Origin of the sequence: Paenarthrobacter sp. PAE-2, assembly GCF_026013155.1 — a bacterium.
Taxonomy (GTDB): domain Bacteria; phylum Actinomycetota; class Actinomycetes; order Actinomycetales; family Micrococcaceae; genus Arthrobacter; species Arthrobacter ureafaciens.
Window position 1 is genome coordinate 141,632 of sequence record NZ_JAPDNV010000002.1, and the last position, 57,671, is coordinate 199,302.

General features: G+C 60.4%; 48 protein-coding genes (2 of these 48 running past the window's edge). 19 read left to right on the forward strand and 29 right to left on the reverse strand.

Going from position 1 to position 57,671, the window contains the following annotated elements:
- The 7 genes in view from wecC to OCL88_RS01695 are tightly spaced (at most 33 nt apart) and all read right to left on the reverse strand, a layout consistent with a single transcriptional unit that may run on beyond the window.
- Positions 1–599, reverse strand: the 5' portion of a protein-coding gene (gene wecC / locus OCL88_RS01665; RefSeq protein WP_264961377.1) for a UDP-N-acetyl-D-mannosamine dehydrogenase. It extends 682 nt beyond the left edge of the window; 599 of the gene's 1,281 nt are visible here — the first part of the coding sequence; it begins with the start codon at positions 597–599; its stop codon lies off the left edge, out of view.
- 33 nt (positions 600–632) lie between these two features.
- Positions 633–2,516 carry a glycosyltransferase gene (locus tag OCL88_RS01670; protein ID WP_264961378.1) on the reverse strand — a complete coding sequence of 628 codons (1,884 nt, stop codon included), beginning with the start codon at positions 2,514–2,516 and terminating at the stop codon, positions 633–635.
- The gene (locus OCL88_RS01675; RefSeq protein WP_071416174.1) at positions 2,513–3,403 is read right to left on the reverse strand and encodes an ABC transporter ATP-binding protein; all 891 of its coding nucleotides are present in this window, start codon (positions 3,401–3,403) and stop codon (positions 2,513–2,515) included. Before OCL88_RS01675 ends, OCL88_RS01670 begins: the two co-directional genes overlap by 4 nt.
- Positions 3,390–4,280 (reverse strand): ABC transporter permease, encoded by an 891-nt coding sequence (locus tag OCL88_RS01680; RefSeq protein ID WP_071416173.1) that lies wholly within the window; start codon positions 4,278–4,280, stop codon positions 3,390–3,392. The genes OCL88_RS01675 and OCL88_RS01680 overlap by 14 nt, the downstream gene beginning before the upstream one ends.
- 22 nt (positions 4,281–4,302) lie before the next feature.
- A complete protein-coding gene (locus OCL88_RS01685; protein WP_264961379.1) occupies positions 4,303–6,033 on the reverse strand; it encodes a glycosyltransferase family 4 protein in 1,731 nt (576 codons plus the stop codon).
- Positions 6,030–7,289 carry a glycosyltransferase family 4 protein gene (locus OCL88_RS01690; protein ID WP_264961380.1) on the reverse strand — a complete coding sequence of 420 codons (1,260 nt, stop codon included), beginning with the start codon at positions 7,287–7,289 and terminating at the stop codon, positions 6,030–6,032. The genes OCL88_RS01685 and OCL88_RS01690 overlap by 4 nt, the downstream gene beginning before the upstream one ends.
- A gap of 2 nt (positions 7,290–7,291) precedes the next feature.
- Entirely contained in the window at positions 7,292–7,768 is a 477-nt protein-coding gene (locus tag OCL88_RS01695) for a hypothetical protein (protein WP_264961381.1), read from the reverse strand.
- A gap of 347 nt (positions 7,769–8,115) precedes the next feature.
- Here OCL88_RS01695 and OCL88_RS01700 point away from each other — a divergent pair, with 347 nt between their 5' ends.
- Both OCL88_RS01700 and OCL88_RS01705 read left to right on the forward strand, forming a co-directional pair.
- Positions 8,116–9,852: a hypothetical protein gene (locus tag OCL88_RS01700; protein WP_264961382.1), complete on the forward strand. Its 1,737-nt coding sequence runs from the start codon at positions 8,116–8,118 to the stop codon at positions 9,850–9,852.
- An 83-nt stretch (positions 9,853–9,935) separates the two neighbouring features.
- Complete coding sequence (locus OCL88_RS01705) at positions 9,936–10,991, forward strand: LCP family protein (protein ID WP_264961383.1); 1,056 nt, start codon at positions 9,936–9,938, stop codon at positions 10,989–10,991.
- 66 nt (positions 10,992–11,057) lie between these two features.
- On the opposite strand, the gene OCL88_RS01710 is transcribed toward OCL88_RS01705, so the two are convergent.
- From OCL88_RS01710 to galE, 3 genes are all read right to left on the reverse strand, one after another.
- Entirely contained in the window at positions 11,058–12,941 is a 1,884-nt protein-coding gene (locus OCL88_RS01710) for a hypothetical protein (protein ID WP_264961384.1), read from the reverse strand.
- Complete coding sequence (locus OCL88_RS01715; RefSeq protein ID WP_264961385.1) at positions 12,941–14,965, reverse strand: CDP-glycerol glycerophosphotransferase family protein; 2,025 nt, start codon at positions 14,963–14,965, stop codon at positions 12,941–12,943. Before OCL88_RS01715 ends, OCL88_RS01710 begins: the two co-directional genes overlap by 1 nt.
- A gap of 298 nt (positions 14,966–15,263) precedes the next feature.
- Positions 15,264–16,277: a UDP-glucose 4-epimerase GalE gene (gene galE, locus OCL88_RS01720; RefSeq protein WP_264961386.1), complete on the reverse strand. Its 1,014-nt coding sequence runs from the start codon at positions 16,275–16,277 to the stop codon at positions 15,264–15,266.
- 356 nt (positions 16,278–16,633) lie between these two features.
- On the opposite strand from galE, the gene OCL88_RS01725 reads away from it, so the two are divergent.
- Positions 16,634–18,106, forward strand: coding sequence for a polysaccharide biosynthesis tyrosine autokinase (locus OCL88_RS01725; protein WP_264961387.1), 1,473 nt, complete (start codon positions 16,634–16,636; stop codon positions 18,104–18,106).
- Positions 18,107–18,393: 287 nt separating this feature from the next.
- On the opposite strand, the gene OCL88_RS21240 is transcribed toward OCL88_RS01725, so the two are convergent.
- The gene (locus OCL88_RS21240) at positions 18,394–18,870 is read right to left on the reverse strand and encodes an acyltransferase (RefSeq protein ID WP_413775443.1); all 477 of its coding nucleotides are present in this window, start codon (positions 18,868–18,870) and stop codon (positions 18,394–18,396) included.
- Between the two features lie 47 nt (positions 18,871–18,917).
- Between OCL88_RS21240 and OCL88_RS01730 the strand changes: the two genes are divergently transcribed.
- Complete coding sequence (locus OCL88_RS01730; protein ID WP_264961388.1) at positions 18,918–20,273, forward strand: hypothetical protein; 1,356 nt, start codon at positions 18,918–18,920, stop codon at positions 20,271–20,273.
- 172 nt (positions 20,274–20,445) lie between these two features.
- Here OCL88_RS01730 and OCL88_RS01735 read toward each other — a convergent pair whose 3' ends face one another.
- The 5 genes from OCL88_RS01735 to OCL88_RS01755 all read right to left on the reverse strand — a co-directional run bounded on the left by OCL88_RS01735 (position 20,446) and on the right by OCL88_RS01755 (position 26,015).
- Positions 20,446–21,666 (reverse strand): hypothetical protein, encoded by a 1,221-nt coding sequence (locus tag OCL88_RS01735; RefSeq protein WP_264961389.1) that lies wholly within the window; start codon positions 21,664–21,666, stop codon positions 20,446–20,448.
- Between the two features lie 332 nt (positions 21,667–21,998).
- A complete protein-coding gene (locus tag OCL88_RS21245) occupies positions 21,999–22,880 on the reverse strand; it encodes a glycosyltransferase family 2 protein (RefSeq protein WP_413775444.1) in 882 nt (293 codons plus the stop codon).
- Positions 22,874–23,956 (reverse strand): polysaccharide pyruvyl transferase family protein, encoded by a 1,083-nt coding sequence (locus OCL88_RS01745; protein ID WP_264961391.1) that lies wholly within the window; start codon positions 23,954–23,956, stop codon positions 22,874–22,876. The genes OCL88_RS21245 and OCL88_RS01745 overlap by 7 nt, the downstream gene beginning before the upstream one ends.
- Entirely contained in the window at positions 23,953–24,957 is a 1,005-nt protein-coding gene (locus OCL88_RS01750; RefSeq protein ID WP_319951636.1) for a glycosyltransferase family 1 protein, read from the reverse strand. The genes OCL88_RS01745 and OCL88_RS01750 overlap by 4 nt, the downstream gene beginning before the upstream one ends.
- Before the next feature lie 8 nt (positions 24,958–24,965).
- The gene (locus OCL88_RS01755) at positions 24,966–26,015 is read right to left on the reverse strand and encodes a glycosyltransferase (RefSeq protein WP_319951633.1); all 1,050 of its coding nucleotides are present in this window, start codon (positions 26,013–26,015) and stop codon (positions 24,966–24,968) included.
- Between the two features lie 344 nt (positions 26,016–26,359).
- Here OCL88_RS01755 and OCL88_RS01760 point away from each other — a divergent pair, with 344 nt between their 5' ends.
- The 4 genes from OCL88_RS01760 (at position 26,360) to OCL88_RS01775 (ending at position 31,244) form a co-directional block, all read left to right on the forward strand.
- Positions 26,360–27,829 (forward strand): sugar transferase, encoded by a 1,470-nt coding sequence (locus tag OCL88_RS01760; RefSeq protein WP_264961441.1) that lies wholly within the window; start codon positions 26,360–26,362, stop codon positions 27,827–27,829.
- Positions 27,830–27,948: 119 nt separating this feature from the next.
- Positions 27,949–29,706 carry a DUF4012 domain-containing protein gene (locus OCL88_RS01765; protein WP_319951634.1) on the forward strand — a complete coding sequence of 586 codons (1,758 nt, stop codon included), beginning with the start codon at positions 27,949–27,951 and terminating at the stop codon, positions 29,704–29,706.
- Positions 29,707–29,879: 173 nt separating this feature from the next.
- On the forward strand, positions 29,880–30,506 hold the full coding sequence (locus OCL88_RS01770) for an LPXTG cell wall anchor domain-containing protein (RefSeq protein WP_264961394.1): 627 nt from the start codon (positions 29,880–29,882) through the stop codon (positions 30,504–30,506).
- Between the two features lie 276 nt (positions 30,507–30,782).
- The gene (locus OCL88_RS01775; protein ID WP_264961395.1) at positions 30,783–31,244 is read left to right on the forward strand and encodes a VanZ family protein; all 462 of its coding nucleotides are present in this window, start codon (positions 30,783–30,785) and stop codon (positions 31,242–31,244) included.
- A gap of 296 nt (positions 31,245–31,540) precedes the next feature.
- Here OCL88_RS01775 and OCL88_RS01780 read toward each other — a convergent pair whose 3' ends face one another.
- Positions 31,541–33,895, reverse strand: coding sequence for a glycosyltransferase family 2 protein (locus OCL88_RS01780; protein WP_264961396.1), 2,355 nt, complete (start codon positions 33,893–33,895; stop codon positions 31,541–31,543).
- Between the two features lie 251 nt (positions 33,896–34,146).
- Here OCL88_RS01780 and OCL88_RS01785 point away from each other — a divergent pair, with 251 nt between their 5' ends.
- The gene (locus OCL88_RS01785) at positions 34,147–35,679 is read left to right on the forward strand and encodes a chitinase (RefSeq protein ID WP_264961397.1); all 1,533 of its coding nucleotides are present in this window, start codon (positions 34,147–34,149) and stop codon (positions 35,677–35,679) included.
- Positions 35,680–35,707: 28 nt separating this feature from the next.
- Here OCL88_RS01785 and galU read toward each other — a convergent pair whose 3' ends face one another.
- Complete coding sequence (gene galU / locus OCL88_RS01790) at positions 35,708–36,601, reverse strand: UTP--glucose-1-phosphate uridylyltransferase GalU (RefSeq protein ID WP_071416144.1); 894 nt, start codon at positions 36,599–36,601, stop codon at positions 35,708–35,710.
- Positions 36,602–36,778: 177 nt separating this feature from the next.
- Between galU and OCL88_RS01795 the strand changes: the two genes are divergently transcribed.
- Genes OCL88_RS01795 through OCL88_RS01810 form a run of 4 tightly spaced genes read left to right on the forward strand, consistent with a single transcriptional unit; the run spans position 36,779 to position 39,062 of the window.
- The gene (locus tag OCL88_RS01795) at positions 36,779–37,306 is read left to right on the forward strand and encodes an alternate-type signal peptide domain-containing protein (RefSeq protein WP_071416143.1); all 528 of its coding nucleotides are present in this window, start codon (positions 36,779–36,781) and stop codon (positions 37,304–37,306) included.
- Positions 37,307–37,340: 34 nt separating this feature from the next.
- Positions 37,341–37,958: a SipW-dependent-type signal peptide-containing protein gene (locus OCL88_RS01800; RefSeq protein WP_264961398.1), complete on the forward strand. Its 618-nt coding sequence runs from the start codon at positions 37,341–37,343 to the stop codon at positions 37,956–37,958.
- The gene (locus OCL88_RS01805) at positions 37,945–38,586 is read left to right on the forward strand and encodes a signal peptidase I (RefSeq protein ID WP_264961399.1); all 642 of its coding nucleotides are present in this window, start codon (positions 37,945–37,947) and stop codon (positions 38,584–38,586) included. The genes OCL88_RS01800 and OCL88_RS01805 overlap by 14 nt, the downstream gene beginning before the upstream one ends.
- Complete coding sequence (locus OCL88_RS01810) at positions 38,583–39,062, forward strand: hypothetical protein (protein ID WP_264961400.1); 480 nt, start codon at positions 38,583–38,585, stop codon at positions 39,060–39,062. Before OCL88_RS01805 ends, OCL88_RS01810 begins: the two co-directional genes overlap by 4 nt.
- Before the next feature lie 9 nt (positions 39,063–39,071).
- Here OCL88_RS01810 and OCL88_RS01815 read toward each other — a convergent pair whose 3' ends face one another.
- From OCL88_RS01815 to paaA, 7 genes are all read right to left on the reverse strand, one after another.
- Entirely contained in the window at positions 39,072–40,019 is a 948-nt protein-coding gene (locus OCL88_RS01815) for a lipid kinase (protein WP_264961401.1), read from the reverse strand.
- A 63-nt stretch (positions 40,020–40,082) separates the two neighbouring features.
- The gene (locus OCL88_RS01820; protein WP_021473887.1) at positions 40,083–40,862 is read right to left on the reverse strand and encodes an enoyl-CoA hydratase/isomerase family protein; all 780 of its coding nucleotides are present in this window, start codon (positions 40,860–40,862) and stop codon (positions 40,083–40,085) included.
- Positions 40,863–40,871: 9 nt separating this feature from the next.
- Entirely contained in the window at positions 40,872–42,077 is a 1,206-nt protein-coding gene (paaE, locus tag OCL88_RS01825; protein WP_264961402.1) for a 1,2-phenylacetyl-CoA epoxidase subunit PaaE, read from the reverse strand.
- 8 nt (positions 42,078–42,085) lie between these two features.
- On the reverse strand, positions 42,086–42,649 hold the full coding sequence (gene paaD, locus OCL88_RS01830; RefSeq protein WP_264961403.1) for a 1,2-phenylacetyl-CoA epoxidase subunit PaaD: 564 nt from the start codon (positions 42,647–42,649) through the stop codon (positions 42,086–42,088).
- Between the two features lie 5 nt (positions 42,650–42,654).
- On the reverse strand, positions 42,655–43,572 hold the full coding sequence (paaC, locus tag OCL88_RS01835) for a 1,2-phenylacetyl-CoA epoxidase subunit PaaC (RefSeq protein ID WP_062097744.1): 918 nt from the start codon (positions 43,570–43,572) through the stop codon (positions 42,655–42,657).
- Positions 43,569–43,991 carry a 1,2-phenylacetyl-CoA epoxidase subunit PaaB gene (gene paaB / locus OCL88_RS01840; protein ID WP_062097746.1) on the reverse strand — a complete coding sequence of 141 codons (423 nt, stop codon included), beginning with the start codon at positions 43,989–43,991 and terminating at the stop codon, positions 43,569–43,571. The genes paaC and paaB overlap by 4 nt, the downstream gene beginning before the upstream one ends.
- A complete protein-coding gene (paaA, locus tag OCL88_RS01845; protein WP_062097748.1) occupies positions 43,991–44,986 on the reverse strand; it encodes a 1,2-phenylacetyl-CoA epoxidase subunit PaaA in 996 nt (331 codons plus the stop codon). The genes paaB and paaA overlap by 1 nt, the downstream gene beginning before the upstream one ends.
- Before the next feature lie 200 nt (positions 44,987–45,186).
- Between paaA and OCL88_RS01850 the strand changes: the two genes are divergently transcribed.
- Entirely contained in the window at positions 45,187–45,795 is a 609-nt protein-coding gene (locus OCL88_RS01850; RefSeq protein WP_264961404.1) for a low molecular weight phosphatase family protein, read from the forward strand.
- On the opposite strand, the gene OCL88_RS01855 is transcribed toward OCL88_RS01850, so the two are convergent.
- Positions 45,792–46,808, reverse strand: coding sequence for a LysM peptidoglycan-binding domain-containing protein (locus tag OCL88_RS01855; protein ID WP_264961405.1), 1,017 nt, complete (start codon positions 46,806–46,808; stop codon positions 45,792–45,794). The genes OCL88_RS01850 and OCL88_RS01855 overlap by 4 nt on opposite strands.
- 503 nt (positions 46,809–47,311) lie before the next feature.
- On the opposite strand from OCL88_RS01855, the gene OCL88_RS01860 reads away from it, so the two are divergent.
- The 3 genes from OCL88_RS01860 to OCL88_RS01870 all read left to right on the forward strand — a co-directional run bounded on the left by OCL88_RS01860 (position 47,312) and on the right by OCL88_RS01870 (position 53,847).
- Positions 47,312–50,638, forward strand: a complete 3,327-nt coding sequence (locus OCL88_RS01860; RefSeq protein WP_264961406.1) for a response regulator — start codon at positions 47,312–47,314, stop codon at positions 50,636–50,638.
- A complete protein-coding gene (locus OCL88_RS01865; RefSeq protein WP_264961407.1) occupies positions 50,635–51,555 on the forward strand; it encodes a GGDEF domain-containing protein in 921 nt (306 codons plus the stop codon). The genes OCL88_RS01860 and OCL88_RS01865 overlap by 4 nt, the downstream gene beginning before the upstream one ends.
- Before the next feature lie 72 nt (positions 51,556–51,627).
- Positions 51,628–53,847: a S9 family peptidase gene (locus tag OCL88_RS01870; protein ID WP_264961408.1), complete on the forward strand. Its 2,220-nt coding sequence runs from the start codon at positions 51,628–51,630 to the stop codon at positions 53,845–53,847.
- A gap of 69 nt (positions 53,848–53,916) precedes the next feature.
- On the opposite strand, the gene OCL88_RS01875 is transcribed toward OCL88_RS01870, so the two are convergent.
- Both OCL88_RS01875 and OCL88_RS01880 read right to left on the reverse strand, forming a co-directional pair.
- The gene (locus OCL88_RS01875; protein ID WP_264961409.1) at positions 53,917–54,729 is read right to left on the reverse strand and encodes a class I SAM-dependent methyltransferase; all 813 of its coding nucleotides are present in this window, start codon (positions 54,727–54,729) and stop codon (positions 53,917–53,919) included.
- Between the two features lie 19 nt (positions 54,730–54,748).
- Positions 54,749–55,129 carry an STAS/SEC14 domain-containing protein gene (locus tag OCL88_RS01880; protein ID WP_264961410.1) on the reverse strand — a complete coding sequence of 127 codons (381 nt, stop codon included), beginning with the start codon at positions 55,127–55,129 and terminating at the stop codon, positions 54,749–54,751.
- 197 nt (positions 55,130–55,326) lie between these two features.
- On the opposite strand from OCL88_RS01880, the gene OCL88_RS01885 reads away from it, so the two are divergent.
- Positions 55,327–56,970, forward strand: coding sequence for a GAF domain-containing sensor histidine kinase (locus OCL88_RS01885; protein ID WP_264961411.1), 1,644 nt, complete (start codon positions 55,327–55,329; stop codon positions 56,968–56,970).
- Positions 56,971–57,160: 190 nt separating this feature from the next.
- Here the strand turns inward: OCL88_RS01885 and OCL88_RS01890 are convergent, their stop codons facing one another.
- On the reverse strand, positions 57,161–57,328 hold the full coding sequence (locus OCL88_RS01890) for a hypothetical protein (protein ID WP_021473873.1): 168 nt from the start codon (positions 57,326–57,328) through the stop codon (positions 57,161–57,163).
- 105 nt (positions 57,329–57,433) lie between these two features.
- On the opposite strand from OCL88_RS01890, the gene OCL88_RS01895 reads away from it, so the two are divergent.
- Positions 57,434–57,671, forward strand: the 5' end (the start) of a protein-coding gene (locus OCL88_RS01895; RefSeq protein WP_264961412.1) for a hypothetical protein. Its footprint extends 824 nt past the window's final position; only the first 238 of its 1,062 coding nucleotides appear in the window; its start codon is at positions 57,434–57,436; its stop codon lies beyond the right edge, outside the window.

Sequence of the window (57,671 nt, forward strand, 5' to 3'; positions counted from 1 at the left end):
ATTTCGCCCTGGCAGAAGACGGCGTAGAGGTGCTTGGCCTTATCCGCGGCCTCTGCGGTCATGCCCCCGACGATGCGGTCGTTCGTGACCAACTCGATCATCACGCGTCCGGGCAGCACGCGCTCGGGGCAGTGAGCCACGAGGACTGCGGGCTTGGAGCCGGAGCCGTCAAGGCTGAGGTCGGGGCGCAGGTCCAGGATAAAGCGGGCCATGTGCTCGGTGGCGCCGGGAGGGGAGGTGGATTCCAGGATCAGGAGTTCGCCACCCTCCAGCTGCGGAGCGATGCCCCGGGCTGCGGCTTCGATGTAGCTCAGGTCGGCGGACCGATCTGCCTTGAACGGGGTGGGCACAGCCACGATGTAGGCGTCGGCCTTCGGCGTGGAGGTGCTGGCGCTCAGGTGGCCTTGGCTTACGGCACCTGAGACGTGCACGGCCAGGTCCGGCTCGACGAAGGGGACCTGCCCGGCGTTAACGGCATCAACCGTGTTTTGGTTAACATCGACACCCACAACTTCGATGCCATTGGTGGCAAGGATGGCGGCGGTGGGCAGGCCAATGTAGCCCAGGCCGATGACGGCTACTCGATTAATGGTGTTCAACGGATTTGTTCCCTTTTAGATTCGTGAGTCCGGCTAGAGAGTGACGTGTTCTGCGGGGTTCCCCCAGAACTTGACTTCCCCGGTGGCGAGAAGTTCGTCGTCGGAGGCGTTCCAGGTGTGCCCTGCCCCGCCCCGAAGTTGGTAGTAGTTGTATCGATCGGCGGAGTAGATCTTTCCGCCTGCTTCCGTCACCGCGGTGAGGAAGGCGGTATCTTCGCCCCGGTTCTTCTCTTCGAAAGGGTGCTTTTCGAAGACGGCGCGTTTGGCCATGATGGTGGGTCCCATGACCATGTGGCTGAAGCGGTGCTCCATGTGTCCAAAGCGGTAGACAGCCGCGTTGCGGCTTGCGATGTACATGAAGTGCGCCAATTTGCCTACGACGTCGGCCCCCGAGTACCGCAATGCGTTCAGCTGGTCACGCAAATAGTCGGGGCCGTAGTAATCGTCGTCGTCCATTTTGGTCAGGACGGAACCTTTTGCGGAGGCAACGCAAAGGTTCAGGCAGGCGCCGAGGCTGAGTGACTGTGGTGCTTCGAGCAGTGTCAGCTTGCTGACGCCGTGCTTTTCCTGCAGGCCTGTGATTTCCGTGGCATCGGGCGTGAACCCGTGCGTCAGGAGCACCAGTTCAACGTCCACTCCACGCTGGGATGCGATCGTGGCGAAGACGTGGTCCAGCTGCTGGGGGCGGATGGTGGAGACCAGCGCGCTGACGGATTCGGGCTGGACCGGCCGCGCTTTGGCCGGCAAAGCGGCCGCCAGGACCTGCTCTGCGCGGTGGGCGTAGGTATGCTCAGCCCAGATCCTGCGCTGGGCCAGGTGCACGGAGCGGTCGTTGAGCTCGGGGCTGCGGAGGAGTGCCCTGATCACGTCGGAGGCCTGCTGGGTGTTGGCCACGCTCTGGACTTCGTTCTCCGGGAAGAACCGCGGCAGCGCGGGGCTGGGGGTCGTCACAACGGGGGTTCCCGCTGCCGTGATTTCAAAGATCCTTCGCGCGCACATGCTGGGTGAGTCAACAACGGAGTTCACGTTGAGGAACACCTTGTAAGCCTTGTAGGCGGTCAGCATCTGGTCGTAGCTGAGAGACCCCACCACGTGGGCGTCGTAAGGATCAGGGAACTGGTAATCCGGATCTCCGCCCAGCTGGCGGGAGAAGATCTCCAGGCCGTTCTTGAACTTGGCCGAGCCGGCAATGGCACCGTCCAGGAGCAACTGCATCTGCTCGCGGCGTTCCGGGTACTTGTGGGCAAAGTACATGCCGGCGAAGGCCACATCCCTGGCGTGGCGTCCGTGGGCCGGGCGGACGGGGTTGTGAATGGCGGGTTGCGCGGCGAAGGGCAGCACGGCAACGCGATCGTGGCCCAGTGCTTCGAAGTATGCCGGGAGTTTGTTCTCGTCCGAGGTGAAGACGAAGTCGAACTCGCGGGCGGCCGGAAGGAAGTCCTCAAAGTGGGGAGGGTCTTCTTTGTTCCAGAAGACCGTGGGGACGCCGTTCTCCTTGCACCACCGGAGCAGGTTGAGGAATTCGGGCTTGGGTCCGTTGGGTCCGGTGAGCTGGTACTGCCAGGAGCCGTTGTTGCCTTTCCAGGCAGATTCGATGAAGACGAAGTCGATCGCCTGGTCCTGCAACTGCTGCAGCCAGGAGTCCTTCTCGAGGAAAACTACGTTCCATTCGTAGGCAAACGCCTTGGCGGAGAAGTCGTCCAGGATGACACCGACGGTCAGGTCTTCACGCCGGGGAGCCGTGGCGGGGTACTCATAAGCTGGAAAGGACAGCCCGTTGCGCAGCTGCTGGCCTTGCGCGCTGGGGACGGGACCAGATGACACCCGATGGCGCCGGTACCAGTCGCGCAGCTGCGGGACACCCCCCTGCCGGAGGTGCCACAGTGCTTTCCGAGCGTCCGCCAGGAGCGGCCTCATGCTTTGGTCCTGCGCATCTTGCTGCGGCCCAGGATTTCCGTCATCTGGAGGTTGGCCCTGGCTTCGTCGCGGATACGTGCGGCGGAGATGTTGTTTCCCTTGGCCAGGTGCCCGGTGAAGTCCTGGTATGCCTTGACCGTCTCGGCCGGCTCGCCGTCCATGATCAGGTGGCCCTTGTCCAGCCACAGCACGCGGCTGCACATCTTGGTGATGGTGTCCAGGGAGTGGCTGACCAGGAACACGCAACCGGCCTGTTCGCGGAGTTGGTCCATGCGCTTCTTGCTGCGGTCACCGAACTGGGCGTCGCCGGTGTTCAGGGCCTCGTCCACCAAGAGGATCTCGGGGTCGATGCTGGCGGCAATGGCAAAGCGGAGCCGGGAAGCCATGCCGGAGGAATAGGACTTCATGGGCAGGTAGATGGAGTCTTCAAGGCCGCACAGTTCAACAATGCTGTCGAACTTCTCATCCACTTCGCGGCGGCTCATCCCCATGGCGAGGCAGCCGAGCACCACGTTCTGGTGGCCGGAAAGATCCGGCATCAGGGCGGCGTTGACGCCCAGCATGATGGGCGTACTGGAGGCGAAAATAGCCCCCGACGTCGGACGCATCTGACCGCTGATGAGTTTCATCAGCGTGCTCTTGCCGGAGCCGTTGCGGCCGATGATGCCCACGGACTCGCCGCGTTCCACCACGAGGGACAATTCGTAAAGCGCACGGACGGTCACCGTATTGGGGCGGTGCCTCAAGCGGCGGAGGAAGCTCGTATCCCGGCGTTCCTGTGCAACGGCATCGGAGTCCGTGGTGACTACCCGGTACTCCATGGCTGCGCCGTCAACAACCACGCACGGGTGGCCTTCAACATCCAGAACCTGCTCAGTTGCGGCCATAGGATTCCTCCCCCTGCCAGAAGAAGACCATGCCAACTACCAACGCACCCAGCGCCCATACCGCGAGCGTGGCCCATGACTGCCACGTGGGCGGTTGGGCGTAGAGGATGCAGTTGCGCAGGATGTCGATGACGTTGAAGAGCGGATTCATCTTCAGGACAGCCAGAAGGTCCGGGTGCGTCACGAACTTCTCGTACGAATAGAAGATCGCGGAACCGTACATCCAGGCGCGCATGAAGAACGGCAGCAGGTGGGTGGCGTCGTGGACGCGGGAGATGATGCGGGCAAGAATCAGCCCGACTCCCAGGTTGAAGAGCGATTGCAGCAACAGCGCCGGGATGATCAGCAACCACAGCCACGTGATCTTCTCCACGGGAGGGATCAGAGTGATGATCAGCAGCATGGCCAGGATCAGCGGGACGTTGGACATCATCTCGCGGATGTTCATGCCGATCGGCAGCGTGGCCCGTGGGAAGTTGAAGGCTTGCACAACGGACTTGTTGCTGTGGATGGACCGCGCCCCGCTGGTGATTGCGCCGGAGGTTCCCTGGAAGATGAAGATGCCGATCACCAGGTAGCCGACGTAGTTTTCGATTCCGCCGCTGGTTTGGAGCAGGAGTCCGAAGATTACGTAGTAAGTGAGGCCGTTGAAGACGGGATTCAGCAGCAGCCAGGCGCTGCCCAGTCGGTCGCGGCGGGTGCCGCTCTGTACCCGGGCGCGGGCGTCGTAGAAGATGAATTCGCGGAAGTCCCACAGCTGAACCAAGTAGTCCAGAAAGCCTGGACGCGCACCAACGCGCGTCAGGCGTCGCATGTCCACAGCCAGTGGCTGTACCGCCGCTGGCTCTGGCAACAATGCTGCTTTCTTTGCCGACATCAGCTGTCCCTCCCTACGTTTGTTAGACGCCCAAATTCTCGTACGCCCGGATGTATGCCCGGGCATTTGCCTGCCATGTCCTTGTGGTCAAAACTTCCTGCCTGCCTGCGTCTCCAAGCCGCCGCCGCAAGTCCGCGTCGCTCAGCAAGTCATGCAACACCTCAGCCAGCCCTTCCGGGTCCTCGGCGTTTGCCACCTTGCCGTTGACGCCGTCGTGCACTATCTCCCGGAGCGCGTCCAGATCGCTGGCGACTACCGGCCGGCCGGAGGCCAAAGCCTCAACAGGCTTGAGCGGGGTAACCGCGCGGGTGACCGCAAGGTCCTTCCGCGGCACCACAAAAACGTCCAGGGACAAGTGGTACAGCCGTGCCTGCGCGGGAGGCACACGCCCGGCGAAGATCGTGCGGTCCATGAGACCCAGCCGCCGGACCTGGTCCTGGAGCGCGGGCGCAGCAGTGCCGTCCCCAACCAAAACCAGCTTCAACTTTCGCAGCCTTGGAGCAAGCAGCGCAAATGCGCTGACCAGATCATCAAGGCCCTCATAGTCAACAAGGCTGCTTACTGTTCCTATGTACAGGGAGTCGGGATCCAGGCCCAGAGCCCTGCGTGCATCGGCGTGGTCAAGCGGTTCATCCAGGTAGTCTCCACCCACTGCATTTGGGCAGATCAGCACCTTGTTTTGGTCGATTCCGGACGCCACAATGTTGCGTTTCATGGACTCACCGAGCGTCACCACAAGGTTGGCACTGCGCATCACGTCCGCTTCACGTTCGGTGAAAAGCGCGTACCGTTCGGTGCTCCGCGCGGCCTCTCCACGTGTCGAAGCCCACGTGTCTGCCAGCTGGCCGCGGACTTCATAAGCCCACGGAATGTTCAGGGCACCGGCCACTTCGCGGGCAACCAGCCCGTTGACGAAGTGCGTGGTGGTGTGGAGGACAGCCGGACGGAACTGGCGCGCGATGCGCAGCACGCCTTCAGCCTGCTGCTGGAGCCTGCCGTCCATGGAAGTTGCCATGCGGGCCGGCAGAAGCCGCTCATAGCGGACCCCGTCAACCACGTCCCGCTCGCGCGCGGTGAGCGAGCCGATCTGCACCGGGTAGCCCAGCCGGGTGACGGCCAGGGTTTCCCAGCCCTCGGCCTGCTGCGCGGTCAGGATGGAGTGGCTGCGCCGGGCATAGCCGCTGCCTGTGTGCGGTACGGAGTTGGTGAGGAGGTGGAGGACTTTGCGGGCCTGGGGCGTCGTCGGCGTAGCCGGCAGCGATGGTTTCCAGCCTTGGAAGACGCGTACTTCGGATTCGAGCCGCTGCCGCTGCTTCGCCATGGAACCCCGCTCGTCAGCGAGGACGACGACGGCGCCGCTCATGTCGCCGTCGTACCACTTGCGTCGGGCGAGGGTCGCCGCAGTCCGGGTGGCCCCGGCGGCCAGCGGCAAGAAGACATCGGCCCATTCGGGGAGTCCGGCGGCGATGGCAACTTCCGCAGCGTTGCGGGCACGCTCGCGGCCCACACCGTTTTTGGCAGCGTCCGTGAAGCGGCGGTCCAGTCCGGTGGAATCGCCGGCAGCGTGGCTGGCGAGCAGGAACAGCGGATGGGAAGAGGCGGGTGCCAGCGCCGTCAGACGACGGGCCACGGGCCGGACGACCTTTGAGGGCAGCTTCCGGAGGATCTGGAGGAACAGCACGGACGGCGCTTCGGTAATGTGCTCGGAGATGGTTCCGGCTGTGAGGACCAGGTTCTTCAGAAGCTGCTTCATACTGCCGCCTGTTCCGGACGCACCAGAGCGGAGATGGCGTCCATGTACCGGCTGGCGAGCTGGGCGTAGTCGGCGTTGGCCTTGACCCATTCGCGGCCGCTGGTTCCGGAGGCTAGCCGGGCTCGGTCCTTGGATAATTCGCGCCACAGTTCGGCCACGGCCTCGGCGTTGGCTGGAACGACGTCCCCTCCCCCGGCTTCCTGAACAATTCGCTTGGCTTCGCCCTTGACGATTGCGGTGACGTGCCTGCCGATGGCAAGGACCTCGTACGTTTTGGACGGGACCGTGGTTTCGAAGGACTTCCAGTCGTCGCGGAGCGAAACAATGCACGTGTCGGCCTCGCGGTACTTGTCCACCACTGCTTGCCCTTGGAGGGACGGGAAGAACGTAACGGGCGCGTTCAGCTCGCGGGCGAGTTTCACCAGTTGGGGTCTGCTGGTGCCGTGACCCACCAGCGTCAGGTGGAAGCCGTCACCCAACAACGCCGCGGCCCGGATGAGGATGTCGAGCCGCTGGCTCTTGCCGTGGTTGCCCAGGTACAGGGCGTGGAAGACGTCCCGCTCGGCGGGCGGCGCTTCCAGGAAGGGCATGGCGTTGAGGTCGAGTCCGTTGCTGACCGTCTCCACGTTTTTGATTCCGCGGCTGCGCAGCGTCTCGGCGAAGCCCTCGGTGACCGTAACCACCAGATCAGCACGCTGCTGCACGAACTCCACGGCCCGCTCCGCCACACTTTTGACGCTGCCCTGCACCAGCCTTGCGTCGCGGGCCAGGTCCGGCCAGGCGTCGCGCATTTCCACGATCAGCGGCACGCGGCGCAACCGGGAGAGAACGTACCCGGTGGCGAGGGTTGGAAGGCTGGGAGCCGTGGCCAGGATCGCGTCGGGTTTCTTCCCGCCGAGCCCCACGGGAACAGACATCACAGCGGAGAAGAGCTGATCCGCAAAGCGGGCCAACGGCGAGGTACCCAGGTGGCGCAGATAGGGCACGCGGCGGATGGTTTCCTTGAACGGACCGGGCTGGTGCGAGAAGGCGAACCCGGCTTCTCGGCGCGGGAGGTTCCGGCGGCCGTTGGGGTAGTGGGCTACGGGAGCGACGACGTCAACAGCCCAGCCGGCTTTCATGAATTCGCGGGTGAGCGAAGACCACCGGCGTTGCGGCGGGCTGTGTTCGGGCCAGTAGGAATGCGTGAGCAGCATGAGGCGCAGGGGCGATGCTGGATTGTGGTCAGCCGCATCCCGTTTACGGGAAGTCTTCATGGCTACTTGCCGTTGAGGCGGGGCCTACGGATGCCCTTTGAACGCAATGCGCGGAAGTAGGCCAGGCCGAGCAGCAGGAGGACCAGGACGGTCAGACCTTGAACGATCGGGTTGTTCTCAGCCACCGGGGCGAGGGCTGCCTTGAGCGGGCCGGTGATGTCCGCGCTGGCTACCGCCGGAGCTGCGGACTTGGTGGGCGTAGGAGACGGGGTCACAACAGCGGGTGCGCTGGCCGTTTCCGTTGGTGCCTCGGGTTCCACTACATACTCTTGGACCGGCGCGTCGGTTGGCAGCACCGGGAGGCTGGGTGGTGGAGTGACAACCGGTGCGGTGGTGGCCGGAGCAACGGGCTCGACGGCGGGTGGCGCCACGGGTGGTGGCGCCGGCGGTGCCGGAGGCTGCACGGGAGCGGGGTCCACGGGCGTGGGATCCAGCGGCGCCGGTTCGGTTGTGGGGAAGTCGATGGGCGGAATCACCACTACAGGGGGCGGATCTTCAGACTCCGACGGCTCGGGAGCAGGGCTTTCCGACGATGGTTGGGGGCTTGGGAACACATCAGTAGCAACAGCCGGTTGGGTTCCGAGGAACCCAAATACGGCCAGCATCAAAACCACAAATGCGGTTTGAACACGTTTGATACCGGTGCCCAACTTTCCCCCCGTTGCTTACTAAACGACCCTGCCAGTGCCTGCTTCAATCTGGCAACGCGGGTGTACCGGCCGCCACAGCTACCAACAGCAGGAGGGCAGCCCGGTTTAGTCTAGCGTATGGATAACTGTCAACCGTTTCCGTAGGATCGTTTGCTGTTGCCGACCCGAGGAATACATTGACGCTCATCAGAGGAAGCCGCCCCCGGATCAAAGCAATCCTGGTGGCCGTCGTCCTTGCCGTGGCAGTCTCCGGCGTCGCCTTGGCGTGGCCGCACGGGCCACAGGTTCTTTCCAACCAAGCAGAGCAACCCGCTTCTGAACCGGAAGCCACTAAGCCGAGCCCAACGCCCTCCCCCACCGTCAAGGCACCGCAACTGCCGCCCTATCCCATCGGCGGGTACTTCGTCTCGGCCAGCTCCAGCCTTTCGCGGAATTCGCAGAAGCTCATGGAGATGAAAGCTGCAGGTGCTGATACAGCCATCACGTTCGGTTCGTCCTTCCGGCCAGTGACGTTGCCATCGATACCCAAAGACTGCCTCATCAACGGCGAAAATTGCGCCAAGGCCGTCTCGGACAAGATCAACGTCAACCGGTACTTCCTGTATCCGGACCAAAGCACGTGGAGCAAGAAAGCTGTTGTTTGTCCCCGGGACCGGCAGGTGGTCAGCCAGGGCAAAAAGTTCACAGTCTTGGTTATTCCCACTCAAGGCAGCGGCTGCAATTCCTCGAACGGACGGTACGACGTTGTAGTGGCCGGAGGTGGTTCCGCCAAGGGGCCCGATGCCACCGGCTCCCTTGCGGCGGCTGCCACCAAGCTGGGCATGAAGCTCTATGCAGGACTCCCTGCGCCCGTGAAGCGAAGCGACCTTCTGTACCTTCCCGATGTGTCCTATGTGGGGACTCTCAAGGCTTTCACGGAACGCTTTCTTCAGTACCACGCGTCAGAGAATAATGTTGCCGGGCTGGCAGGCTTCTACCACCACACTGAGATGCCGGTTACCGGCAGCCGTGCGTTCGATTCGGTCCTTGATGTGTACCGCATGCAGAACCAGGCCATCCACAAGATCCTTCCTACCCGGGCCGCCATTGTGAGTCCTTACCTCGATGCACGCGTTAACGCGGTGAGCATCAGCCTCGAACAGGCGCGCGAGGGGGCGAGGCGGATTGCCCAGACTGCCGGCGGGCTGGTACTGAACATCGCCATTCAGGACGGTATGGGAACCGGAAAGGGCGGAGCCTTCCTTGAGAACGAGGCAGGCTCCTCCGTGGACCGTTATGCCGCCAGCATCGTGGGCAAGGGCACGTGGGGTGCCAAGTACGTGGCTCCAGTGCGTGATTACTTCCGGGCGGCAGCGCAAGGCATCTCAGGAACGGGCGCTGTTCTGTGGGCCAATCTTGAGGGAATGGCACCCGCAACAGCTTCCAATCCGTGCGGGGACAACCTGCGCGGCCAGAGCACCAAGGAACGGATACAGCGGCAGCTCCAGCAGCTGTCCCAGGCCACCAAGATCGTTTCTTTCATGTGGGATTCGTATTACACGTGTGCAGGCAAGGGAACGCCGCTCAAGACCCAGATGGAGTCGGGGCTCGGCACCCCCATCATCACGGAAGCCACCTTCGAACCATCCACTGGGCTGGTGCGGATTTACGGCTTCAATGTGGTTGGTGGCACCACGGAAGTGAAGTGGTCAGCGGCTTCCGGCAAACAACTGACCAAGAAGTTGGCGGCAAGCGGTGAGAATACTGCGTACGGGGCAAACAACGGCATGCATCCGAAGCTGGAAATGATGGTGGTCAAGGTGGGGCAAACAACGCTCGCCAAGGACGCGCCGTACTCGGTGACGGTGACCAATAAATGGAAGACCTCAAGCCGAAGTTTCTCGTCCAAGAGCTTGTTCAGCGCTGCCGGCTGACTTGCCCCCTACGGCTGGCCTCAGAGGGTCCTAAAGGTGGATTTGGTAGAATCATCGCTGCTGATGTCAACCCCTAGGAATAAATGACGCACTCTACTGATGCCCAGACTGCTGAGCACCACGCCCGTCCGCGACGCGAAAAGAGCCAGAAGAAGACGGCACGTAACGTGCTTCTGGGCTTCGCAGCAGCAGTGTTGGTCATTGCCCTGGCTTGCGGAGCTTATGTCTTCAAGTTGGCACAGACGTTCAACACCGGAACCACCAAGATCGAGAACGCGTTCCCGGACGAGGCTACCCGCCCCATCAAGAACGTCACCGGCGCCATGAACATCCTGGTGATGGGCAAGGACAAGAACGCGGACAAGTCCGTTGACACCGACGATTCCGCGCCCACGGACCAGCGCACTGACACGCTGATTTGGGTCCACGTTCCGGCCGACCGGAAGAACGTCTACGCAATCTCCATCATGCGCGATACCTGGGTAAACATCCCCGGGCACGGCGAAGCGAAGATCAACGCGGCCATGGCCCAGGGCGGCGTTGCCCTCACAGTCCAGACCGTGGAGTCGCTCTTCCAGCAGCGTATTGACCACGTTGCCATGGTGGACTTCGAAGGTTTCAAGGGACTCACCGACGCCCTGGGCGGCGTGGAAGTCAACATCAAGACCGGCTTCACTCCAAGCGTCCTGAAGGGCAAGGTCACCTTCCAGCCGGGCAAGAACCTGCTCGACGGCGAGAAGGCGCTGGCGTTCGTGCGTGAGCGCCGCTCATTCCCCGACTCTGACTACACCCGCGTGAAGAACCAGCAGCTCTTCCTCAAGGCTCTGCTGAGCAAGACCATCTCGAAGGAGACCCTCACCAACCCGGTAAGGATCAACAACATGGTGGACGCCATCTCGCCGTACGTCAGCGTGGATAAGGACTTCGACGCCGGAACCATCGGTGGCCTCGCGTTCCAGTTCAAGGACCTTCGCGAGAAGGACACCATCATGTTCACCCTGCCGAACCTGGGCGTGGGCACCTCGGCCGATGGGCAGTCGATCGTGGTTGCCGACCAGGCGGCCATCTCCGGAATCGCCAACGCCATCGGCCAGGACAAGCTTGGCGCGTACGTGACGGAAAACGGACTGGCCCAGTAGCCTTCGTCGTCAGAGGACAAAGCAAAGCACGGGCCCGCCCAAGGCGGAGGCCCGTGCTTTTGCTATCTATGCCAGCTGTTCGGTTCTGAGCTCAGCGTCCTCGGCTCTCACGACAGTAACGTGCGGCCATTCGAGGGTCGCAAGGGCGCCGTCCGCCTCAGGGTCATCCCTATGATCATGAATGACTGCCCGAACGCGTTCCACGCCCGCGGCCACCAATAATCGCACCACAAACACACCTGCCAGGTCCCAACCATTCCGAAGCTGGACGGCGATCACGTGCGAGGCCTGCCCGGTGACCAAGCCCTCCAAGGCAGGAACTTCTGCCTCGACGTCGCTGACGAAGTGGATCTCCAGAGTGTGTCCATCGGGGTTGGCCGCCAAGACCTTGTATCGGAACCGACCGAGGCGCTTTCCGTCCAGAACTGCATGCTCCACGGTCGCGCCGCTTGCCAGGCTGAGTTGGGCTGCCTCGACGACCCCATCGGCGCTGGCTCCCTCATTAGCCAGGGCAACTTGAGGCAGTTCGCCACGCGCCATCGTCCCCCGGGGTCCGATCGCGACAACGTGGGTAAGTTCCCCCACCGGATCGTATGCGCGGGAAAGCTTCTGGGCATCAGAGGTGTACTTGACGAAGCCGTAGGCATGGTTGCTCATCAGCTGCAGGAATCGCGTCCGCCCAAGCTGGCCTTCCAGGAACCAGTTCGCTCCGACGATTTCTGCTGATTCAGGATCGACGCGTACCTGGAGTTGGACGCCGTCGTCTCCTTCGAATGCCCTGGCTTGTTCGCAGGTGATGCTTTGGGTTTGTGAGCCGCCCTGGAGGAATGCGCGGATAATTCCCAGCATCGCCGGAAGAGCCGTCTTGGCAACATCCGAGTGTGCGCCATTGACGCGGTATTTGGTCAGGTTCGGCACATCCCTGACGAACTCAATGAGTGAGTGATTACTCAGCTCATCTGAGTTTGTGTAGAAGTAATCAATCATGCGGCCTTCTGCGAAGTACCGTCGCAGAGCAGATTCGGGCTGTTCGATCGCCCCCAGCGCCTTGTTTCTATAGAGGTTGTCCCGAAAGAACGGTTTGTTGAAGTAGTACGGCAGGTTCATTTGCGGCACTGCCAGGAGCAGCCGGGCGTCCGGGTACTCCTGGGCGTAGTGGACAGCAATGCTCGCACCCTTCGATGCACCAAACATGAGCACGTCTGCAGATCCGATCTTGTATCGGGTGAGCAGTTGATTGATGGCGGCGCATACCCGGCCGTACAACGGCCTGCCGGCACCGTCAACCATCATGTACGATCCCGCACTGAGGTAGCGGTCCTGGAAGCAGACCATGACGGTGTCCTTCAGGTCCTTGTCCGTCAGCGCCTTGAGATAGCTGACGGCGTAGGAGATCCGGGTGGTTGATGGCCCAAACCCCGGGAAGGTGATGAGCATTCTCTTGGGATTCTTGGTGTTTCCTCGGATGGAGTAGAAGACGTCTCCGTGCTGTTCCACGCCGTACTGCTTGTCGTACTTGAGCTGCTGCGTGGTAGTGAACGCTCCCCTACCGATCTTCAGCTCATAGGGGACGTCGATATCCAACGTAAACTTCGAGGGATCGTCCGAGGTGACCACAATGTTCCGGTACTCGAGCGGGAACCCACGCGCGGGCGGTTCAATCCGGTTGCCGTAGACCACTTTGGATCCTTGGAGCAGCCGGAAGTTTGAACCGTTGTGTTCGCGCCAACGTGCAATGGTCAGTTTGGCGAAGTAGGTTTCTGGGGGCAACGTCCCTGACGCAACACGGCGAAGGCTGCCTTCCAAACCTTTCTTCTTGACGAACTGCCGGGCAGCGGAGTTTGAGGGGGCACTGAGAACCCTGCGGGCAGCGTCAGTTCCTAGTGATGAATAGGCAAGGTTCTTGCCCAGGCCGGTGACGCGGCGTTTGATGTGGCGTGCGATATTCATTAAAGGCTCAGCATCCTCTCCACGATTGTTGCGTTGATGTTGGCCGGGTCCACTCCTCGGAAGAACCTCTCCCTGCGTTTGGCGAACAGTTGGTTGGAACGGAGGTAGTCCTCCTGAACGATGTGGCTCACCACGTCGGCGTGTTTGTGAAAAACAGGTCCCAGTCCGTCCTCGGAGTAATCAACCCTGGCTTCGTACGGTTGCTCCCGGAAGAAGTCGGCAGCATCCCAGTGGTAGTAGGCGATCGGCGTTTCGATGAATGCCGCGTCGAGGACCGCTGAGCTGTAGTCCGTGAAGACCATCTCAGCCGAGGTAATCGCTTCCCGGTAGCTCAGTTCCGACTGGATAACGTGTTCGGAGAATTTGAAGTGACCAGCGCGCCTGTCAACGTTCGGATGTAGTTTCACCTGCAGAATGCGGCCTGTTTCGCGAAGGTGATTCAAGAGCAGCGGGTCGGTAATGAGTTCGTTGATCGCCCTGCAGTAGTCGGATTTGGCGAAGCCCTCCGCCGACACTTGATGCAGGTTGAACCGCCACGTGGGCATGAACAGCAAGTGCGTGGGTGAGGACTTCTCCCTGGCCAGAACCTCATAACGCGGCAGACCGCAGTTGATGGTCTCATTGGGCGCCAGCGCAGCCATGTAGTCAGCCTCGAGTTCACCGGTTGCCACAAAAACGTCGTAGTACTTGGACAGCACCCAATCAGTCATGTCATTCAACTGGATGCCGTGTTGAAGGTAAACGAACCGCGAGTTGGCGAAGGACTTTCCCCTGTACCTCACGTTGTAGATCTGGGAAGAAACCACCAGGTCAGAAATGAGGAACTTCTCGTAGAAATCTGTGGTGAAGATCGGCAGGAGCTTGAAGCCCTTGTCCTTTAGCCGGGGCCAGTCCAGGGACTTTGGGTTGAGGGCGAAATACGCTTCCGTGTATTCCGGATGTGTTCGCGTGAAGTACTCATAGAGATGTTCGGCATTATCGTCAGCTTGCATTGGCCGGTCAAAGAACAGCATGGTCGAGTGCGGCCCTATCGGCCGGCTATAGAAGTCGTAGGTACCAGCTCTCCCGAAGCCCGGCCTTACATCATGCGGCCGGTATGCCTTCTTGATGGTCAGGACGTCTCCCCCGCATCTCAACCTGTAGAGCAACAAGTCGTCACCTGCTGCTTGTTCTCCTTCGTTGAAAAGAAGATAGGAATCGTGTCCGGTCAGTTGTTTGAAGGGACGCGCGTCAGGGCCGGGCCCGCCCAGCCAGCGGATCCACTCCGCCTCAAAAGGCATCAGTGGTTCCACCAGACGGACCAGCTCAACCAACCTGAAACTGCGCACAACGTCGCGGAGGTGATTCACGCTGACCTCGGTGACCTTCTCTGCCCGCAAGCCGCGAAGGAAGAGTGCAAGATACCTTACGAGGTAGATGCGAAGTTCCTTGGAAGCCGTAACTATGAGCGGCACCAAGCGATCCACATCAGGCTCGACTCTCAGACCAATGGCAGCCTTTGTGTCCGTTGCAACGGAGAAACCGACGCTCAGGGGCTTCACGGCCCCAATCGACCAATACAAGCGGTAGCTAAGGTAGAGGGCTGAGCGGTCAACATCTCCGATGGCTTCCAGCGCGAGCGCCAAACGACCCGTGTTGAAGACAACGCCGTAAATGTCCGTGTCACGGGCATAGCGGTAGGCGTCCTCGATCGTGGTAGCCGACACGTTTTTGGGAATGGCCCCTGCGTAGACCACCGGCTCTGCCAAGTAGATGTTCCGAGGCCCTAGATATTCGAGCATCGTTGCCAAGTAGCTCGGCGATAGCTGCTGGGTAGCCCTCACGAAGACCACGTACTTACTCTCAAGGGAATCGCACAAGGCAGCGATCGCCTTGGTAGTGAGAGGCTCCTCGACGTGGACGATGCGGAGCTGAGACTCATAGCGCAAACGTGCGGTTAGGAGCCGCCTGAAAGTTGCTGACTCCCGGTCCAAAGGACCAGGTTCCTCAAGGACGACGGTAAGCAAGGGCAGGGAGTCGGGCATCAGGTAGTCCTCTGAGTCGAAGGCGCAGAGCATCTTCGACGCGGACCCCTGCGTACCTATTTATGGTTCAAGGACACAGTGGGAGATGAGGCAAAATCATGACGCAAAGGACCCAAATGCGGCGCGATTGTATAAATGCTGACTCGGCGCGTCTGCGAACTTGTCCGGCCGGCAGTGAAAGTGGCGCATGACGACCATCCTTGAAGCTCTTCGCCCTAAAGCCAGGTGTCGAGGGCGTTCAGATCTACAGCGGCGCATCAGCGTCAGGTGAGCAAGGCCATGGTAAGGCTGCTCACGCCTATCGCTCATAACCGTTCGGATTCGAAACCTGCCAGCGCCAGTGGTCGGCGCACATCTGCTCCAAATTTCGCCGCGCCGACCATCCTAGGTCGGCCAAAGCTGCTGCAGCATCCGCGTAACTTACTGCGGCATCACCTGGTCTGCGAGCCACTAGTTCGTACTTGATAGACCGCCCAGCCGCCTTACCAAAAGCGTCCACAACCTCTAGAACAGAAGAGCCCTTACCTGTGCCTAGATTCCATTTGAAAGCGCCACAGTTCCTTTGGATATGCCCCAAGGCTGCGAGGTGTCCTTCTGCGAGATCCATAACGTGTATATAGTCACGGACCCCTGTACCGTCGATTGTCGGGTAGTCGCCGCCAAAGACAAAGAGCTTGTCCCTGCGCCCGACGGCAACCTGCGCGACGAAGGGCACCAAGTTATTCGGCACTCCAACGGGAGACTCACCGATAAGGCCCGACTCGTGCGCTCCAGCAGGATTAAAATAACGAAGTAACGCTACTGCCCATGTTGGGTCCGATGTGCAGAGATCATTCAACATCTCCTCAATATGTTGTTTCGTTCGACCATATGGGTTCGTCGCCTCAAGATGCAGTTTCTCGGTGAGAGGAACATTCTCAGAGTTGCCGTACACCGTAGCGGAGGAACTAAAGACTAATCGATGCACACCCGCACTCTGCATGGATTCAAGCAAATTAATTGTGCCAGCTACGTTGTTTTTGTAATAAGTCAAGGGATCGACAACTGACTCTCCGACAGCTTTGAGCCCTGCAAAATGCACCACGGAGTCAAAGTTACCTCCCCTCAGAACGCCATGAACGGCGGCCGAGTCAAGTAGGTCTATCTCCTGGAGCGCCACCTGCTTACCGGTAATTTCCTGGACCCGAATCAACGACTCAGCATTTGAGTTACTTAGATTGTCAAGGACTACCACATCATGACCCTCTTCAAGAAGGCAGAGCACAGTGTGCGACCCGATATATCCGGCCCCGCCGGTCACTAGTACTTTCATGCTGCTGATTCTATTGCCTTCGTTCCTGGGGAGTTCATTCTGCCATATCTGAGGCGTTTTGATGCTAGGCTGGCGCTTAGTGAGAGGTCCGAGCACCACCATCCGAACTAACTCGATTTCAATAAGACTCCGAGCACCGAAGGTGTGTCACTCCCCATGGGTCAGCCGCAAGAGCAACTGTGGGCTGGTGCCATGGGGAGTGGCCGGCGTACTGAAACGCTACGCCAATGCCACCGATCTCGCGCGCAGCTCCTTGGTGATGTGCCACGGCTCCGACTGAATGGCTAAGATAGGTCCGGCAACAGTTCCGCTGTTGACGAGTCGGCGCAAACGAAATTATCAGGGGGACCTCAGTTTTGGATCTACGCGACTACCTTCGCATGGCGCGGCGGAACTGGATTGTAATAACGGCGCTTGCTCTGGCTGGCCTCTTGGTAGGAGGGACGGCGACTGCACTCACCGCGCCGACCTATACCTCACAAGCTGAATTGTTCGTTTTGATTCAAAATTCAGGCTCCGTCCAAGAACTTCAGCAAGGAAATACGTTCAGTCAGGCCAGAGTGCAGTCGTACGTAAAGACTGTCTCGACCCCTGTCGTGCTTCAACCAGCCATAGATGCCCTCGGGATAGACGAGTCATCAGAAGCTCTGTCACATAGAGTTCGGGCCACAGCGGACCTAAATACGGTCATCATCAAGATAACGGCATCAGACAAATCGCCGGTCCAAGCCGCCGCGATCGCCCAAGCAGTCGCCAACAGCCTGATAACAGCCATCGAATCATTGGAACGCCCTAAAACGGGCGGGACTTCACCCGTCGGTCTCTCAATAATTACGCCAGCGCAAGCGCCAACCATGCCGTCAGCTCCGGATACTAAGAAAAATCTTGCCCTGGGACTTGTAGTTGGCCTTCTACTTGGTGTCGCTGTCAGTGTCACTCGAAGCCTGCTGGACAATCGGATTCGCGGCGAAGCCGATCTCCGGCAAGTTACTGAGGCCCCCCTCTTAGGCGGCATTTCCTTTGACCCTGCTGCAGCCAAGCAGCCCCTCCTCTCCCAGACGGGCTCACAGAGTCCCAGGGCCGAGTCTTTCCGTCAGCTGCGCACAAACCTGCAGTTCACCAATGTAGCGAGTCGTGGAAAAACCGTACTGGTGACGTCGTCTCTTCCCGGCGAGGGAAAGAGCACCACTGCCACAAACTTAGCCATGGCTATGGCGGAGGCTGGCCAGAGTGTCTGTTTGATTGACGGAGACCTTCGCCGACCTATGGTGCATGAATACTTAGGTCTGGACCGAAACGTCGGCTTGACCACAGCTCTCATCGGGAATGCCGACGTCAATGACCTGCTGCAGCCTTGGGGAGAGGATAACCTCTTTATCCTCGCTTCTGGCCAAATTCCGCCGAACCCGAGTGAGCTTCTGGGGTCCGGCGAAATGATAAATCTGATCCAGCGGTTGGAAACAGTGTTTGACGCCGTCATTATTGACGCGCCTCCCCTTCTTCCTGTCACTGATGCAGCTGTACTCGCGCCAAGTGTCGGGGGCGTGATTCTTGTAGTCAGTGCGCAAAAATCAACGCAGCAGGAAGTGCGAAAGTCAATGGAGGCTTTGGCCCTTGTTAAGGCCAATCTCCTAGGCGTCGTACTCAACCGCCTACCGCTTCGTGGCCCGGACGCTTACGGATACAGCTACTACGGCAGTGTCGAGGCAAGTTCTAAAAGTGAACGTAAACAACCACGCGTTCCGAGCGAGCGCGTTCACGCAGCCCGGCAAAGCAGGAGCCCGCAGCACTTTCCCGCCTCGCACTTGGACGACATGATCCAGGGCTAGGCGGCCCGACTGCCTTTCTTTGTTGTAATTATGGTGTGCGAGGAGCCTTAGTAAGGCGGCGTTTCCCTGCGGCGAACCAGAAGCAAAGGCTGGAGCCTAGGCCTTAAGCTTGAACTCAACGCTGAACCGGCCTGGTACCCGCGCCCGGAAATCCTCAAAGAAACGGCAGTTTCGCGAGCAACCATCATGTTCTTGTCTTGTTTGGTGGGCCCTCCCTGCTCTCTGCAGTGAGACGGGGCCAAGGTCGGTCGTTAGGAGGATTGGGTTCGCCCGCCGACGTCGACCTCTTAGAGCTCCTTTATACGGCGTGCTGGGGTTCCGGCGTACACGCCATTGGGTTCAGTGTCCTTGGCTAACACTGCTCCCGCGGCGATGATACATCCCGGTGCTATCGTCACGCCGCCCAGAACGGTCACATTTGCCCCAACCCACACGCCATCTCCAACCACTATCGGCTGATCAACGTTTGCTCCCGCGCGTTGGCCGGCTTGCCCGATCTCATGGTTACGGGTAGCGAATACCACTCGAGGCCCTACGTACACCTTTTCGCCCATTGTCAGCGGACCCCGGTCAATATAGACCTCGTGATTAAAAAAACACCCCTTGCCGGTGGTAACAGCCGTACCTTTGAAAGTCACCCGAGATGCTACCGCCGTACCAGCACCGAGACGCAGTCCCATCCGGCGAAGCATTTGGGTCCTCGCACCAGGTGGCATGAAGGGAGATGCGACAAAAGTGTTTCGGAACAGTTCTCGGATATCCATTCAGCCAGCATAGTGGCATTAGACTGAGATGACCTTTGTGCCGCTACGTGGGGGAATTGGAAGAGATGTTTATCAGGGCTAAGGCCAGTCAGCTTCCTGCCGCCCCCAGCTACGAAGTCCGTACGCTTGAAATCAGTTGGCCGTGGTGGGTGCATCCGGGATGGGCATTACTGCTGCTGACTGGGGTCATGGCCGCTGTATCTATCTCTCTCCCAGATGAAGTGTTCGCAACGTGGCGGATGCAGAAGTACTTGGATGAGAGTCTCTCCGTCACACTGATAATTGGGGTACTGGCTACTTTCCTTGGCATCATGATCACGAGTGCGGGCGCCGCCCGTGGCGGCAAAGTGACTCTCCGCTTCACGCCAAAGCAAGTCCTCTATCTTCGCCGTGCCTACAGGATTTTGTTCCTCCTCACGCTCACTGGGTACTTGATTTGGGTGGTTAGTGCAGTTGCCCAAGGAGTCCGACCTCAGGACCTGATTGCCGTCGTCGACCGTCAGCTGGGGGCAATCAGCGAACTCAAGAGCAACAGCCGCCCGATCGGAGGACTAACAACTCTGACACAATTCGCTCCAGTTGTTGTGGTTCTGGGGCATCTCCTTCGGAAATTGGGCGTTGGTGGGCGAGCTTTTTATTCGCTTATAGTTCTTTCAGCTGTTCGAACGATCTTCTACGCCGAACGGTTGGCCCTCATCGAAGTGCTGATTCCCCTGCTCCTAGCTGCGTCACTGACGATCAGTCGCTCATCTCGTTGGAGAGGCCTCACTCGTTCGGCACCCGTAGTTGTAGCGCCCCTGGTGTGGGGCATCTTCGCCATCTCCGAGTACACGCGCAGCTGGATCTATTATCAATTGACCACTAGCATGCCCTTCCCTGAGTGGGTATCGGCACGTCTAGCGGGTTACTACGTAACATCTTTCAACAACAGTGCGATGTTCGTCCATGCTTACGATGGCTCAAATGCAGTTCCCTATTTCTCCATTCCTTTCTTATGGAACGCCCCTGGCGTCAACGAGGCAGACCAAGGAGGTATCTACGGTTTCCTGCCGAACGATTGGTGGACTTACATCTTGAACACTGAGGGAAGTAAGGATTTCACCAACGTGGGCTCATTCCTTGTAACTTACGCAGAGTTCGGAATGATGGGAATGTTCTTTGGTTGGCTCCTCGTAGGGCTATTGTTAGGCCTAATCTTTTCCTCCTTAACAAAAGGAAACACGCCAGGATTGGTCGCTTACGCAGCCATCTTCGTGGGGGTGCTTGAACTACCGCGGTTCATCTACTGGACGCAGGGCCGTGCAACGCCAATTATTATCGCAATTCTGGTGATCGCTTTTACTTATCCGGCCACCAAGGCTGGGTACAACCGCCGTGGCTCAGATATCGCTGTCGAGACCTAGAGTCAAGCCAGCGGGCTTACGCAGAGAAATCTGAAAGATTAGGACGCATCCTCGGCACCTCTACTCAGACGGGCTCCCTACGCCGCAGAAGATCCAGGCCGTCGTCGCGCACATTCGCGTCCGGCGAGGCCTAAACATGAGGCAAGCCATCCAAATGGCACCTAGATCAGAGTCAGGCGACGTGACGGGCCCCCAGATTGCGCTTGGAGCCTTTTGAGTACACACTCCGGCCGGAGCGCCGATGCAGCGGGCGCTTCAACGAACGACGCGAAAGAACCAACAAGGAAGCAGCCAAAATCAGATACAGAGCAGCTTCAGCGAGCAACGCTCCCTTAGCTCCCGCCCAGAAGGCGCCAAGTGGACCAAATCCAAAACCCACGGCAGTAACTAGGACCCTTAGAACTGTGGCGCGCCAGATGACACCTTGAACCCGGAGGAATATAGTCGGCACTATCGACAAGCCGGCAAAGAACCTGTTCAAGGCAACAGCACTAAACAAAGCCACCATAATGCCCCAAGTTTCCCCAAAAGCTGCCATACCAAGATCCGGTGGTATAACGCGCAATAGACCGTACGTTCCGCCGACAGTCACTGCGATCAACACTGTCATAGCCAGCATCTTCCACCAGTAAGATCGCCACCTCCGCAGCTGGCCGATGCGAAGGTCTCGAAGTACCACTGTTCGGAGGAAATTTATTGCCAGACTTGTCATGCCGAATATGGATAGAGCGGATCGGTATGCAGCAAGCTCCGGTCCGCTTACAAAGAAGTTAAGAATAAGTGTTATGGAATAGCCTAGCAACGCTCCCAAGATCGCTTCTGTGACAAAAGAAGAATTTAGCCTCCAATGCTTCGCCAACCAGCGAAGACCCGACAACGGCCTAGGGGGCAGTCGAAAAGCAAACATGGCTGTGATTGCGACACATGACCCAGCGCACCCAAGAAGACTCAACATCCCGCCGCTGCCCAACTCTGCTTGCCCAGCAAACCAAATGCTGGAACAGCTAACGACGGTGTACGTGAGATCGACTGTCAGTAATCCAATCGTCTGGCCCGAGGCAATAGCGGCATAACGAACGCCGTCTTGGAGCAGAAGACCTAACTGGGCAGAACCTAGCGATAGGAAAAACGGTGCACTATTCGGGAAAATGAGTGACAACACCACACCTATGACTGCGAGAGCGGATGCCACGACAAGAGAAAGGCCCAGCGACATATGTCTTTCCGCTGCGTCATAAGTGCTCGTCGTCGAGCGAACAAGAAGAGTTTCTCCACTGAGGGCTCTAACCAAGCTCTGGACCACAATGGCTGTGGACAACCCAAGTACGAAGGTTCCCAGCTCTTCAGAAGAGAGGAACTGTGCGGCCAGCACCAGGAAGAGAATGCTTGCCAAACTTAGGATTCCCTGGTCAAGAAATCCCAAGGAGTATCGCAGAAACCTCAATTCAGCGCACCACCCTTTCCATGTGAAGGCGTAATCAGCCCAAGTACCATTGCGGAACGGCTGGAGAGCCAGGACGGCGCTGAACGTGTTGACGGCATATAGAAGTCTCAACCACCCGGGATGGAGGATGGTATGTCTTCTTGTTTAGAAGAAGACTTGATATCGCGCAGGAAAGGGGAAGTCTACCATTCAGGCCTAATGGGCCTTACAACTTAGCGCCCAGGCATTTCACAACACGAACCATCGCTAGCTGGCCATAGTGTATGAATATTTATTTGGTGTTATAACAGCTTGCCTGTAACACCTTCCAGCCGACCGATTAGGATTTGCCAATTATCCTGAAGCTTTCCGGGGCGCCGGAAAAGCTGGATAACCAGGCGCGCTAGCGACCGCATTAGAAGCGCAACCTGTGCAGCGAGAGTATAGTTTCGCGCGAATACACGCCCCGTTCCCCTAGCGTAGAACCGTAACCTACTTCTGTGATCTTGAATCGTGAGGGTCGGCATCTTCGTCTCCACTAACTCGTAACCTGGGACGAAACGTACAGGAAGGCCATGACGAAGCCCCCGCAGTAGGAGATCCGTGCCCTCGCCTGACTGCCAAGGAGTTCCGGCTCCGAGCCCGAGTGACTCGTCGTAGTTACCAACAACATCGAGAAACCGGGGCGTGAGAAAATAGCAAGCCTCTATAGATGCCCGCCAAACATTCCGTGGAGTGAGACTTATCTCATGGGAGGGAAAGTTGATCCTGACGCCATCTACATCGAATTCAGGCTTCAGGCGCCCACTACCTGCACTTACTCCATTCCGTACGGCCTGCATAATGGAATCACTCACATCACCGTCCAGCCAGACATCATCGTCCGGCAGGAGTACTACATCCCAGCCAGGGTCGAGTGCCTCCAGCCCGGCATTTCGAGCACGTGCTAGACCAGGCTCCGACCGAACAACAGTTATCTTGGATTTCAGGGGTCCGTCATATGCTTCAAGCACCCCGCGCGATACCACTTCTGTGCTCTGATCGACGAGAGCTATCTGAAGATAGTTGAAGCGTTGATCTTCGAGGGATCTAATAAGGCGCAGAACGCTAATACCCGGGCGGAGGCTCGGGATCACAACGGATACAACGAGGGCGCTGCCGTCTCGGGCGTCTACGTCTACCACCTCGACACCTCACGGCCCTGGGGGGAGCCAGCTACTGCGAGACTACCCAGGACCTGCTCGCGACTTCGTGCTATCGAATCGCTAGCCGCGCGGATCTGGGAGTCATAATCATCCCGAGCATCGGAATCAGACTTAAGTTTTAGTACTATTTCCTCTACTTCCTGGGGCGAGAAATCATGAACATTGAAAACGAACTCGGATAGACCTAGATCTTGGAAGGCGCCGAATCCTTTTCGCTCGTAAGCAAGATGCACGACATAATGTCCCGCTTTTATAGCCATTAGTGCAGCATGCAGACGAATGGCCACAACGATGCGCGCCGTAGACGGCGAATCTATAAGCTCTTCGAACGAGCATATGCGCGCCGGATTGATAGACTTAACCGCCATTTCGTCATCGTTGCCGGCCACGGCGCTCTGGACGTAGCCATCGAAATCTCCGAGAAGGTTCGCTAGGACCCGTGCACCAACAGGGACGCCTCCCCGATGCGCACGTACACTCAGGACGGGCCGATGCCCTACGTTGTATGAGAGGACCTTGCGCTGCATGCCCAGCAATGCTAAATCTGAAGCCCGTTCGACGGCCGAATCACGGAATTCATCTAAGCTACGGTTGTCTCGCACCCAAACTTTGTCGAGCTTGCTCAACAGGAAACGTAGAGGGCGCTCAAGTCCTAGACGAGCGGGGCCAATGCTCTGCGGCAGATAGACAGTCCGCGAACGGCTCCTGGCGGCGGCCCACAGTTGGGGGCCCATTACAATAATTGTTTTCAGCGCTTCAACAGGAGTGCCAAATCTTAGGTATCCACCCCCGACTCCGACGACCAAGTCATAAGTCTTGAATGCGCTCCACAGGAGTTTGAGGTACTGGAGGTCATAACCGAAATAAGACGGCTTAGAGCGATAGCACCGGAGTCCGGTGTACTTAAAGGACTCTGGATAAGAGGTAACTAAGTCAATAAGGGTATCTTCACCAAAGACCTCGCGAATCATCGCCAGGGACTCATCAACAAGGAGTCCGTCTCCCCTATTCACGGAGCTGTACGCGTGAAGTAGCAGAACGCGTGTCACGGTCATTTTAGTAATTCCTTATATATTTCTGCGTGCCGACTCACACTCTGGTCCCAGGAGAAGGTTGAAGCCCAGGACTTTCCTCGCTCCTTTATGCTCCGTTGCCAAGCCTCGTCTCGGAGCGCTACGCGGATACCTCCACCGATGGCATCTCGATGAGTTCCTTCGAGAATCCAAGACGGACCCGCTACTTCCTTCAACGACCCCCGGTCTGTTGTGATCACTGGCGCACCGGCAGCCATCGCCTCCAAAACGGGGAAGCCAAAGCCTTCGTAGAGACTGGGAAAGATGAAAGCGATGCAGCGGCTCATGAGTGCAGCCCTGTCCTCGTCGCTTACAAAGCCTACGTAAGTGGTTCGGCGGGCATTAGAGATCACTTCCATTGAGTCTGCAAAATTCCATGCCGGCTTGCCCGCAATAATGAGAGGTGGAAGGTCAACGTTGGTTTCAACAGCATGGACCAGTTCGATGAGGTTCTTGCGGGGCTCAATATTACCGACGTAGAGAATAAACTCGTTGGGAATCTGTGACGACAAGGCCTCAGATAGTTCAGGCCTGGAATCAAACTTGTTAAGGCTTATTCCGTGCGGTATTACCGAAATTTTTTCCCGGTCCAGCCCGAAGACAGCCGATACGTCGTTTGCACTGGACTCAGAAACCGTGATCACGCGGTCGCAGTTCCGAATCGCAGCACGCACCCGAGAACGCCATACCGCCTCCTGGACACTATTCCGGGCTGTCGATATCCAACGGCTAGCAACGCCATGAACAGTAACAACCGAAGGCATTTTGGGTGTCAAGAGCGGGCCAGTATCAGCCACAAAGTGAACCACGGATTGGGGAGAGGTCGTTCTCGCGTCAAAAGATTCAGCCACCATAGTGACTACTGGGTTCTGGTACGACCGCAGCCGCGCAACCTCTATGCCATGTTTCGGAAGCCTGCTGGCAATTTCTCTTGCGTAGGTGGTGTTGCCCCCTACGTTTCGGTCCAGTATGCGGCTGGGCATTAGTACCTTCACGCCGCTACCTCGCTGCTATCCGAGTAGAGACCGCGCCAGGCCCTCTCTTGGCTCCGCTCATTCATAGCCTCGAGCAGGTGAAGAGACCTTTCCACCAGCGTGCTCTGAAACTCCGGGGCGCGCTGTGATAGTTCCAATGTCGCTACGACTTCCTCCGGACTATCAACTTGGTAAGCATCTGAACCTTTTAGCGCGTCAATTTTCCTAGCAACGATAGGCAGCCCCCGGGCCGCGGCATCTAAAATACTTATCGGGAATCCTTCGTAGGCGGCTGTATGCACGTAATAATCTCCGGAGTCAAGCTCGTCGACCAGTCCGGCACCTACCTTCCACCCGGTGACCTTCACGCCATGCGAGATCAGGTGGGACTTTAGTTCCGCTTCGCCATCTCCTACCCACCAGAACTCCCAGTCGGACAGTTCGGAACTCCCTGCAGCAAGTCGAGCGACATCAGCGAAAAATTTGGGATCCTTCTGATTGCAAATACGTCCAACCATCACTACACGCTTGGGACTAGTCGCTGTCCGACGTTCTCCGGGGTCTCCAATAACCTCGCAGCTGGGGGCGTTAGGGACGTATATGCACTCAGCATTTGAGTTCAGCTGCAAAGTCAGGTCGCGCTCATGCGGCGAAAGCACGACTGTGGCATGAGACCGGCCACTTAGAAGCTTCTCCGCAAACCGGAAGAGCCACCGTTTAGCGGGCTCCAGAGTTACGTCATCGAACTTATAACAGTGGGGCTGATAAATGATTTTGGCCTTCAAACGTGTCAGACGACCGTACGCACCAGCCCAACTGGAGTGCAGGTGTACGTAGTCTGGACGAAACTCCGCTACTGCCTGACGAACTTCCAAAGTTCGGCCCAAGGCTCCGCTTGATTGGAACCTTCTAGCCTCCAAAACCCCGTCGGCAAAGTCGTCATCCTGTCCGTCTATTAAGAGGTAGTGCTGATGCTGGCTTGTTAGATCCACAAGCTTCCGAATAGCCCGACTTACACCACCGTAATGGCATTCCGTGACGTGCAAAATTTTGGCCATGTCCCCCATGAGAGCCCTAAGCTCCCTGTCCCTTTGTAGCGGTTCCGAACATCTTCTGAGGCCGCCCACCCGCTAGGCGGCTAGTGAGAGAGCCGCAATCGACGGCGCGCAGACCCTTATATGGCAACTGGACTTCGTGATACGGAGATTGCGGGTGCCTCGGACAAATCTTAGATGGTTGTCATCGCCCTTCCAAAACATTGGTGCAACGAACGGAGTGTTTTGCGGAAGTTCCAAACCGAAACAGCCCGGAGAGCTTGCAACTCAATGGTGGTAACCATCACCCACTCCCGAGTACATAAGAGCAGAGCAACCGCCAAATGAGCTACCATCCTCGGTGGATGCTTGTGACGATGGGCGACTCCACTAATGGACGAAAGGCTGCTTCCTTGGGGGAACACGACTGGAGAACTCGCCACTCATGGCGATTGGCGCTCGTAGATGCATTTGTTGTTATTTGGGCAGTCCTCGGCGCATACATCGGTAGGTTCGGCTTCACGACTGATCCCTCAGGTTCAGAGCATGAATTCGCATACGCTGTACTCTCTGTTGGGCTTGCTGCTGCTTGGTGGCTCATGCTGGGTGCTTGGAATAGCCGCCACAGTCGCATCCTCGGTGCTGGCCCTGACGAATATAAACGTGTCGCGGCTGCTTCCCTTTGGTTGTTCGGTCTCCTCGCGATCGTTTCCTATGTTCTTCGGGTTGATACAGCCCGAGGTTATGTGGCAATCGCCCTTCCCGTCGGGCTAGTAGGACTACTGCTGGGCCGGTGGCTCCTGAGACAGCATCTGGGGTTTTCAAGGCAGCGGGGCGAGAGCATGTCGCGATTACTGTTGCTGGGAGGCCCCAGCGCTGTTGCACACCTTGCTTCGTCGCTCCACAGGGAAAAGCAGGCAGGATATCTTCCTGTGGCTGCTTATATGCCAGGTAATACTGAACAGCTTGAAGTCGAGCCGGTTTCGAACCTTCCAGTTCTGGGACATGAATCGGACACTGCGTCTGTGTTGGATGCCATCGACCGCTGTGAGGCGGATGCAGTCGCTGTTTCTGCTGGTGTTCAACTTCATCCTCAAACGATTCGTCATCTCGGCTGGGAGCTGGCCGCGCGCAACATCGGGCTCATTATGGCCCCCGCTCTAACTGATGTTGCAGGACCTCGAATTCATACCCAGCAAGTAGCGGGTTTACCACTCATTCACGTCACCACGCCGACCCTGGACGGAGGGCAGCGCGTCGCGAAGCGCCTTTTCGACGTCGCCGTATCTGGCTTGCTCATACTTCTGACGGCGCCGCTGATGGGTTTAATCGCACTGCTCGTAAAGTTGGACAGCAGAGGAAAGGTTCTGTTCAAACAAGAGCGGGTGGGCATCGAGGGAAGCCATTTTAGGATGCTGAAGTTCCGTTCTATGGTTCCTGATGCGGAAGCTCGCCTAGCCGAACTGGAGCACCGAAATGAGGGCCAGGGAGTCCTTTTCAAGATCCGAAACGATCCAAGAGTCACACGGGTAGGAGGGGTTCTAAGGAAGTACAGTCTCGACGAGTTACCCCAACTCTTCAATATCTTCGCTGGCTCGATGAGTTTGGTCGGACCCCGTCCGCCGCTTCCGCGCGAAGTGGAGGCGTATGAAAGCGACGTCCGTCGGCGTCTTCTCGTCAAGCCTGGCCTCACCGGCTTGTGGCAAGTTAGTGGGCGATCAAACCTGTCGTGGCAGGACTCAGTCCGCCTCGACCTCTACTACGTAGAAAATTGGTCCCTAGCCGCCGATCTTGTCATTATCCTACGCACAGTTAGGGCTGTGTTCCGCAGCACCGGGGCTTATTAGACAAACAAGTCCTGACTACACAACACAGAGGATCGGCTTAGATGTCATCTAAACAACGCAGTAGTACAGCACGCACGAAGACTAAGCACCGACAACGCCACAGAGTTGTCGGAATTTGGTTGGCCGTTATCCTCGTACTCACTGTGGCTGGGTCTGCTTGGCTTGTTTTCAAGGTTTCGGTTGTTAGATCTGAATTGCAAAGTGCCACGCGTCTAATCGCGAAGCTTGAATCGGAAATCGCGAACGACGACTCCACAGCGGCCGCTAGCACTGTAGACTCTCTGATTCAACACACTGGCAAGGCGCGTGATGCTGCGAACGATCCGGTATGGAAAGCAGCAGGAGTGCTTCCTTGGATAGGTCCGAATCTTGATGCTGCCAGCGAAGTCGCCACTTCGGCCGATGACGTTGCACGCTTGGCAGCTGCCCCCCTAGTCAAAATCTTCCGATCACTCGACTGGAAAGCGCTAACTCCCGGTTACAGCGGAATGGACTTGGCCCCTCTAAAAGCCTCAGCACCGAAAGTAGAATCGGCCGCCTACGCAGTTAGGGAGTCGGTAGAGCGCCTCCACGAGATAGATACGATCCATCTCATCCCCGAAATTGCGGGTCCGCTGGAAGATGCCCGCAGCAGACTGGCTGAAGTTCGCGATGACCTGAATGTGGCTGCAGACTCCGCTAAAATTGCACCCGCAATGCTGGGAAGCGAATCGCCCAGGCGGTACCTTCTCTTGATGCAAAACAATGCAGAGGCAAGAGCAACTGGGGGGATTCCTGGGGCCGTAGCGGTACTGAGAGTGGACCAAGGAAGGTTAAGCCTGGAGTCCCAGACTAGTGCGACAGCTCTGGGGGCATTTGTTCCCCCACTTCCTGTTGACTCTGAGCAACAAACCATCTACTCAGCACGACTGGGTAAGTTCATGCAGGACGTCAATCTCACCCCCGACTTCGCTACCACTGCGACCACAGCACGCCTCATGTGGGAAAAACGGACTGGGGAACAGGTTGATGGCGTGTTATCACTGGACCCTGTATCCCTAAGCTTCCTCCTAAAGGCCACAGGCCCCGTACAAATCAAGGATGCTGCTATTCAAGAGCTAGGCCAGGCCCTGCCTGCTCAGCTAACGAGTCAGAACGTAGTCAAGACTCTCCTCTCCGACGTCTACAAAGAGATCGAGGATCCTGATCTACAGGACGCCTACTTCGCGGGCGCTGCCAAAGAGATTTTCTCCGCCTTGTCCTCCCCATCAACGGATCCCAAGAAGTTGATGGACGGAGTATCTAAGGGCGTAGGAGAGCGCCGAATACTCCTTTGGTCCAGCTCTCTCGAAGAAGAGAATACCCTTTCGAAGTATCCGCTCGGCGGGAAAATTTCGGGTCCTTCTCAGTCACCTGCACAGTTCGGCGTCTTTTTCAACGACGGGACCGGGGCGAAGATGGATTTCTGGGTGAAGCGCAGCGTGCAGACGGTCAGAGACTGCACGCGTGACGGGTACCGCGAAATTACCATCAAGGTCACGAGTACCAACACAGCTCCGTCAGATTCAGCCAAGTCACTGCCAAGCTACGTAACCGGAGGAGGGCATTATGGGGTGCCGGCCGGAAGTGTGCAGACCAATGTCGTAGCCTATGGTCCTGTGCAAGCGACCGTTGACACGGTGCTGAGAGACGGCGGACAGATTCCCTTCGCCGCCCAAAGGCACAGCCAACGCCCCGTAGGAACCTCGACTATTAGGCTCGGCCCCGGTGAGAGCACGACGCTGGAATTCAATTTCGGCCACATCGTCCAGAATGCGGAAGCTGAAGTAGTTGTCACACCAACTACACAAGCTGTCAAGGACGTACTGCTGGCCCCAAGACTGGAGCCGTGTGAATAACGGCCCACGAGCTTGTTAACCCTTTGTAACGGCACTGGATTTACTTTGCTGTCAACAAGTCTTGAATGGTAGGTTTTAGGTGGGCAGCACATGAGATTTCTTCTACGGCCTCGTAGGGTCTCGGAAATCTCCAACACCAGGACGTACCACTTAAGGGTCTCAGGGGGACACACATGAAGAAATCTCTTGCAGCGCTTGCGCTTGCAGGCTCTATTGCACTGGTCGGCGCAGTGCCGGCTGTAGCTACAAACTATCCGGCGCCGGGCGAGAGCATCGTCGTTTCGGATGCCAGCGTCGCCGTCGGGCAGCCCACTACGATCACCGCTTCGGGCTTCACGCCTGGCGAGTCCGTAATTTTCACTATCGAGCGTACGGGCGCGGCAGTGGCTAGTGGCGGCAGCGTTTCCGCCGGCAGCCTCTCCGTAACGGGTCGCATTCCGCTGGCTCCGTCCAACGCGACTGCAGTCGCTGACGGAAACGGAACCGCCTCCACTCAGGTTGTCTTCGATGAAGCAGGTACCTACGCCATTACGGCAACGGGCCAAACCTCTGGTGTAGTCGTGGGCCCCGTTACCGTTGTAGTAGGCACCGCGGCTCTCCCCAACACCGGCGGAAATGCCGGAACCGGGACTGGCACGGGCGCTGACCTGGCAAACACCGGCGGAACGCCGCTGGCAAACACTGGCGCTGACTCCAGCTTGGTTCTCTGGTCCCTCGTGGGCGCCGGAGCACTGGCAGCTGGTACGGCATCCGTCGTGGTAGCACGCCGCCGCGCCAAGAGCACGGAGGCTTCTGCCTAATTCAGGCTTTAGCAATTGAGGGTGGATTGCCCAGCATTTCTTGCTGGGAAATCCACCCTCAGTTTTTTAGTTCCCCAATCGACTTCCGCTGTGGTATCCATATCCTTATGGGACGGCATTGGAGAAGGCGCAGATGGGTGTTGAATTTTCCAACCATCGCGTTGCCGCGACCAAGCCTTCCGCAGGGCTTTCTTCAGTATGTTCTGCTTGGACTCTTGGCGATAGCGGCGTTCACCGTGAGTGCATGGGCGCTCGTCCGAACCTAGTAAGGCGCATTTGAAAAACCCACTCCCCTGGCGCATCGCCATGGCAGCCTACCTTGCGTGTCTGGCCGTAGTCGGGTTCTGGCCGACGCCAGTAGACAAACCAATCCAGGGAACACTGGCCTCAGTCCTGAGGTACCTGCACGATCACGGCGTACCCGGATGGGTCAACTACAAATTCGTTGAAGCGTCAGCGAATATTACGCTGTTTATCCCCTTCGGAATTCTTATCGCTATGTCGGTTCCAGGAATGAAGTGGTGGCGTCTTGTCGCGCTCGGAGCGCTGGCATCCATGTGCATTGAACTGGGACAGTTGCTCTTCATGGCAGCACGCTTCGCCACGTTCATGGACATCCTCATGAATACGCTGGGAGCCCTTATTGGCGTAGCTCTCGTTCGGCTGATACTGCGCAAAGTTTCAGCAAATCCGTCCTCGACTGCGGCGACTCTGTCAAGTCACAAAGATCCCTTGTGAATTTCTTTCGGCGGTTTGCAAAGTTTTTGACAAGGAGCCTTAGGATAGTGCTGGCGGTGCGCCTCACCACACATGTTGCCCAAACAGGGGCGTACCGCTGCTAAATTCCGCTGGGACGCTTTGTAACAAGAACTCCCCCGTCCCGGCGCCAGCAACGTTGCGCACCCGAGAGGACATCACTTGCCGTACGTAGATATCAACCCGCACAAAACCGGGCCTAAGTGGCCTGCCTACGTAGGGCTGTCGATCCTGCTCATTGTGACCATCGCCGTCGTTACTTACGTGCTGACTGCGCACTAGCGCAAGGAGATCCTCCGCCGTCGGTCGGTACCATCACGAAGGTCCCGGTTGAGCCTCCGGTCGCCGTGGTACAGGATCGACTGCCAATCGACTTCCTCGGCCGTTTTGGGAACTACCGGGGACTTTACCTGGCCTTTCACCTTCGGGGTCACGTAAAGCCAATTGATGGCCCCCAGGAACACATCCACCACCGAGTTCCACAGGCCGATGTATGACTGGATGCACACCATTGCCAGCACGGCGTTGAGCGAAGCGAAGGCAACGTTGCCCCAGTTTTGATGCTGGAAGTCGCGCCAAATGGTCAGTGCAGAGAATGCAACGATCGCGTACGGAATCAGAACGTAGATTGCCGGAGCGGCCGTCCGATTTTTGACCTTCGGGGTTCGGACAAAGGGGATCTTGTCCCCCGTCAAACCCTGCTGCAGCGACTTTAAGACGCCGGCAAGGTTGACCGGCAGCAGAATCAAGTTGAACCCGTAAATGCGGAAGATGTCACTGAAACGGTGACCGCAGTCGCGAAGGTCGGATCCCATGCAAAGGAAGTACGGCAGGGCGGCCACGAAAACGGCCGGACTGAGCAGCCTGCTGTCATAGGGATACGCCAGCAGGAAGAGCAGCCCAAAGCTCGCCCACGTAATGGACGCCATGTAATTCACCCGAAGAAGGACTTCGCGGAAAAGGATCCGCTCCCTTTGGTAGCGCCGCTGCGAGAGTTGATTCCACAGCTTGGGCAGGATCAGGAGTCCGCCGTTGGCCCATCGCCGGCGCTGCACCACCAGTGAACCGAAGTCCGGCGGCGTGGCGCTGTAGCTCAACCGTTCCGGATAGTTCACCAACGTCCAGCCGTGGGTTCCAAGGTCGATGCTGGACTCGGTGTCTTCAATAACGGTCCGGTCCTGGATGTAGGTGCGGACTTCGAAGCCACCTACCGTCTCCACTTCCACAATGTCCTCGAGGGCACGTTTGCGGATGATGGCATTGGCGCCCACCCAGAACGTGGCACCGTAGTAGCTCATGCCCTGGTGCAGAATGTGCTGGATGTCCGTAGTGGCCCCGGCTATCCTCTCGATCCTGGTCGGAGCGCCGCGGAAGGACGAATACGGCGTCTGGGTAACTGCCACCCGCTCGTTGCCGGGCGACTCCAAGAAATACACCAGACGCAGGCAATAGTCCCTTAGCAGCAGGGAGTCTGCATCCAGCGTCAACAGGTAGGTGCTGTCCGGAACTACGAGGTCGTCCTCACGCGGCGTGGAAGCGGGACGGAGTACGGTTTGGCCGGCAGTCTCTTCTTTCCTCCACCGCTTGCCCATCAACGAAATGTAGGCATTGAGATTCATGGCCTTATTGGCCTCGTGGGACAGGCTCGCGTAGCGCTTGCGCTCGAAGTTCTCCATCCGGACGTTGAATATCCACGTGAGCCGCAGGTAGAGCTGCTCTGTCCGTTCGACGTCGGGCGACGTAGCCTGCGCTTTGGCTGCTTCCAACGCCACAAGCACCAGGCGAAGTTCCCTGGCCAAACCCATGATCACTAGATCCACAAAGAACTCATCAACGTGGTCCTGGACATGTTCGGCCTCAGCCATGGCTTCAAGCCACTCAGCCGCAGCTTGGTATTCAATGATCAGCCGGTCAAGCTCTTCGGGGGAAACTGCATCCGTCTCAAGGCCGTCGGAACCGTACCGTCCCCTGAAGTCGCCCAGCGCTTGGTTGGCCCTGTCAGCCGGAGCAGCCATCGCACTTTCAATGTGCCCGGCAAGCTCCCGAGTCTGCTGGAGCCTCGCCTTTTTCTCAGGGTCCGTGGGGTTGGGAGGATCGTCCAACAACAACACCACACGCAGGTCCGGGAACTCCTGCAACGCGGCGGACCAAAGGGTTCCCCTGACCACGTGCGGCTCTTCCGCATAAGACGGCACCAGGACCGTGACGGACTCCGAATAGTTGGCGAAATGCTTGTCCAACTCGCCCCTTGGAACCCTGCGATGCTCCCGGAACCGATAGAGCGCGCCCTGCCGGGCCATGAGATACATCAAGGCAGAGAACGTTAGGAATGTCACCACCACTAGATAGGACACGGATTCCAGTCGGAACCGGAATCCCGCATACGGATCTTCGACGAATTGGCGGATAACGGTAGAAACGACGTAGTAAATCCACGACCCCACCGTGACCAACATCGCCAGGCGGCCCAGGATGATCTTTCTGGAGCTAGGGGTGGGGTGGACGATCGACATGGGTTCGGAACGTCGTTCCGATCCCCACTGCCGTCTGCGCCCCCCGGATTCCGGGGTATTTGCGGTGGTTTTGCCCGAATCCCGCACATGGTCAGGTGAGTCCACCAACTGGTCCGTCATTCGTTCCCCATCAAAATGGACACCGGGCTGAGCCCCCGGTGTCCCGTTGCACGTCGGCCTTCCGTCACCCCCGCGACGCTGATACGCCTTATAGTAATCCACAAAGGGCGCTTGTCGATTGCTGTCGTAAACCGTTGACACCGAAGCAGTAATAGCGTCCTGAAATTAAGAATCTTTGCATCTTATAGACAATTATCTTGCTCAGCGTGGGAGTTTCTGTGTCCAAGTATTTCCCGGGGCGAAGGCTTTCCGTGCCTCGCCTTGCTCTGCTTGTCCTGGTACTGGTTGGACTTGTTGGTGGCGGAATTGCCACCTGGCAGAGCTACTCGGACAGCCGTGCGGCCGCAGCTTCCCCGTCGATCTTCGCCGGATACGTGGACGTGACGGCAACACCGCGGTACGCCTTCGAACAGCCCGTGAACGAAGACGCAAAATCCGTAGTTTTGTCCTTCATCGTGGCCAGCGAAAAGGACGCCTGCTCCCCCTCATGGGGAAACTTCTATAGCTTGGATCAAGCCGGATCGGATCTTGACCTGGATCGCCGAATTGCAAGATTGCGGCAAGCCGGCGGTGACGTGTCGGTTTCTTTCGGGGGCCTCACCAATAAGGAATTGGCCACTGCCTGCACCGACGAATCCAAGCTCAAGGCAGCTTACTCGGAGGTCATCGACCGTTACGATCTGTCCGTAGTGGATCTGGACATCGAGGGTGCAGCACTGTCCGATTCGGCCGCCATCAGCAGGCTGGCAAAGGTGATGCGCGAACTTCAGGAAGACCGCCAATCCAAGAAGAAAGCCCTGTCGATCTGGCTCACGCTCCCGGTGGCTCCCAGCGGCCTCACCAGCGAAGGCACGGCCGCTGTTCAAGAGCTGCTTTCGGCGGGTGTGGACCTTGCCGGCGTCAACGTCATGACCATGGACTACGGAGACAGCAGGGTGCCCGGGCAGTCCATGCTCCAAGCTTCCATCGCGGCAGCTGAAGCCACGCACGCGCAGCTCGCCACCGTCTACTCCACCGTCCACCAGGAGATCGGCACACAAACCCTGTGGCGCAAAATCGGCCTGACGCCGATGATCGGCCAGAACGACGTAGAGGCTGACGTCTTCACCCTCCAAGATGCCCAAGGGCTTCACGACTTCGCCGTGTCCAAAGGCATCGGCCGGATGTCCATGTGGTCCCTGAACAGGGACGCAGAATGCGGCCCGAACTACCCCACGCTGACCGTAGTCTCGGATGCCTGCAGCGGAGTGGAACAGGGTGATCAGCGCTTCTCCGAGGTCTTAGGTGCGGCGGCTGACGTGAAGCTGCCCAGCGTCCCGGATACTTCTCCTACAGCTGCCACCACTACAGCAGCGCCTGTGGTGGATGACCCCGCCACCAGCCCCTACCCGATCTGGTCCGGCCTGGCCACCTACACCAAGGCAGACCGGGTTGTCTGGCAGGGAAACGTCTACGAAGCCAAGTGGTGGACCAAGGACGATGTGCCTAACAACCCGGTGGCGAAAGGTTCCTCCGCGCCCTGGGCACTGATCGGCCCGGTGCTTCCCGGGGATAAACCCCAGCCGCAGATCACCGCGCCCGCAGGAACGTATCCGGAATGGTCGGCCGGGACGGTCTTCCGCAAGGGCGATCGGGTGATGTTCGATCAGAAAGTCTTCGAAGCCAAATGGTGGTCCCAGGGACAAAGCCCTGAAACTGCACTTCAGGGCTCAACGGAATCAGCCTGGATGAAGCTCTCCAATGAAGAGCTATCCAGGCTGATCTCCGGCGAAGCGGCGAAGTAAACGGGCTGCGGGCCCGGGAGGCTCTTGCTTAGCCCAGGAATTCCTTCATCCAGGACTTCAAGTCCTCCCCAAATTCGGGTCGCTCCGAAGCCAGGGTGATGACGGCTTTCAGGTAGCTGAGCTTGTCGCCGGTGTCATAGCGGCGGCCCCGGAAAACAACACCGTAAACGCCCGAACCTTCGCCCTCGGCAGCGGCAAGTGTCTGCAAAGCATCGGTGAGCTGGATTTCGCCTCCGCGGCCGGGCTCGGTGTTCTCCAGAACGTCGAAGACGGCCGGGTGAAGGACGTAGCGCCCGATGATGGCCAGGTTGGACGGAGCCTCGTCCACGCTGGGCTTCTCTACGAGCTCATTGACGCGAACGTAACCTTCGCCGTCGATTGCGGAGATGTCCGCGCAACCGTAGGCACTGATCTGGGACGGCTCCACCTCGATCAAGGCGATGACCGAACCACCCGTCTTGGCCTGCACTTCCATCATGGTGGTGAGGAGTTCATCCCGTTCATCAATCAGGTCATCTCCCAGCAGAACCGCGAACGGTTCATCACCAACGTGCTGGCGCGCGCACAGCACGGCGTGCCCCAAACCCTTCGGTTCACCCTGCCGCACGTAATGGATGGGACCGAGCTCGGAGGCATAGTGAACGGCTTCCAGCCGGGACAGGTCACCCTTCAGTTCCAGGGTCCTCTCCAGCGCAGGTTCCCGGTCAAAGTGGTCCTCCAAAGCACGCTTGCTGCGTCCGGTAATCATCAAGACGTCGGAGAGGCCTGCGTTTGTGGCTTCTTCGACCACGTACTGGATGGCAGGGGCATCCACTACCGGCAACATCTCCTTTGGCATTGCCTTGGTAGCGGGCAAGAAACGGGTGCCCAACCCTGCCGCTGGAATGACGGCTTTACGAATGGTTTTCCCCAAATGAGTCATGAACGAATTCTAGAAAATCGGCCTTAAAAACGCGAAATTCGTGACACTTCTCCTGACCGGTTAAGTCAAGAAAATCTTGACTCAACCTTGAGCGTCCGCCGCACTCCCTCTTGAGAAAAGACAGCGAGAGTACTTGCAGGCACAAAGCCGGAACAAAAAACGAAAGCAGGTCTCACCATGAAGAACAACACAATGCTCAAAGGCGCAACGGCGATCGTCCTGGGTGGGGCTCTGCTCCTGGGCGGCGGAGGCACGCTGGCTTGGTGGAATGCATCCGATTCCGCCGCAGCAGGGACCATTTCCGCCGGCGAGCTGAACGTCAAGGCAGGAACCGGTGTGTGGACAGATCGCAGCGGCGCAACCGTGAACCTCAGCACCTACAAGGTTGTTCCCGGTGACAAGCTCACCTACACGCAGGATCTGGACGTCACCCTCACCGGCAACAAGATGGCAGCCAACCTGGTGGCCGTGAACGCCGACGCAGGAGCCGGCTTCACCCCGGAAAACGTGGTCATCACCGCCCCCACCCTGACTAAAGGCGGCGTCGCGATCGAAAACCCGCTGACCACATCCCAGCACGTGACCGCGAGCATCAGCTTCGAATTCAAGTCCACCACCACCGGCACCGCTGACGTCAACGCCACCAAGAACCTGGGCACGGTGGGATTCACCCTGCAGCAGGTCACCCAGACCGGCCTTCAGTAACCCCTCAACCAGTAAACAACCAGCAGGAGTGGCAGTGAGAATCCCCGGAAGCATCAAGACAGCAGGCCTCATGGTCGCTGCGGTGCTTCTGGGGCTCACGGCCGTGCAGGGAACGTACGCACTCTGGTCCTCCGCCGCCGTCGCGACTCCCGGAACAGTGCAGGCTTCCTCCTTCACGGTGAATCTGACCGGCAGCCCCTCAACGGCCTCCACTCCCATGACCGTCAACGGTCAAGCCACCTCGTTGGCCCTCACCACCACCCAGGCGCCGCTCCAGGACCTGGTTCGCGGCGGCTCGGTTTACACCTCGGTCAAGATCGGTAACGCCAGCGACGCCGGAGGTCTCTTTGACATCAACGTCACCGCTTCCGCGCCCACGCTCAGCAACGTGGGGAGCGGAACGCTAGCCGGTTACTTGAGCGTGGCCGCCACGATGGCAGCCACGCAGGACGCTTGCGCTACGGCTACCGGTTACCAGTCCTTGGCATCCGGAGTGACCACTCCCGCGATTGCCAAGGGAGCCAACGCAGTGCTCTGTTTCAGGGTCACCCTCAGTTCGACCGCGCCCGTCAGCGTTGAGGGCAACTCAGCCTCCATCCTCATTCCCCTTCATGCCCGCCAGAAATGTGGTGTTCCCAATGGTTGTGCTTAACAGTCCCAAGAAGCGGCCCAACATCCAGGCTCCAAGCGAGCCCGCCGCCACGGTTGACACCTCAAGCCCAACACGAGCGAACCGCATAGGCCGGGCAGTCGGCGTCGTACTTCTTTCACTCGCCATCCTGGCTGTGTCGGTCCTGATCCTGGTGCCCAAGCTGATCGGCGCCCAGACGTACTCGGTGCTGACCAACTCCATGGCACCAAAGTACTCCCCCGGCACGTTCATAGTGGTGCAGCCCGTACCGTTCGACGAACTCAAGCTGGGCGACGTCATCACCTACCAGATCAAGTCCGGGCAGCCCGGAGTCATCACCCACCGCATCACCGGCATGGGCTTCCTGCAGACCGGAGAGAAGACCCTTACCCTCAAAGGCGACAACAACGATGTAGTTGACCCCGAGCCCGTACGCGAAATGCAAGTCCGCGGCAAGCTGCTGTACGCCGTTCCCTACGTGGGGTTCGTCGGCAACGCCTTGGGTAACAGCGACCGATCATTGTGGCTGGTTATCGGTGCCGTGGGGCTGATCGGCTACGGCGGCGTCACCGTCTTCCGGGGAGTGCGGTCCTCCAAGAATTCCGCCAAGGCCACAGCCACAGAAGAAGCTGCAGGGCAGAACCCATGAACCCGGACAAGCGCCCCTCCGCCATCATCCTGGCCATCGGCGTCTTCTGCCTGACCGTGATGCTGGGGATCGGCGGACCGGCAGCGGTTGGCTTGTGGGAACAAAGCTCCTCAACCACCATGACCGTACGGGCGGCGGTCACGACGCCTGCGGTCACGTGCACCACGTTGGGATCCAACGACGGTGTACGGCTGACCATCACAGGAGTTTCCAACCCCACCACCGTTTCCGTTGCGGCGAAACTGCCGACGGAACAGAACTACGGGGCGGGCGTTGCGGGCTTGGCCGTCCTGAACTCCGCAGTGGACATCACCCCCGCCACCCTGGTTCTGGCCAAACCGACCATCGCCAATAACGACGTCGTGTCCCTCCGGATCGCGGTAACCCAAGCGAACATGAACGTGGTCACCACGGAATACTCCTACGTGAGGATCTTCAGCCAGCGCAGCAAGGTCCAATGCCAGGCGTCCCTCTAGGGCAGGTCGCTAACGGATTCCTGACGGCCCCTCAAAAGTAGCCCCCGTACTCGCCTGCGGCACCACCACATGGACCGCGTTGCGCTGGACCGAGAAATCCGTCGGCGTTTCCGTGGCGATCTCGCCGTCGAGGTTTACCGGCATTGACGGGTGGGTGACCAGCCGGACGTTCCGGGTCTCCAAGTGGTACACGCGGTCGTGGTCCACGAAACTTCCATCTTTCAGGAGCCGGGCAATCTTCACGTGTTCCCTGAGCGGCGCCGCAAGAATGGCGTAGATGTCTAGGGTATGGTCATCGATCCCGGCCATCGGTGAAACAGTATTGCCGCCGCCATAATGCCTGCCGTTTCCCACGGCGACTTGGAGCAGGTCCTCCAGCTCCAGTGTTGGGTGGTCGCCGTCCGGGAACTCCAGCCGGGCACGGAAGGGCCGGTGCCGGGCATAGGCCTGAACGGTGGCGACGCCATAGGCCAACGGACCGATCCGCCGCTTGAGCGCGGGGCTGAGCGCCTGGGTGACACCGACTGAAAGACCAACGGAGGCCACGTTGAGGAACGGCTGCCCGTTGGCCCGGCCGAGGTCTATGTCCACTACTTTCCCATCGGCGATAACGGCACAGGCTTCCGCGAGGCCGTTGGGAATCTCGAGTGTCCGGGCAAGGTCATTGGCCGTTCCCAGCGGAAGCACGCCGAGCACGGTGTCAGTCCCGGCCAGCAACCCGGCAGCGTAACTCACCGTCCCGTCGCCTCCACCAACAACCACCATGTCATGCTGCTCCGCTGCCACACGATCGAGCACACCCGTCAGCTCCGCACCCGAGGTCACCGGATGGACCGCGGTAACGGGCACGCCGGCCTGCTTGAGGAGATCGACGGCGGACGTCGCGGCTGCGGCCCCACGACGTGAAGCCGCATTGATCACCACGGCAACGGAGCGGGCCTCACGGACGGATTTCATGCTGACCATCGTAGGCGGACGGACCTTGGAGAACCCTGCGAGGAATCAATCCGTACAGAAGAGCTACCCCTTGAAAACAGGCGCCCGCTTCTCCTGGAACGCCCGGAATCCCTCGGCGTAGTCATCGGTCTTGCAGAGGCGTGCCTGCTCCGTGTTCTCCTCGGCCATGGACTCCCACAGGCCAAGGCGCTGATCGCGGATGTGGGCCACCAGCTCCTTGGAAGCGACAAAGGCCTGGGTCGCACCGGAAGCCACGCGCTCCACGATGGACCGGGTAGTGGGCAGCAGAGCGTCATCCGGCATGGCCCGGCTGAACATGCCCTGTGCCACGGCTTCGGTCCCGGAAATGAGGTCCGCAGTGTAGATCAGGTCCAGTGTGCGGTGCATGCCAAGGCGCTCGGCAAAGTACCAGTGTCCGCCGGAGTCCAGCGTGGCCCCAAGCTTCGCAAACGGCGAGCCGAACTTCGCGTTCTCCGCCACATACACAACGTCCGTGGCCAGCAGCAAACCAAGCCCGACGCCCAGGCACGCACCGTGCGCAGCTGCGAACGTGGGTGCAGGGAACGCAGCCATCTTCTTCAGCAGCGGCTCCACCAACCCACCCAGGTAGGCCTGGGCGTCGTCGGTTTCGGGGGTCACACCGGCGATGTCGCGCCCGGCGCAGAAGGCCCGGCCCTCTCCGCGAAGCAGCAGCGCCCGGACTTCACCACGTTCGGCGGCGGCAGCAGCGTCGTCGTACGCTTTGCCCAACTCGGCAAGCGCGTCCTCGTCCAGCGAGTTCAGCTTCTGCGGGGCATTGAGGACGATTTCGGCGATGCCGTTGGCAATGGAGAGCTCGATCATGGGGACTCCTTAGACGTCGAAGTCGACGGTAACTTCTTCGCTGGTGGGGTGGGCCTGGCAGGTGAGGACGTAACCCTTGTCCAACTCGTCCTGCTCAAGGGCGTAGTTCTCATCCATGGTCACGGTACCCGTAACCACCTTGGCCCGGCAGGTGCCGCACACGCCGCCGGCGCAAGCGAACGGAACGTCCGGGCGGACGCGCAAGGCTGCGTTGAGGATGGATTCCCGCGCATGGGTGGGGCTGGCGACGTCGCCGGTGAGGCCGTCCAGCTTGAAGGTGATCTTGTAGGTCTCCTGCGACTCGTCCTCCACAACCGGGCGGCCGGCGTTGCCTTCAGGACGGTCCGGGCGGCCCGTGGTGAACAGCTCGAAGCGCACGTGCTCCGGCTCCACGCCGCGCGCAGCCAAGGTGTCGCGGCACAACTGGACCAGCTCGAACGGCCCGCACAGGAACCATTCATCCACATCCTCGGCATGGATCGCGGAGGACAGCAGCGCCTGCAGCTTCTCCGAATCGATGCGGCCCGTCATCAGCGGCGCAATGCGCTGCTCACGGGACAGGACGTGGTGGAGCGCCAGGCGGGTGGGGTACTTGTCCTTCAGGTCCGCCAGCTCTTCCAGGAACATGACGTCCATGGCGGCCTTGTTGGCGTAGATGAGATCGAAGGTGGTGTCCGGGTTGGCGGCCAGCAGCGTGCGGGCAATTGCGATAACCGGGGTGATGCCCGAACCCGCTGCGATGGCCACGAAATTGCCCGGCTCCCCCGCCAGTTCCTCCGGGTGGTTCATGGAGTTCATGACGTTGTGCTGCACGGACGCGCCGTCCTTGCCGTGCCGCGAAATGAACGCACCCTGCGGGCTCATGACGTCCAAGGTGTCCCCGGCCTTCAGCTCGGCATTGGCCCACGTGGAGAAGATGCCGCCAAGGTCCTTCTTGATGGCCACACGGATCTCGCTGCTGCCGTCGCCAAACGTGCGCGGTTCGGCGCAGATCGAGTAGCTGCGGCGAACCTCGTGCAGCTCACCGTCCTCACCCGGCAGCGACGCGCGGAGGGCAACGTACTGGCCGGGCAGGTAGTCGTACTGGCCTGCCAGCTCGACGGGAACCGCAAACGTGACCTCGATTGCGTCGTCCGTAAGGCGCCGGACATCCGAGACGGTCAGGTTGTGGAAAGACGCACGACGGCGGCTGGCCGTCTGGGTTTCGGTGGTCATGCTCTTCCTTACAAGACTTTGAAGTAGTCGAACGGTTCCTTGCAGTCCTGGCAGACAAACAGTGCCTTGCAGGACGTGGAACCGAAGCGGGTGAGTTCCTTGGTGTTCAGCGATGAACACTGAGGGCATTTCACGGCCAGGTTCAAACGGACAGGACCGGAATGGCCACCGGCAGCGGCCCGGCCCGAAGGCGGCGCAATGCCGTATTCCTCGAGCTTCGCCTTGCCTGCCTCGGTCATCCAGTCAGTGGTCCACGCCGGGGACAGGACCAGGTTGATGTCGACCTTCGCGTAGCCTTCCTTTTCGAAAGCCTTCCGCAGGTCATCGCCAATGGCGTCCATGGCCGGGCAGCCCGAGTACGTAGGCGTGATGGTGACCTCGACGGCGGAAGCCGCCGGGCCGCCGTCGAGCCCGCCTCCCGAAGCGGCTGCTCCGGGCGACTCGACAACGCGCACGCCGCGCAGGATCCCCAAGTCCTCAATGGTGAGGACCGGGATCTCCGGATCGCAGACGGTGGACGCGACGTCCCACGCATGCTGTTCCGCGGCGGTCAAGGAACTTACCGTGGCCATGGTGGTCACCAGCTCGCGCCGGGGTGCTCGCGGGCCAGGACCTGCATCTCGGCCAGGATGTACCCCATGTGCTCGGAGTGCTTACCGCGACGGCCGCCACCCGGAGCCTGCGGAACGGCAGGGATCTCCAGCTCGGCCTCGGTCAGGATCTCGCCGGTCAGGCGGTCGAACTCTGCCCGCAGGCTGGACGGCTGGACGGCAACGCCTGCTTCGGCGAGGCGCGTAGTGAGCTCATCGTCTTCGAAGAGTTCATCAACGTACGGCCATACGAGGGTCAGGCCCTTGATCATGCGCTCGCGCGACTCATCCGTACCACCGGCAAGGCGCAGCACCCACTGGGCGCTGTGGTCACGGTGGTAGTCGACTTCCTTCACGGCCTTCGCAGAAATGGCTGCGATGGTGGCATCCGTGGACGCGGTGAGCGCCGTGTAGAGCTGGTACTGGTAGAAGCTCACAATGAACTGGCGTGCGATGGTCACCGCGAAGTCGCCGTTGGGCTGCTCGAAGAGGTGCGCCGAACGGAACTCGTGCTCGCGGCGGAAGTAGGCGAGATCGTCTTCCGACTTGTCCCAAGCGGCACCGGCGTAGGTCAGGAAGGACCGTGCATGGCCCAGCTGGTCCAGCGCGATGTTGCCGAGGGCTATGTCTTCCTCAAGCTCGGGAGCTCGGGAAATCCAGTGGCCCAGGCGCTGGGCGAGGATCAGTCCGTCATCACCCAGGCGCAGCGCGTACTCGGCCACATCTTCGCTGGGCTTTACTTCCCCGCGGCGGACCTCAAGGGCGATGTCCTCGGGACGCAGTGCGTTGCCCGGGGTGATACGGGTGGCGCTGGCCGAACCGTCACCGGACGCACCTGCACCCGAGACGCCCACGGAGATATCGCCGTGGCCTTCGATGGCGAAGTCAGTTGCTTTGTCAGTCACAGGTGCTTCACGCCTTCACTCTTGGTGTAGTACGTCGCATGGCGGTAATCCTTGCCCTGCGGGGATTCGAAGAACGAGCCCTTGGAATCGGGATCGCTGGCGGCAATTGCCTCGGCCGGGACAACCCAGATGGACACGCCCTCGTTGCGGCGGGTGTACAGATCGCGGGCGTTGCGGAGGGCCATGGCGGCATCCGGTGCGTGCAAGGAACCTGCATGCACGTGGGACAGGCCGCGGCTGGACCGGACGAAGACCTCCCAGAGGGACCAGGGGGTTTCTTCCTTGGCCTCGCTGGACGTGACGTTCGCGCGCGGGGCGGGTGCCGCCGTCGTGCTGTTTGCAGCGGCGACCTTGGGTGCCTCGCTGTTGATTTCGCCGGCGGCGCTGGCCGGAGCTTCCGGGTTTCCGTGGGGAGCCATTATGCTGCGTTCGCTTTCTGTGCTTGCTTGCGGGCGTAGGCTGCGGCAGCTTCCCGAACCCAGGCACCGTTTTCGTGTGCCTCACGGCGGCGCTCAATGCGCTGCGAGTTGCAGGGACCGCGGCCGGCCAGGACTTCCTTGAACTCATTCCAGTCCAGGGGTCCGTGTTCCCACTTCTTGGTTTCTTCGTTGAAACGTATGTCCTTGTCCGGGAGGGTCAGGCCGAGGACCTTGACCTGCTCCACCATCATGCCGACGAACCGGCTGCGCAGCTCGTCATTGCTGAACCGCTTGATGTTCCACGCCATGGACTGCTTGGAGTTGGGTGAATCGTCATCCGGCGGGCCGAACATCATCAGCGACGGCGCGTACCAGCGGTTCACTGCGTCCTGTGCCATCTGCTTCTGCGCCGGCGTTCCGTTGGAGAGTTCCAGCAGGATCTCGAAGCCCTGGCGCTGGTGGAAGGACTCTTCCTTGCAGATGCGCACCATTGCGCGGCCGTAAGGACCATAAGATGCACGGCAGAGGGGAACCTGGTTGCAGATGGCTGCGCCGTCAACCAGCCAGCCGATGGCACCCATGTCCGCCCAGGAAAGCGTGGGGTAGTTGAAGATGGACGAGTACCGGGCCTTGCCCGCAATGAGGTCTTCCGTCATCTTGTCCCGGGACTGGCCCAGGGTCTCGGCAGCCGAGTACAGGTAAAGGCCGTGGCCGGCTTCGTCCTGGACCTTGGCCATGAGGATGGACTTGCGCTTCAGGCTCGGTGCCCTGGTGATCCAGTTGGCTTCCGGCTGCATGCCGATGATTTCCGAGTGTGCGTGCTGCGAGATCTGGCGCAGCAAAGTCTTGCGGTAAGCCGCCGGCATCCAGTCCCGCGGTTCAATGCGCGAGTCCTCCGAGATAATGCGGTCAAAGTACGCCTGACCAGCCGCCTCCCGTTCCTGCTCCTCCGGGGACAGCTCAACGGGCACAGACTGCAAATTCTGCGTTGCCATGGTTGCTCCTAATAAATTACCGACCGTTCGTTCAGAATATGCGGACGGGAGGTTTTCAGTCAAGCTTTTGGCCGCTGCGCCGTGCTGTCCCCGGCGAGTCGCAACCGCGCCCGGCAATTGACAAGGCTGCTTCGGATTGAGCGTGTTAACTTGGGGTGGGGTCCGGACAACCCCAAACCGACGCCAGGAAAGAGCTCTACGTGGAATCGCCCCAGCCCTTCAGGATCCTCACCGTATGCACCGGCAACATCTGCCGCTCCCCCGTGGCCGAACGGTTGCTGCAGGCGGGACTCAATCAGGTGAGCCCGGGATCGTTCGAGGTGCGCAGCGCGGGCACCCGGGCCATGGTGGGCGAACCCATCCAACCGCTCTCCGCCCACATCATCAGCACCTTCCGCGGCGACCCGGACGGTTTTGCAGCCAGGCAGTTGAACCAAAAGATCCTCCGCCAATCAGATCTGGTGCTTGCCATGACCTCCAAGCACCGCGGCGAAGTCCTGCAACTGGATGCGTCCCTGCTGAAGCGCACCTTCACGGTCCGGGAATTTGCCCGGATGCTCTCCGTCCTGCAAACCCGTGACGACGTGACTGCCGCGGGGGACATTGTTGAGTTCTGGCGGCAGCTGCCGGCCAAGGCAGCCTCCGTGCGGCACTTGGCTCTGCCATCCGATCCATCAGAGAACGACGTGGTAGACCCCTACCGACGATCGGAAGAGGTCTACCACCAGATGGAGGATGAGCTGGCCCCGGCCATCCTTGGCATCCTCCGGTTTGCGCGCCTCACGGCGCCGGGTCAGGGGACCAGTTAGTTCAGGGCAATCACCAGCATCTGGTTGGTACCCGGGATGCAGGTCTGCAGGACTACCGCGGGGAACCCGCCGAACACCGCTGCAATATTGTTGGTAGTTCCCGGGTTGGGCACTTGGCCCCGTGCCGTAGCCGTGAACGTTCCATAGCCGGGAATGCTCACCCGCTCACCGACACCGATTCCGGAGAACCGGGCCCAGCCTCCGCAATAGTCGTGCTCCGTGATGAACGTGGCGTAAGCATTGGTTGGCGTGTAGTGGATTGGCCCAATGCACGCATCCACCATGCCCTGACCACCGGCACCCGCGACGTAGATGGTCCTGATGGCCGGAGCGGGTGCCGGAGCGGCCGCGACGGGGGCTGCGGCCACTTGTGCCTGCGCTGCGGGTGCTTGGGCAGGTTGTGGGGCAGGTGCCGGGGCTATTAGTGCGATCGGCGGTCCCGTCAGCTTCAAGACCTGGCCGGGCACGATGATCGAATAGCCGCTGAGTCCGTTGGCGGCCAGCATGGCATTGACGTCCACGCCGAACCTGGCAGCAATGCTTCCTACCGTGTCTCCGGAAACCACTGTGTAGAGGTTTGGATCGCCGGCGGGTGCTGCGGGAGCCGGTGCGGGTTCTGCGGCTGGCGGTGCCGGTTCTGCGGCTGGCGGTGCCGCCGCGGGTTCTGGTGCTGGGGCTGCCGGTGCCGCCTCCGCTGGGGCCGCTTCCGCTTTCGGCGCTTCCGTCGGCGGTGCGGACCCGGCCGGGGCCTGGTCCGCAGCCCCGGGAGTGTCTGCTGTGGCACTGTTGGCGCCACCGTCGGACGCCGCCGAAGGTTGGCTTGCGGCCGTACCGGCATCATTTCCGGCAGGCGCCCACCAATTGACTACCCCGAAATAGAGGGGAACCAAGGCCAGAATCGCGAGTACTGCCAAGGCCACCAAAAGCTTGGACTTTCTCCGGCGGGGCTTCTCCACCGGGCCGCTTCCCCCGCTCGATACTGCGGGGTCAAGATCAAGGTCGTTCATATTCATGGGAAAACCCCGTGGCTCCAAGGCGCGGACCGCGGATGGCCGAAACTCGCAAAAAGAGCACTGGCACCAAGCGCAGGAAAGTTATGGGAGGCACGTGCTTCGTCACCACGTGCCGTCCGCCGCTGAGCCGGAGGAACGGAATCGCTTTACCTAGGAATCTCAAGCGTAGGAATTGGGATTCCTACGCGCATGAGTAGGAGGTACTCGACTTTTCTGCGAATAAGCTCCCGCTTACGCCAAGTAATACTCGATTAGTCAAGGCCGACTACCTGATTCCGGTGCTGCAAATTCGGGGCCATATCCGGATGGCACATGATGGTTAGGCTTCCGTTCACGTATGATCACCACAGCGCAAAGGGCAGTACGCGCATTGTTCGCTTTTGGGTGGGGCCACGGTTGAAGGCAGGGGTTCGGTGGCAGGAGTGAAGCAAGGAGTTCTGCCACCGCGCAGAGTAACCGCACGAACAATCCGGCTCTTCTCGACGGCCGCAGCTTTATGCTTTGTGCTCCTGTCGGCCGGCCTTGCCAGCGGCATCGGTTCTCCCACCGCACAATTGCTGGGCGACCTGGCAATACTGACTGCCGCGCTTACAGCCCTGACTGCCCACACGCTGGCGGCCGCGCGACGCCGGGGCCATGCCACAGGCCGGTGGTTCGTAGTTGCCGGGCTGGCTTTGTGGACTGCCGGCCAGCTCATCTGGACCGTCAACGGCGTCACGCTTAACCATGATTACCCCTTCCCCTCCATCGCCGACATCGGCTTCATCGGGTATGCGCTGCCCGCAGCCATTGGGCTGACCCTGCTGCTAAAGGGGAAGGGCCGGCGGCTCTCCCTCAAACGGACCATCCTGGATGCCGGCGTGGTGGCAAGCTCCACGTTTTTCATAGCGTGGAGTGCTGTCCTGGGACCTTTGGCAGGCAGGCCGAACCAGGACCCCTTCGCCAACGCCACCCAGATGGCCTACCCCATAGCGGACGTGTTCATGGTGACCGTGGTCATCGTCCTGACCATGCGGGCGGTGCGCGGAAGGCGGCTGCCGTGGCTATGCCTGGGTGTGGGCTTCTGGATCCTCGCCGGCACGGACCTGATCTATGTGCGCTTCACCCTGGAAGGCGTCACCGGCGTCACGGGTTCGCCCTTGGTCTTCGGGTGGGTGACGGCCCTGCTGTTGATTGCCCTCAGCCCCCTTGTTCCGGCGTCGGACAAGGTACGCAAGGACGGCCGCGCCTACGCGGCGATGCTGGAACTGCTCCCCTACCTGCCGGTTTTCAGTGCCGTGTTCTTCTCCAGGAGCAGGGCCATCGGCTTTGAGCCCATCCTGGTCATCACTGGTTTGGTGACTATTAGTTTCGTCATCGTGCGCCAGGTGCTGATCGTCGTCGAGAACGTCACGCTCACCAGCGAACTCGAAAGCAAAGTTGCCGAACGCACCGCCGAACTGGAAGGTCTCGGGGCGATCGTCAACTCCTCCGGCGACGCGATCATCGGCAAGGACCCTGACGGCACCATCACCAGCTGGAACCCGGGCGCCGAGCGCATCTACGGCTATCCGGCGTCGGAAACCATCGGCAGGAAGAGCGATTTCTTCATCCCCGCCGAACTCCGCCAGGAGGAAGCCGAAGCCCTCGCCATCACGGCAGCGCAAGGCACAGTGCAGAACTACGAATCCACCAGGCGGCGTTCAGACGGGACCCTTATTCCGGTCTCCATCACGATGTCCCCCGTCCGCGGCGCCACGGGCATCAGGGGCGCGGCCACCATCTCCCGGGACATCACCGAACGCAAGGCCGCCGAAGCCGAGCTCTTGTGTGCCCGTGAGACGGCGTTGGAAGCGAGCCGCTTGAAGTCCGAGTTCCTCGCCACCATGAGCCACGAAATCCGCACCCCGCTCAACGCCGTCATCGGGCTGACGTCCCTCCTCATGGACACCGAGCTGAACGAAGCCCAACGCCAATACGCGCAAGGCGTGAAAGGTGCCGGCGAGGTTCTCCTCACCCTCATCAACGACATCCTTGACTTCTCCAAGCTGGAAGCCGGCAAAGTGGACCTGGACGTCACCGCTTTCGATCCGCGGGCACTGGTGGAAGAGGTGGCCGGACTCGTTGCCGAAGCCGCGCAGAGCAAGGACCTGGAGCTCATTTCCTATTGCCATCCGGACGTCCCGCCACGGCTCATGGGCGATTCCGGACGCATCCGCCAGATCCTGCTGAACCTTGCCTCCAACGCCGTGAAGTTCACCCCCTCCGGTGAGGTGGAGATCCAGGTGTCCCTCCTGAAGGAGCACGACGGCAAAGCTTCCCTGCGCTTCCAAGTCCGGGACACCGGAATCGGCATCAGCGAAGCGGACCACCAACGCCTGTTCGAATCCTTCGCCCAGGCCGATGCGTCCACCACGCGCCGCTACGGCGGAACCGGCCTGGGGCTGGCCATCTCCCGGCGGCTCACGGAAGTCATGGGCGGTGAAATCGGCCTGGCCAGCGAGGTAGGTGCCGGCAGCCGGTTCTGGTTCGTGCTGGAGCTGCCGATCGGCCCGGTCCCCGCGGACACGGCGGCAGTTCCGGCGTCGTTGGCAGGCCGCCGGGTCCTGGTGGTGGATGACAACTCCACCAACCGCTTGGTCCTGGAGAACCAGCTGGCCAGTTGGGGCATGGTTCCCGTAGCTGTGCCGGACGCCAGGAGCGCCTTGGAACAATACCGCGCGGCGGCCAATGCCCATGCACCCTACGACCTCGCAGTGGTGGACATGTGCATGCCGGACACCAACGGCCTGCAGCTCGCCCGCCAGCTCACGTCGGAAAGCAACGGCACACCCGCCCCGGGCATCATCCTGCTGACATCCACCATGGGCGTGGACAAAGCCGAACTCACCTCCGCCGGCATCCGCGAGTACCTCACCAAACCGGTCCGCAGCTCCGAGTTCTACAACCGGCTGCTCCGGCTTGTCGCCGGCAAGACTCCACGCCCGGCACCCGCGAAGACCGCGGCGGTTCGGCCGGCCGCCGGGAGCCTTGGCAGGCTCCTGGTGGCCGAGGACAACGAGGTCAACCAGCTGGTGGCCCGCGGCATGGCGAACCGCTTGGGGTACGAGGTAGACATCGTCGACGACGGCGAACAAGCCGTCGCTGCCACCCTCACCCGGGACTACGCAGCCATCCTCATGGACTGCCACATGCCGGTGATGGACGGATTCGAAGCAACACGCATCATTCGCGCCCGCGACGCCGCCAGCCGACACGTCCCCATCATCGCCATGACGGCCGGGGCCTTGGATGAGGACCGCGAGCGCTGTTTCGCGGCCGGCATGGACGACTACATCAGCAAGCCCGTGGACGTGGACACGCTCGGGCAAACCCTGGCCAGGTGGGTGCCGCAGGAGCCGGCGGCAGCAACGCCGTCGAGCGCTACATCCCAAGCGGGCGCTACATCCCCGGCGAGCGTTTCATCCCAAGCGGACGCTACATCCCCGGCGAGCGCCGCTCCGGCGATTGACCCGGACCGTGTGCAAATGCTGCGCGAGCTCGGCCCCGGGCTGCTGCCCGACGCAGTCGCGGCTTTCCGGGAGGAGGCGGGCCGGGCGCTCGGCGTCCTGGACGAGGCCCTGTCCCGCAACGACGCAGGCTTGCTCCGGGCGGCGGCGCACAAGCTGGCCGGTGCGGCGGGGAGCATCGGCGCTGTGGGGGCATCGGCGTTGTCGAAGAGGTTGGAACAGCTGGGCGGATCGGACTCAGCCCGGTTGGAGCCGGTGGGCCGTCCCGTCTTTGAAGAATTGCAAGCAGAATTGGCCCGGGCCGAAGAAGAACTCGGGCGCACGTTGTTGGGAGCCCCATGAAAGTCCTGATCGCGGACGATGACCTGATTTCCCGGATGATCACCAAGGCTGCAGTGGAGCAGGCCGGGCACGAGTGCGTGGTGGCGGTTGACGGCGACGAAGCCTGGGAGCTGTATCAGGTGCACCAGCCCGAGGCTGTAGTGACGGACCTGATGATGCCGGGCTTGAACGGCTTGGACCTGTGCCGGGCCATCCGGGAAGCGGAGGATGACTCCTACACCTACCTGATCCTGGTGACCTCGCACGGTTCCCGGGATGACGTGCTGGCCGGCATGGAGGCGGGTGCGGACGACTACGTCACCAAGCCGTTGGACCCGTTCAACCTGCGCATCAGGCTGCTGGCCGCGCAACGGATCACGTCGCTGCACGCGGACCTCGCGCGCTACCGTTCGGCGCTCACCGAACAGGCACGCACGGATCCCCTCACCAAGCTGCACAACAGGCTCAAGCTCACTGAGGACCTCGCCGAGCTGCAGGACCGGACCGAGCCCCACGATTTCTGCTTGGCGATGGTGGATGTGGACAACTTCAAGAGCTACAACGATCTGTACGGGCACCCAGCCGGCGATGCGGCGCTGGTGGCTATCGCGTCCACGCTTGCCCGTGCCGTGCGGGAGACCGACGGGGTTTACAGGTTTGGCGGCGAGGAGTTCCTGCTGCTCCTGCACGGGCAGGACTCGGACGGCGCGGAGGATGTCATGGAACGCATCCGTTCGGCGGTGCACGCGCTGCAGATCGAGCACACGGGTGATCCGGACGGCGTCCTCACCATCAGCGCCGGAGTGGCTTCCTATGCCGAGGGGCACCGTTCGGGCACCGAGCAGCTCCTCAAGGATGCTGACCTCGCCCTGTACGCAGCCAAGGCCTCGGGCCGGAACCGGGTGACGGTAGCGAGCCGTAGTTCCTTCCCCAACTGACTGGCAGCAGGGGTTGTTCTGAGCGCTGAGAACAACCCCTGCTGCCAGTTACTTGGGCGATAGAGTGGCCACATGAGCCACACTTCTTCCGCGCCTGCTCCTGCCCCGGCTTCCTCACCCCAACCCCCTGTTGCCAAGCGTGTCCCCACCCGTCGCGAACACCACGGCGACGTCTTCGTGGACAACTACGAATGGCTGCGGGACAAGGAATCCCCGGAGGTGGTTGAACACCTCAAGGCTGAGAACGCCTACCAGGAAGCTGTGACCGCGCACCAGGAGCCGCTGCGCGAAGCGATCTTCCAGGAGATCAAGGGCCGCACCCAGGAAACTGACCTGTCCGTGCCCAGCCGCAAGGACGGTTGGTGGTACTACAGCCGCTCCGTGGAGGGCAAGGAATACACCATCCAGTGCCGCGTCCGGGCCCAGGACACGGGAGACCGCGTGGCGGACTGGACTCCGCCGTCGGTTGAACCCGGCGTTACCCTGGCCGGCGAGGAGATCCTCCTGGACGGCAACGTCGAGGCCGAGGGCAAGCCCTTCTTCAGCGTTGGCGGTGCCGCCGTCACCATCGACGGTAACCTCTACGCCTACGCCGTGGACAACGCCGGCGACGAACGCTTCACCCTCCGCATCAAAGACCTCCGCACCGGCGAACTCCTCCCGGACGTGATCGAGAACGTCTTCTACGGCGTGGCCTTCTCCCCCGACGGAACCCGCCTCTTCTACACGGTGGTGGACGAATCCTGGCGCCCCTACCAGGTGAAGGCCCACGTCCTGGGAACGCCGGTCACCGAGGATGAGGTGGTGTACCAGGAGGACGACGTCGCCATGTGGCTGGGCTTCGACCTCGCCTCGGACCGGCGTCACCTCGTGCTCAGCATCGGTTGCTCGGAATACAGCGAAACCCGCCTGCTCCGCTTCGACAACTACGACGCCGGGCTGACCACCGTCATCTCCCGTGACGAGCGCCTTCTCTACGAGGCAGAGCCCTTCCTCCTGGACGGCCGCGAGACCATCCTGCTCACCCACAACAAGGACGCCATCAACTCGATGGTGAGCCTGGTAGATCCTGAAGAACTGGCCAAGCCGCTGTCCGAGCAGGACTGGCGTACCGTCGTCGAACATTCAGACGACGTGCGTGTCAACGGCGCCGGCGTGACCGCCACGCACCTGGTGCTGTCCATCCGGAAGGACACCATTGAACGCGTGCAAGTCCTGCCGCTCGCCGGGCTGGGGATGCCGCAGCAGGCTGCCCCGGTGGAGCCGGAATTCGACGAGGAGCTCTACACCGCGGGCGTCTCCGGCTCCGACTACAACGCTCCCGTCATCCGGATCGGTTACACGTCCTACTTCACGCCGTCGCGGGTTTACGACTTTGTGCTGCCCACCGCTGACGCTCCCGCCGGTGAACTGCTGCTGCGCAAGGAAAGCCCCGTACTGGGCGGCTACTCGGCCGCCGACTACGTCGCCACCCGTGAGTGGGCAACCGCCGACGACGGCACCCGGGTCCCGCTGTCCGTGCTGCGACACGTTTCGGTCAAGCAGGACGGGACGGGCGCCGGCCTGGTGTACGGGTACGGCTCGTACGAAGTGAGCATGGATCCCGGATTCGGCGTGGCCCGGTTGTCCCTGCTGGACCGCGGGATCGTCATGGTGATTGCGCACATCCGCGGTGGTGGAGAGCTGGGCCGGCACTGGTACGACGACGGCAAGAAACTCACCAAGAAGAACACGTTCACGGACTTCATCGCGGCCACGGATTGGCTGGCTTCCTCCGGTTGGGTTGCCCCTGGTCGCATTGCCGCAATGGGTGGCTCGGCGGGCGGCCTGCTCATGGGCGCCGTCGCGAACATGGCGCCGGAGAAGTACGCGGCCGTGGTCGCCCAGGTGCCGTTCGTGGATGCGTTGACCACCATCCTGGATCCGGACCTCCCCCTGTCCGCGCTGGAATGGGAAGAATGGGGCAACCCGATCACGGACCCCGAGGCCTACGCGTACATGAAGTCCTACACACCGTACGAGAACGTGCGGTCCGTGGCTTACCCGAAGATCGCTGCCGTGACCTCTTTCAACGACACCCGTGTGCTGTACGTGGAGCCGGCCAAGTGGGTGCAGGCGCTGCGGTCCGCGTCCACGGGTTCCGAGCCGATCGTGATGAAGATCGAGATGGACGGCGGGCACGGCGGAGCCTCCGGCAGGTACGTCCAGTGGCGTGAGCGTGCGTGGGACTACGCGTTCGTAGCCGACTCCCTCGGCGCGACGGAACTCCTCCCCGGGGCCGGCCTCAAGTAACCCTCCCCGCCACCCAACTGGGTCGCATTTGTGCGCGTTTAGACGGCTCAAAACGCGCACTAATGCGACCTACTTGGGCTGGTGGGGGCGGAGGAGGGCGAAATAGCCGGGGATGACGTCCGGGCGCCCGGGGTTGCTGAGCGGCCGGGTTTCGATGTTGGCCGCCCCCTCCTCCACAAGGTCCCAGTCCGACGGCGGAAACGCCTTGCGCCGTTGAGCGGCACCGAAGCGCCCGGGCATGGGAAGGCCACGGATGGCCCACTCCAGCGGTGCGGGAATGGAGTGGCGCGTCGCGCCGAGGTGGCTGACGTAGTCCACGGGGGTGCCGGGGAAGTTGGTTTCCGCGAGGAACACCGTGCCTCGCCGGCCCACGACCGGCAGCAAGTTCGCTGCCAAAGCAGCCCGGCCCTTCCGGTCCAGGACATGGAGCACGCCGCGGATGAACACGTTGGCGTCTCCGCTGAAGCCCGCCTCTTCCAACGCCGTCCCTACGGTTCGCCACGCGCCGGGTGCCGTGAGGTCCGCAACGGCGAACGACGTCGTCGGGCACTCATGCGATTCGCGCCGCGCCCGCTCAACTGCATTTGCCGAGTAGTCCACGCCCACAGCATGCGGGAAATGCGGGGCGAAGTAGCGGGTGAAGCTGCCGTTGCCGCAGCCGACGTCCACCAACGGAAGGTCTGCATCCAGCAAGGCGAATTTGGGCAGGTAGCTCTCTGCCTCATGGCTGCTGCCCGAGTCCCAGAGGACATCGCCGTCGGCTCCCGTGGAACGTACCTTGCCCCAGTATTGGTCCCATGCGGTCTGCGGGTCCTTGGGTGCCCCGGAGGACAGCCTGATGAGGCGCGGAACCAGCAGGTACTTGCGGAAAGCAGTCAGCATGCTCCCAATATATGGGCGCTTACGCGTCGATCAGCCAGTTGAGTGCTTCTGTTTCGTCCGTGAAGAATTTGGTGGGGCACGGGGGCTTCATGATTCCGAGGAAGAAATTGGCGATCACCCTGTCCACCGGCGACGACCCCCACAAGGCGATGCGCGAGGCCTGGCAAGGTTTCGCGAACACGGACCGGGCGCCGCGGGTGACATCGTTGGTAGTGGCCATGTCCACGATCATCGGATGCCGGTCCTCCCCGCAGATCTCGTTCACGCGGTCCATGGCGCGCTGGGCGTCCCGTTCCTTGATGCGCGCTCCCCGGGGCCACGTCAGCCGAAGAATTCCCGGTTCCTCCAATTCAAGCTCAAAATCAACCGGCTGATAGTCCTGGGATGCTGCCTGCTCCACCGTGCTCCTCGACGTTTCGTAACCGGGGCACCGCTGATTCCTCCCCCGACACATCAACACTTGCCGAGCGCGTGCCCAATGTAAAGAGGCAGGACGCGACCCATTTGGCCATGCCGGGCCGTGACCTGCGGATGCGCTGATAAGGTGTGCAACATCTGGTAAAACCGTGGAACAAAAGTTGTAACGGAAGGGGCTCAGTGGTTCACAACGGAGCCGAAGTACAGCACGTTCCGCTCACGGCCGTGGTGCTGGATTCGGACGTGGGACGGTTGACGACGACGTCGGCCGCCCTCACCGCTGCCGGCTTCCAGGTTTTCCCTGCTTCAAACCCTGATTCACTGGCCATCAGCCTCGAACACAACCACCCCTCGATCGTGGTGGTGGAGAACGCCCTCGCCCACGGACTGCGCAGTCCCGGGATCCCCGTCCTGCTGCTGCTGAACGCCGGGGATTCCGTGGACCTCGAGGAAGCAGAGGCGTGGCGGGTAGTCGACTACGTCATCAACCCCGTCCGCCCGGACGAGCTGGTTCACAGGGTCAACACGCTCATTGGCAGGTCCAGGGAACGCTCCCGCTCGCGCCACCACATGGAGGCCCTGCGGGAAAGCCTGCGCAACGTGTCGGCCGCGATCCGTGAAACCAACGACCCCCAGCTCATTGCCGACCACGTAGTCCGGGGTTTCGGCGAAGCGTTGGGGGTGAAGCACGTCTGGTTCGCAACGTTCCGTGACGAGCGCGTCCCCTCCATCCGGGCACAGTGGAACGCCCCCGGCAGCAAACAGCTTCCCGCCAAGCTCGGCAACAGCGAGAACGCCATCGCAGAGCTGTCCAACCTTCTGTGGACCGAGGCGGACGTCTTGGCAGTGCTTGACCACCGAGAGGAACCGGATTGCACCATCAGCCGGACCTTGCGCGAATGGTCCCCCGAACTGCACCCTGTGTCCACGGCCATCCTCCCTGTTGGCGAAGGTGCCTCGGCACTGGGCGTGGTCCTCCTGTGCACCGAGAACCGGATCCATGACTGGACGCGCCCCGAACTCTCACTCATGCAGCACGTGGCGGGGAACGTTGCCCATGGGCTCATCCAGGGCCACCTCATCAGCGCCCAGCAACGGGTGCTGCAGCAGCTGAGGCAGTTGGACAAGGCCAAGACCGATTTCCTCGCCACCGTGAACCACGAACTCCGGACTCCCCTGACCTCCATCACGGCCTACTTGGACATGATCCGCGACGGCTCCGGCGGTCCGGTCCCCGACGGCATCAAGAAGATGCTGGACGTCATCGCCAGGAACTCGGACCGGCTCCGGCGCCTGATCGAGGACATGCTGACGGTTTCCATGCAGGACGGCAGCAACCTGAACCTCAAACCCGTGGATATCGACAAGCTGCTGCAGGTTGTTGTTGCCACGCTCCGGCCCTTGGCTGAGTCCAGGCACGTGGATATCTCCTACGTTGAAGCCTCCGAAGACATCGAGGTCACCGCAGACGAAGCCAAGCTCGAGCAGGTCTTCACCAACATCGTCGCCAACGCGATCAAGTTCACTCCGGAGGGTGGCCGGGTTGGGATTACCAGCGTCCTGGAGGAAACGGACGACGGCGGACACGCGGCACTGGTGCGCGTGGCGGACACTGGCCTTGGCATCCCTGAACACGATCTGCCCCATATCTTCACCCGCTTCTACCGGGCATCAAACGCAACGTCGGCGGCAGTACCCGGCAGCGGGCTGGGCCTGGCGATCGCGCAGGACATCGTCAGCAGGCACATGGGACGGCTGAACCTTGATTCCACCCTGGGGGCAGGGACCACGGTGTCCATTGAGCTCCCTGTCGGCGGGCCGTAAGCAACAGGCGAGCAACGCCGTCGTCGGTTTCTGCCCCCGCATTGTCGTGTGACAGCTCAGTCAAGCATGCAGGCCAGTCCTGACGGCGGGGTCACTAATCCGCGACACATATCGAAACAAAACAGATGCCCCGGGTAACAACCCGGGGCATCAAATTGCGTCATGGGGCCTTTTCAGGCGTCCCCCCAATTTAGTTCGGCCACCATCCGATGCTGGTGGTGTTTGTCTTGGTGGTGACGCTGTTCGGCCACCAGCCGATTGCCGTGGAGTCCTGCGACGGCTCGGCGTTAGCCGGAGCAGCGAATCCTGTAACTGCCAGGACTGCCGCCATGAGCAGGGTTGCCGCAAATTTCTTCATCCGCTGTGCCCTTTCGTTTTGATGCGAATTGAGTGTGTGACTTGAACAATGTCACGGGGCAAACTATACGAGCTTTTCAATGCTAATGACATGGATAATGGGTTTATGCAGAGTCCCCACCTGGCATCACACGTTGTAGCAGGGCTCAATGCACGTGCCAAATGGAAAGAGCGAAGATTCGACGAGGCTTTCGAACTCGCCGGTGACGCTGCTGACCTGGCCGGTGCCGCCGGGGATGACGACACGTGGTGGGAAATGCTCTACCTCCAAGCAGAATGCCGCCGGGACCAGGGCAGCATCGAAGAATACCTGCGACTGGCAACCGAACTGAACAATCACAAAC

Coding starts and splice junctions, on each gene's coding strand:
- OCL88_RS01690 (WP_264961380.1), bottom strand. CDS start 7,289: ATGAAGACTTCCCGTAAACGGGATGCGGCTGACCACAATCCAGCATCG.
- OCL88_RS01855 (WP_264961405.1), bottom strand. CDS start 46,808: ATGAATATGAACGACCTTGATCTTGACCCCGCAGTATCGAGCGGGGGA.
- paaE (WP_264961402.1), bottom strand. CDS start 42,077: ATGACCACCGAAACCCAGACGGCCAGCCGCCGTCGTGCGTCTTTCCAC.
- OCL88_RS01810 (WP_264961400.1), top strand. CDS start 38,583: ATGAACCCGGACAAGCGCCCCTCCGCCATCATCCTGGCCATCGGCGTC.
- paaA (WP_062097748.1), bottom strand. CDS start 44,986: ATGGCAACGCAGAATTTGCAGTCTGTGCCCGTTGAGCTGTCCCCGGAG.
- OCL88_RS21240 (WP_413775443.1), bottom strand. CDS start 18,870: ATGGATATCCGAGAACTGTTCCGAAACACTTTTGTCGCATCTCCCTTC.
- OCL88_RS01805 (WP_264961399.1), top strand. CDS start 37,945: ATGGTTGTGCTTAACAGTCCCAAGAAGCGGCCCAACATCCAGGCTCCA.
- OCL88_RS01755 (WP_319951633.1), bottom strand. CDS start 26,015: ATGGGGGACATGGCCAAAATTTTGCACGTCACGGAATGCCATTACGGT.
- OCL88_RS01870 (WP_264961408.1), top strand. CDS start 51,628: ATGAGCCACACTTCTTCCGCGCCTGCTCCTGCCCCGGCTTCCTCACCC.
- OCL88_RS01715 (WP_264961385.1), bottom strand. CDS start 14,965: ATGCCCGACTCCCTGCCCTTGCTTACCGTCGTCCTTGAGGAACCTGGT.
- galE (WP_264961386.1), bottom strand. CDS start 16,277: ATGAAAGTACTAGTGACCGGCGGGGCCGGATATATCGGGTCGCACACT.
- OCL88_RS01890 (WP_021473873.1), bottom strand. CDS start 57,328: ATGAAGAAATTTGCGGCAACCCTGCTCATGGCGGCAGTCCTGGCAGTT.
- OCL88_RS01750 (WP_319951636.1), bottom strand. CDS start 24,957: ATGCCCAGCCGCATACTGGACCGAAACGTAGGGGGCAACACCACCTAC.
- paaB (WP_062097746.1), bottom strand. CDS start 43,991: ATGGCTCCCCACGGAAACCCGGAAGCTCCGGCCAGCGCCGCCGGCGAA.
- OCL88_RS01670 (WP_264961378.1), bottom strand. CDS start 2,516: ATGAGGCCGCTCCTGGCGGACGCTCGGAAAGCACTGTGGCACCTCCGG.
- OCL88_RS01865 (WP_264961407.1), top strand. CDS start 50,635: ATGAAAGTCCTGATCGCGGACGATGACCTGATTTCCCGGATGATCACC.
- OCL88_RS01770 (WP_264961394.1), top strand. CDS start 29,880: ATGAAGAAATCTCTTGCAGCGCTTGCGCTTGCAGGCTCTATTGCACTG.
- OCL88_RS01820 (WP_021473887.1), bottom strand. CDS start 40,862: ATGATCGAGCTCTCCATTGCCAACGGCATCGCCGAAATCGTCCTCAAT.
- OCL88_RS01795 (WP_071416143.1), top strand. CDS start 36,779: ATGAAGAACAACACAATGCTCAAAGGCGCAACGGCGATCGTCCTGGGT.
- paaD (WP_264961403.1), bottom strand. CDS start 42,649: ATGGCCACGGTAAGTTCCTTGACCGCCGCGGAACAGCATGCGTGGGAC.
- OCL88_RS01705 (WP_264961383.1), top strand. CDS start 9,936: ATGACGCACTCTACTGATGCCCAGACTGCTGAGCACCACGCCCGTCCG.
- OCL88_RS01760 (WP_264961441.1), top strand. CDS start 26,360: ATGGGCGACTCCACTAATGGACGAAAGGCTGCTTCCTTGGGGGAACAC.
- OCL88_RS01815 (WP_264961401.1), bottom strand. CDS start 40,019: ATGAAATCCGTCCGTGAGGCCCGCTCCGTTGCCGTGGTGATCAATGCG.
- OCL88_RS01675 (WP_071416174.1), bottom strand. CDS start 3,403: ATGGCCGCAACTGAGCAGGTTCTGGATGTTGAAGGCCACCCGTGCGTG.
- OCL88_RS01745 (WP_264961391.1), bottom strand. CDS start 23,956: ATGACCGTGACACGCGTTCTGCTACTTCACGCGTACAGCTCCGTGAAT.
- OCL88_RS01875 (WP_264961409.1), bottom strand. CDS start 54,729: ATGCTGACTGCTTTCCGCAAGTACCTGCTGGTTCCGCGCCTCATCAGG.
- OCL88_RS01710 (WP_264961384.1), bottom strand. CDS start 12,941: ATGAATATCGCACGCCACATCAAACGCCGCGTCACCGGCCTGGGCAAG.
- OCL88_RS01680 (WP_071416173.1), bottom strand. CDS start 4,280: ATGTCGGCAAAGAAAGCAGCATTGTTGCCAGAGCCAGCGGCGGTACAG.
- galU (WP_071416144.1), bottom strand. CDS start 36,601: ATGACTCATTTGGGGAAAACCATTCGTAAAGCCGTCATTCCAGCGGCA.
- OCL88_RS01780 (WP_264961396.1), bottom strand. CDS start 33,895: ATGACGGACCAGTTGGTGGACTCACCTGACCATGTGCGGGATTCGGGC.
- OCL88_RS01685 (WP_264961379.1), bottom strand. CDS start 6,033: ATGAAGCAGCTTCTGAAGAACCTGGTCCTCACAGCCGGAACCATCTCC.